57 protein-coding genes (2 of these 57 running past the window's edge) are annotated in these 56,904 nt (G+C 53.4%); 16 read left to right on the top strand and 41 right to left on the bottom strand.

What is annotated here, in order from left to right; translation table 11 throughout:
• Nucleotides 1-638 carry the 3' portion of an MFS transporter gene (locus NFU03_RS03590; protein WP_251636155.1) on the top strand. Its footprint begins 604 nt before the window's first position, so the window shows 638 of its 1,242 coding nt (coding positions 605-1,242); its start codon lies off the left edge, out of view; the stop codon is at nucleotides 636-638.
• Between the two features lie 204 nt (nucleotides 639-842).
• Here NFU03_RS03590 and NFU03_RS03585 read toward each other — a convergent pair whose 3' ends face one another.
• The 5 genes from NFU03_RS03585 to modA all read right to left on the bottom strand — a co-directional run bounded on the left by NFU03_RS03585 (nucleotide 843) and on the right by modA (nucleotide 3,972).
• Nucleotides 843-1,214, bottom strand: a complete 372-nt coding sequence (locus NFU03_RS03585) for an rRNA methyltransferase (protein WP_251636154.1) — start codon at nucleotides 1,212-1,214, stop codon at nucleotides 843-845.
• A gap of 98 nt (nucleotides 1,215-1,312) precedes the next feature.
• Entirely contained in the window at nucleotides 1,313-1,747 is a 435-nt protein-coding gene (locus NFU03_RS03580) for a GNAT family N-acetyltransferase (protein ID WP_251636153.1), read from the bottom strand.
• Nucleotides 1,748-1,773: 26 nt separating this feature from the next.
• The gene (locus NFU03_RS03575) at nucleotides 1,774-2,454 is read right to left on the bottom strand and encodes an ATP-binding cassette domain-containing protein (RefSeq protein WP_251636152.1); all 681 of its coding nucleotides are present in this window, start codon (nucleotides 2,452-2,454) and stop codon (nucleotides 1,774-1,776) included.
• Nucleotides 2,455-2,466: 12 nt separating this feature from the next.
• A complete protein-coding gene (modB, locus tag NFU03_RS03570; RefSeq protein ID WP_251636150.1) occupies nucleotides 2,467-3,147 on the bottom strand; it encodes a molybdate ABC transporter permease subunit in 681 nt (226 codons plus the stop codon).
• Nucleotides 3,148-3,168: 21 nt separating this feature from the next.
• The gene (gene modA / locus NFU03_RS03565; RefSeq protein ID WP_251636148.1) at nucleotides 3,169-3,972 is read right to left on the bottom strand and encodes a molybdate ABC transporter substrate-binding protein; all 804 of its coding nucleotides are present in this window, start codon (nucleotides 3,970-3,972) and stop codon (nucleotides 3,169-3,171) included.
• A 184-nt stretch (nucleotides 3,973-4,156) separates the two neighbouring features.
• Between modA and NFU03_RS03560 the strand changes: the two genes are divergently transcribed.
• The gene (locus NFU03_RS03560; RefSeq protein ID WP_251636146.1) at nucleotides 4,157-5,146 is read left to right on the top strand and encodes a helix-turn-helix transcriptional regulator; all 990 of its coding nucleotides are present in this window, start codon (nucleotides 4,157-4,159) and stop codon (nucleotides 5,144-5,146) included.
• Between the two features lie 366 nt (nucleotides 5,147-5,512).
• Here the strand turns inward: NFU03_RS03560 and NFU03_RS03555 are convergent, their stop codons facing one another.
• Nucleotides 5,513-6,682, bottom strand: coding sequence for an AI-2E family transporter (locus NFU03_RS03555; protein ID WP_251636223.1), 1,170 nt, complete (start codon nucleotides 6,680-6,682; stop codon nucleotides 5,513-5,515).
• 76 nt (nucleotides 6,683-6,758) lie between these two features.
• On the bottom strand, nucleotides 6,759-7,721 hold the full coding sequence (locus NFU03_RS03550; RefSeq protein WP_251636144.1) for an LCP family protein: 963 nt from the start codon (nucleotides 7,719-7,721) through the stop codon (nucleotides 6,759-6,761).
• 159 nt (nucleotides 7,722-7,880) lie between these two features.
• On the opposite strand from NFU03_RS03550, the gene msrA reads away from it, so the two are divergent.
• Nucleotides 7,881-8,414 carry a peptide-methionine (S)-S-oxide reductase MsrA gene (gene msrA / locus NFU03_RS03545; RefSeq protein ID WP_251636143.1) on the top strand — a complete coding sequence of 178 codons (534 nt, stop codon included), beginning with the start codon at nucleotides 7,881-7,883 and terminating at the stop codon, nucleotides 8,412-8,414.
• A gap of 31 nt (nucleotides 8,415-8,445) precedes the next feature.
• On the opposite strand, the gene cax is transcribed toward msrA, so the two are convergent.
• Complete coding sequence (cax, locus tag NFU03_RS03540; protein WP_251636142.1) at nucleotides 8,446-9,498, bottom strand: calcium/proton exchanger; 1,053 nt, start codon at nucleotides 9,496-9,498, stop codon at nucleotides 8,446-8,448.
• Nucleotides 9,499-9,689: 191 nt separating this feature from the next.
• Here cax and glnA (NFU03_RS03535) point away from each other — a divergent pair, with 191 nt between their 5' ends.
• Together glnA (NFU03_RS03535) and glnA (NFU03_RS03530) are read left to right on the top strand one after the other, a co-directional pair.
• Complete coding sequence (gene glnA, locus NFU03_RS03535) at nucleotides 9,690-11,024, top strand: type I glutamate--ammonia ligase (protein WP_251636141.1); 1,335 nt, start codon at nucleotides 9,690-9,692, stop codon at nucleotides 11,022-11,024.
• A 162-nt stretch (nucleotides 11,025-11,186) separates the two neighbouring features.
• The gene (gene glnA / locus NFU03_RS03530) at nucleotides 11,187-12,521 is read left to right on the top strand and encodes a type I glutamate--ammonia ligase (protein WP_251636140.1); all 1,335 of its coding nucleotides are present in this window, start codon (nucleotides 11,187-11,189) and stop codon (nucleotides 12,519-12,521) included.
• Between the two features lie 58 nt (nucleotides 12,522-12,579).
• On the opposite strand, the gene NFU03_RS03525 is transcribed toward glnA (NFU03_RS03530), so the two are convergent.
• The 5 genes from NFU03_RS03525 to NFU03_RS03505 form a co-directional block, all read right to left on the bottom strand.
• Entirely contained in the window at nucleotides 12,580-13,521 is a 942-nt protein-coding gene (locus NFU03_RS03525) for an ABC transporter ATP-binding protein (RefSeq protein ID WP_251636139.1), read from the bottom strand.
• Complete coding sequence (locus NFU03_RS03520; protein ID WP_251636138.1) at nucleotides 13,521-14,582, bottom strand: ABC transporter ATP-binding protein; 1,062 nt, start codon at nucleotides 14,580-14,582, stop codon at nucleotides 13,521-13,523. The genes NFU03_RS03525 and NFU03_RS03520 overlap by 1 nt, the downstream gene beginning before the upstream one ends.
• Before the next feature lie 16 nt (nucleotides 14,583-14,598).
• Complete coding sequence (opp3C, locus tag NFU03_RS03515) at nucleotides 14,599-15,618, bottom strand: oligopeptide ABC transporter permease (protein ID WP_251636137.1); 1,020 nt, start codon at nucleotides 15,616-15,618, stop codon at nucleotides 14,599-14,601.
• Entirely contained in the window at nucleotides 15,618-16,550 is a 933-nt protein-coding gene (gene opp3b, locus NFU03_RS03510) for an oligopeptide ABC transporter permease (protein ID WP_251636135.1), read from the bottom strand. The genes opp3C and opp3b overlap by 1 nt, the downstream gene beginning before the upstream one ends.
• A 162-nt stretch (nucleotides 16,551-16,712) precedes the next feature.
• Nucleotides 16,713-18,437 carry a peptide ABC transporter substrate-binding protein gene (locus NFU03_RS03505; protein ID WP_251636133.1) on the bottom strand — a complete coding sequence of 575 codons (1,725 nt, stop codon included), beginning with the start codon at nucleotides 18,435-18,437 and terminating at the stop codon, nucleotides 16,713-16,715.
• 242 nt (nucleotides 18,438-18,679) lie between these two features.
• Here NFU03_RS03505 and NFU03_RS03500 point away from each other — a divergent pair, with 242 nt between their 5' ends.
• The 3 genes from NFU03_RS03500 (at nucleotide 18,680) to NFU03_RS03490 (ending at nucleotide 20,108) form a co-directional block, all read left to right on the top strand.
• Entirely contained in the window at nucleotides 18,680-19,024 is a 345-nt protein-coding gene (locus NFU03_RS03500; RefSeq protein ID WP_309296241.1) for a DUF3899 domain-containing protein, read from the top strand.
• Between the two features lie 99 nt (nucleotides 19,025-19,123).
• Nucleotides 19,124-19,648, top strand: a complete 525-nt coding sequence (locus NFU03_RS03495) for a DUF948 domain-containing protein (RefSeq protein WP_251636131.1) — start codon at nucleotides 19,124-19,126, stop codon at nucleotides 19,646-19,648.
• Between the two features lie 13 nt (nucleotides 19,649-19,661).
• Nucleotides 19,662-20,108: a DUF948 domain-containing protein gene (locus NFU03_RS03490; protein WP_251636129.1), complete on the top strand. Its 447-nt coding sequence runs from the start codon at nucleotides 19,662-19,664 to the stop codon at nucleotides 20,106-20,108.
• 334 nt (nucleotides 20,109-20,442) lie between these two features.
• Here the strand turns inward: NFU03_RS03490 and NFU03_RS03485 are convergent, their stop codons facing one another.
• Both NFU03_RS03485 and NFU03_RS03480 read right to left on the bottom strand, forming a co-directional pair.
• Nucleotides 20,443-20,976, bottom strand: a complete 534-nt coding sequence (locus NFU03_RS03485) for a DUF948 domain-containing protein (protein WP_251636125.1) — start codon at nucleotides 20,974-20,976, stop codon at nucleotides 20,443-20,445.
• A 24-nt stretch (nucleotides 20,977-21,000) separates the two neighbouring features.
• Nucleotides 21,001-21,423, bottom strand: coding sequence for a DUF948 domain-containing protein (locus tag NFU03_RS03480; protein WP_251636123.1), 423 nt, complete (start codon nucleotides 21,421-21,423; stop codon nucleotides 21,001-21,003).
• Between the two features lie 165 nt (nucleotides 21,424-21,588).
• Here NFU03_RS03480 and NFU03_RS03475 point away from each other — a divergent pair, with 165 nt between their 5' ends.
• Both NFU03_RS03475 and NFU03_RS03470 read left to right on the top strand, forming a co-directional pair.
• A complete protein-coding gene (locus NFU03_RS03475) occupies nucleotides 21,589-22,452 on the top strand; it encodes an MBL fold metallo-hydrolase (protein WP_251636121.1) in 864 nt (287 codons plus the stop codon).
• Between the two features lie 52 nt (nucleotides 22,453-22,504).
• Nucleotides 22,505-22,840, top strand: coding sequence for a CHY zinc finger protein (locus tag NFU03_RS03470; RefSeq protein WP_251636119.1), 336 nt, complete (start codon nucleotides 22,505-22,507; stop codon nucleotides 22,838-22,840).
• Nucleotides 22,841-22,873: 33 nt separating this feature from the next.
• Here the strand turns inward: NFU03_RS03470 and NFU03_RS03465 are convergent, their stop codons facing one another.
• The 9 genes from NFU03_RS03465 to NFU03_RS03425 form a co-directional block, all read right to left on the bottom strand.
• The gene (locus tag NFU03_RS03465; RefSeq protein WP_251636118.1) at nucleotides 22,874-23,644 is read right to left on the bottom strand and encodes a DUF3891 family protein; all 771 of its coding nucleotides are present in this window, start codon (nucleotides 23,642-23,644) and stop codon (nucleotides 22,874-22,876) included.
• A gap of 87 nt (nucleotides 23,645-23,731) precedes the next feature.
• Nucleotides 23,732-24,469: a LytR/AlgR family response regulator transcription factor gene (locus NFU03_RS03460; protein ID WP_251636117.1), complete on the bottom strand. Its 738-nt coding sequence runs from the start codon at nucleotides 24,467-24,469 to the stop codon at nucleotides 23,732-23,734.
• Between the two features lie 16 nt (nucleotides 24,470-24,485).
• Nucleotides 24,486-25,802: a sensor histidine kinase gene (locus NFU03_RS03455; protein ID WP_251636116.1), complete on the bottom strand. Its 1,317-nt coding sequence runs from the start codon at nucleotides 25,800-25,802 to the stop codon at nucleotides 24,486-24,488.
• 113 nt (nucleotides 25,803-25,915) lie between these two features.
• Nucleotides 25,916-27,199: an EF-P 5-aminopentanol modification-associated protein YfmH gene (yfmH, locus tag NFU03_RS03450; RefSeq protein WP_251636115.1), complete on the bottom strand. Its 1,284-nt coding sequence runs from the start codon at nucleotides 27,197-27,199 to the stop codon at nucleotides 25,916-25,918.
• Nucleotides 27,196-28,491 carry an EF-P 5-aminopentanol modification-associated protein YfmF gene (gene yfmF / locus NFU03_RS03445; protein WP_251636114.1) on the bottom strand — a complete coding sequence of 432 codons (1,296 nt, stop codon included), beginning with the start codon at nucleotides 28,489-28,491 and terminating at the stop codon, nucleotides 27,196-27,198. Before yfmF ends, yfmH begins: the two co-directional genes overlap by 4 nt.
• An 84-nt stretch (nucleotides 28,492-28,575) precedes the next feature.
• A complete protein-coding gene (locus NFU03_RS03440) occupies nucleotides 28,576-29,091 on the bottom strand; it encodes a hypothetical protein (RefSeq protein WP_251636113.1) in 516 nt (171 codons plus the stop codon).
• Nucleotides 29,092-29,127: 36 nt separating this feature from the next.
• Nucleotides 29,128-30,882 carry an ABC transporter ATP-binding protein gene (locus tag NFU03_RS03435; protein WP_251636112.1) on the bottom strand — a complete coding sequence of 585 codons (1,755 nt, stop codon included), beginning with the start codon at nucleotides 30,880-30,882 and terminating at the stop codon, nucleotides 29,128-29,130.
• Nucleotides 30,883-30,913: 31 nt separating this feature from the next.
• Entirely contained in the window at nucleotides 30,914-32,680 is a 1,767-nt protein-coding gene (locus tag NFU03_RS03430; protein ID WP_251636111.1) for an ABC transporter ATP-binding protein, read from the bottom strand.
• Nucleotides 32,681-32,714: 34 nt separating this feature from the next.
• On the bottom strand, nucleotides 32,715-33,056 hold the full coding sequence (locus NFU03_RS03425) for a thioredoxin family protein (protein ID WP_251636110.1): 342 nt from the start codon (nucleotides 33,054-33,056) through the stop codon (nucleotides 32,715-32,717).
• A gap of 285 nt (nucleotides 33,057-33,341) precedes the next feature.
• On the opposite strand from NFU03_RS03425, the gene NFU03_RS03420 reads away from it, so the two are divergent.
• Complete coding sequence (locus NFU03_RS03420) at nucleotides 33,342-34,163, top strand: squalene/phytoene synthase family protein (RefSeq protein ID WP_251636108.1); 822 nt, start codon at nucleotides 33,342-33,344, stop codon at nucleotides 34,161-34,163.
• A 360-nt stretch (nucleotides 34,164-34,523) separates the two neighbouring features.
• On the opposite strand, the gene NFU03_RS03415 is transcribed toward NFU03_RS03420, so the two are convergent.
• Nucleotides 34,524-35,039 (bottom strand): P-loop NTPase family protein, encoded by a 516-nt coding sequence (locus tag NFU03_RS03415; RefSeq protein WP_251636107.1) that lies wholly within the window; start codon nucleotides 35,037-35,039, stop codon nucleotides 34,524-34,526.
• A 208-nt stretch (nucleotides 35,040-35,247) separates the two neighbouring features.
• Between NFU03_RS03415 and NFU03_RS03410 the strand changes: the two genes are divergently transcribed.
• On the top strand, nucleotides 35,248-35,457 hold the full coding sequence (locus NFU03_RS03410) for a YjcZ family sporulation protein (protein ID WP_251636105.1): 210 nt from the start codon (nucleotides 35,248-35,250) through the stop codon (nucleotides 35,455-35,457).
• An 89-nt stretch (nucleotides 35,458-35,546) separates the two neighbouring features.
• Here the strand turns inward: NFU03_RS03410 and rsgA are convergent, their stop codons facing one another.
• From rsgA to NFU03_RS03385, 5 genes are all read right to left on the bottom strand, one after another.
• The gene (rsgA, locus tag NFU03_RS03405) at nucleotides 35,547-36,596 is read right to left on the bottom strand and encodes a ribosome small subunit-dependent GTPase A (RefSeq protein ID WP_251636102.1); all 1,050 of its coding nucleotides are present in this window, start codon (nucleotides 36,594-36,596) and stop codon (nucleotides 35,547-35,549) included.
• A 250-nt stretch (nucleotides 36,597-36,846) separates the two neighbouring features.
• Nucleotides 36,847-37,332 (bottom strand): DUF4181 domain-containing protein, encoded by a 486-nt coding sequence (locus NFU03_RS03400; RefSeq protein WP_251636100.1) that lies wholly within the window; start codon nucleotides 37,330-37,332, stop codon nucleotides 36,847-36,849.
• Nucleotides 37,333-37,496: 164 nt separating this feature from the next.
• Nucleotides 37,497-39,290 carry a glutamine--fructose-6-phosphate transaminase (isomerizing) gene (gene glmS, locus NFU03_RS03395; protein ID WP_251636098.1) on the bottom strand — a complete coding sequence of 598 codons (1,794 nt, stop codon included), beginning with the start codon at nucleotides 39,288-39,290 and terminating at the stop codon, nucleotides 37,497-37,499.
• Between the two features lie 427 nt (nucleotides 39,291-39,717).
• Entirely contained in the window at nucleotides 39,718-40,902 is a 1,185-nt protein-coding gene (locus tag NFU03_RS03390; protein ID WP_251636096.1) for an NAD(P)/FAD-dependent oxidoreductase, read from the bottom strand.
• Nucleotides 40,903-40,938: 36 nt separating this feature from the next.
• On the bottom strand, nucleotides 40,939-41,388 hold the full coding sequence (locus NFU03_RS03385; RefSeq protein WP_251636094.1) for a DUF1641 domain-containing protein: 450 nt from the start codon (nucleotides 41,386-41,388) through the stop codon (nucleotides 40,939-40,941).
• Nucleotides 41,389-41,669: 281 nt separating this feature from the next.
• On the opposite strand from NFU03_RS03385, the gene NFU03_RS03380 reads away from it, so the two are divergent.
• Both NFU03_RS03380 and NFU03_RS03375 read left to right on the top strand, forming a co-directional pair.
• On the top strand, nucleotides 41,670-42,107 hold the full coding sequence (locus tag NFU03_RS03380) for a hypothetical protein (RefSeq protein ID WP_251636092.1): 438 nt from the start codon (nucleotides 41,670-41,672) through the stop codon (nucleotides 42,105-42,107).
• Nucleotides 42,107-42,385, top strand: a complete 279-nt coding sequence (locus NFU03_RS03375; RefSeq protein ID WP_309296240.1) for a DUF2653 family protein — start codon at nucleotides 42,107-42,109, stop codon at nucleotides 42,383-42,385. Before NFU03_RS03380 ends, NFU03_RS03375 begins: the two co-directional genes overlap by 1 nt.
• Before the next feature lie 62 nt (nucleotides 42,386-42,447).
• Here the strand turns inward: NFU03_RS03375 and NFU03_RS03370 are convergent, their stop codons facing one another.
• From NFU03_RS03370 to NFU03_RS03350, 5 genes are all read right to left on the bottom strand, one after another.
• A complete protein-coding gene (locus NFU03_RS03370) occupies nucleotides 42,448-43,050 on the bottom strand; it encodes a superoxide dismutase family protein (protein WP_251636088.1) in 603 nt (200 codons plus the stop codon).
• A 137-nt stretch (nucleotides 43,051-43,187) separates the two neighbouring features.
• Nucleotides 43,188-43,697 carry an antibiotic biosynthesis monooxygenase family protein gene (locus NFU03_RS03365; protein WP_251636087.1) on the bottom strand — a complete coding sequence of 170 codons (510 nt, stop codon included), beginning with the start codon at nucleotides 43,695-43,697 and terminating at the stop codon, nucleotides 43,188-43,190.
• Nucleotides 43,698-43,783: 86 nt separating this feature from the next.
• Complete coding sequence (locus tag NFU03_RS03360; protein WP_251636086.1) at nucleotides 43,784-43,963, bottom strand: hypothetical protein; 180 nt, start codon at nucleotides 43,961-43,963, stop codon at nucleotides 43,784-43,786.
• Nucleotides 43,964-44,155: 192 nt separating this feature from the next.
• On the bottom strand, nucleotides 44,156-44,485 hold the full coding sequence (locus tag NFU03_RS03355) for a YunC family protein (RefSeq protein WP_398289668.1): 330 nt from the start codon (nucleotides 44,483-44,485) through the stop codon (nucleotides 44,156-44,158).
• Between the two features lie 92 nt (nucleotides 44,486-44,577).
• Nucleotides 44,578-45,435, bottom strand: coding sequence for a YitT family protein (locus NFU03_RS03350; RefSeq protein ID WP_251636084.1), 858 nt, complete (start codon nucleotides 45,433-45,435; stop codon nucleotides 44,578-44,580).
• 328 nt (nucleotides 45,436-45,763) lie between these two features.
• Here NFU03_RS03350 and NFU03_RS03345 point away from each other — a divergent pair, with 328 nt between their 5' ends.
• On the top strand, nucleotides 45,764-46,774 hold the full coding sequence (locus NFU03_RS03345) for an LCP family protein (protein WP_251636083.1): 1,011 nt from the start codon (nucleotides 45,764-45,766) through the stop codon (nucleotides 46,772-46,774).
• 64 nt (nucleotides 46,775-46,838) lie between these two features.
• Here the strand turns inward: NFU03_RS03345 and NFU03_RS03340 are convergent, their stop codons facing one another.
• The 6 genes from NFU03_RS03340 to NFU03_RS03315 all read right to left on the bottom strand — a co-directional run bounded on the left by NFU03_RS03340 (nucleotide 46,839) and on the right by NFU03_RS03315 (nucleotide 56,125).
• A complete protein-coding gene (locus NFU03_RS03340; protein WP_251636082.1) occupies nucleotides 46,839-47,324 on the bottom strand; it encodes a cupin domain-containing protein in 486 nt (161 codons plus the stop codon).
• 11 nt (nucleotides 47,325-47,335) lie between these two features.
• The gene (locus NFU03_RS03335; RefSeq protein WP_251636081.1) at nucleotides 47,336-48,088 is read right to left on the bottom strand and encodes a hypothetical protein; all 753 of its coding nucleotides are present in this window, start codon (nucleotides 48,086-48,088) and stop codon (nucleotides 47,336-47,338) included.
• Between the two features lie 16 nt (nucleotides 48,089-48,104).
• Nucleotides 48,105-51,920: an AAA domain-containing protein gene (locus tag NFU03_RS03330; protein WP_251636080.1), complete on the bottom strand. Its 3,816-nt coding sequence runs from the start codon at nucleotides 51,918-51,920 to the stop codon at nucleotides 48,105-48,107.
• Nucleotides 51,921-52,050: 130 nt separating this feature from the next.
• The gene (locus NFU03_RS03325) at nucleotides 52,051-52,404 is read right to left on the bottom strand and encodes a hypothetical protein (protein WP_251636078.1); all 354 of its coding nucleotides are present in this window, start codon (nucleotides 52,402-52,404) and stop codon (nucleotides 52,051-52,053) included.
• 143 nt (nucleotides 52,405-52,547) lie between these two features.
• Nucleotides 52,548-54,593, bottom strand: coding sequence for a CocE/NonD family hydrolase (locus tag NFU03_RS03320; protein ID WP_251636077.1), 2,046 nt, complete (start codon nucleotides 54,591-54,593; stop codon nucleotides 52,548-52,550).
• Nucleotides 54,594-54,613: 20 nt separating this feature from the next.
• Entirely contained in the window at nucleotides 54,614-56,125 is a 1,512-nt protein-coding gene (locus NFU03_RS03315; protein ID WP_251636075.1) for a BCCT family transporter, read from the bottom strand.
• Between the two features lie 255 nt (nucleotides 56,126-56,380).
• On the opposite strand from NFU03_RS03315, the gene NFU03_RS03310 reads away from it, so the two are divergent.
• Nucleotides 56,381-56,904 carry the 5' portion of a TetR/AcrR family transcriptional regulator gene (locus tag NFU03_RS03310; RefSeq protein ID WP_251636073.1) on the top strand. It continues 130 nt past the right edge of the window, so the window shows 524 of its 654 coding nt (coding positions 1-524); it begins with the start codon at nucleotides 56,381-56,383; the stop codon falls past the right edge of the window.

Below are 56,904 nucleotides of genomic sequence, written 5' to 3'. Positions count from 1 at the left end.
GCGGCTTCATGGATATGTTCCCGGTATTGAAAGCCTATCCCGCAGTCGGTATGACGCTGATCATGACGCTCATTCCGCTGCTGTTCCTCGGCGCATTCAACCTGATCGTCATCAATATCAGCGAAATCCAGCAGTCCGCGTCCATCAAAGGACTCATCTACACGTGTGAAGGCGTCGCATTCATGATCGGATCGTTCGCCGTGAAACGGATCGCCGTCAAATGGCGTACGGCTGCTATTTTATTCTTCTTTGCCGGTATGGTGGGGATGGCTGAGTTCCTGCTGTATTTCACAGAAAGTCAATTTCTTGTCCTCGCGTCGTTTACGCTGCTCGGTTTCAGCTTAGGCTGTTTTTTCCCGACGGCGATGGTCATTTTCCAGAAACAGATGCCGAAAGCGTATCATGGCCGGTTTTTCTCATTTCGCAACATGCTGGAGCGGGTCATGTTCCAAGTCGTGCTGCTGGCGACGGGGGCGTTCCTTGATATCGTCGGCATGCAAGTGATGGTGATGGTGTTCGGCATGATCAGCGTCGGGCTGACAGGCATGTTCTATGTTCAGATGAGACGGCGCAACATTTCACTCGAGGAGCCGGCAGCGGACGCAGATCCGATCGGTCCTGTGAAGCCGGCCGTGTAAAACGCCAGAAAACGGATTCCATTAGCGAAGTTTGAATCATATAAGCCATAAAAAAACCCGCGGAGCAGAAATTTTGCCGCGGGTTCATTTTTTCCGTTTCAGATGAAAATTGCTGTTTTATCTCACTATCCTAAGTATACTATTGAATGAAACGCAGCTTCCGATAATATATATTATGACGGGGGCGTCAAAATATCTTACCATTTATTCGATCCGATATCGGTATTGCCCTCTCTTCGCCCGCTCCGCATCGATGAATTGCGCACTGTACTCGATTACATCATTAATATACAGCTTATGCTCTTTTGCAATGGCCCGCACCCGCTCCAGCAATTCTGCATCATACGTCGTCTTATACTGGATCCGGTCTTTCGGCCGCATGTCTTTCGTGAAACCGATCGTTTCCTGCAGCAATAATTGCTTCAGGCCGTCTTCGAGCAAATAATTGACGAACTTTCCGTGTTCATCCGCAAGCTGTTTCAGTTCCTCCAATAATGCTGCGCTGAGTGACGTCCGGAATTTGACCCGCGTTTCGTCCGCGATCTGCCGCAGCTGTCCGTTTTGGTTGATCCACATGGAAATCCCTCCTGAATGACCGAACAACCGGCCGGAGATCGATCTCCGCCGGCTGTTCGCATCTCTGTTCGCATACGGTAAAAACAGCACTTTTCCAATCAAAACTGCTTTTTGAATACATAACTCACTTTGCGGTAGTCCATTTTCTCTTCATAGAAACGGTGCGCATCGGTCCGCTGGATGCCTGAAGACAGTGCGATCGACTCGTAATGGTGCTCTTTGCTCCATTTTTCAACGTAGCTCAGCAGCTGTTCGCCATACCCGTGCGAGCGGGCGCTGTTATCAGTCACCAGGTCGCATACCCAGAGCGAGCGGCCGTAATAGAGCGTGATCATCGGCTTGAAACCGATCAGCGCCTTCAGGACGCCGTTATCGCGGAGGCCGAGCAGCTGGTAGCGCTCTTTCGCTTCCGATTCGTACACCAGTTCCAAGTACTCTTTTTCGTCAAGATGCGTGCGCAGCTGGCTCATGATTGGAAAGGCTTCCAGCAATTCCTCTTCCGTCTTGAGCGCTGCTATCGTCACGTGGCCCATCGGCTGTCCCCTCCATTTCCCGCGTGTCACTCTGCAGGGGTTTCTTCCATTGTTCCACGACTCTCTTCGACAATCAAGCCCTTTTTCAGCCGGAGCACCCGGTCGCCGAGCTTTTCAGCTTCTGACTTGCTGTGGGTCACAATCAGAAACGGGATCTGCCACAGATCATGCAGCCGGAGCAGTTCGTCCTGGCATTCCTCCCGCGTCTCCTCGTCGAGCGCAGACAGCGGTTCGTCGAGCAGCAGCAGTTCAGGCTCCGCAGCAAGAGCCCGTGCCAGTGCGACCCGCTGCTTTTCGCCGCCTGAAATCTGGTGCGGGTACTTGCCCAGCAAGTGGCCGATGCCGAGAACGCCGAGCAGCTGGCCGACAACGGGTCTCGCAGCCGCCAAGTGCGTTTTCGACACGCCATAGTAGATGTTGCGCTCGACTGTCATGTGCGGAAACAGCGCATAGTCCTGAAATAGGTAGCCGATATTGCGCGAACGTGCGGGCAGCGGTCTGCCTGAGCTGCCGCCGCTGTCGAAGAACGTCCTGCCGTTCAGCGCGATCGTCCCGCTGTCAGGGTGTGACAGACCGGCGACCGCCTGCAGAATCGACGTCTTCCCTGCCCCTGAAGCACCCGCCAGCACGATAATGTCATTTCCCGTTTCGAAAGCGACATCCAGTTCAAAATGCGCGAGCCGCTTTCGGATATCAACCTTCAGCATGATGCTTCACTCCTATCGTCTGTCGGCGGCAAAGCGCCTGAGATTCCGCCTGCTCCACCAATTGAGCCATAAAATGATGCTGAACCCGAGCGCGGTGATGATGACGACCCAGAACGACGCCTTCTCCATCTGCCCCGATTCCACGGCGAAGTAGATCGCCATCGGCATCGTATCGGTCTTACCCGGTATGTATCCTGCCAGCATGAGGGTGGCGCCGAACTCCCCGAGTCCTCTCGCGAAAGACAGAACGAGCCCTGCGAGCAGCCCCGGCCAGGCGAGCGGGAACGTCACCGTCCGGAAAACCCGCCACTCCGACGCTCCCATCGTGCGTGCCGCATCTTCCAGCTTCCCGTCCAAGTTCTCGAATGCCGCCGCCGCGCTCTGGTACATGAGCGGGAAACTGACGACGACGGAAGCAATGACGGCAGCTGTCCACGTGAAAACGATCTGGATATCGAACGTCTCAAGAAGCCAGCTGCCGATCCATCCCTTTTTCCCGAACACGATCAGCAATCCGAAACCGACGACTGTCGGCGGCAGTACGAGCGGCAGCAGAAAGAGCGATTCGAGCACCGATTTGCCGAAAAACTGCCGCTTCGCGAATAAATGCGCTAGAAATACACCAAGAACAAAGACGATCACAGTTGAAATAGCCGCCACTTTCGCCGACAGCAACAAAGGTTGAAGATCCATCCCGCTCACCTCCTGAACTGCTTACTTGAATCCATACTCCGCAAGCACGGCCTGTCCATCCTCACCGAGCAGCGCGTCGAAAAACTGCTGCGCTTCTTCCGGATGCTCCGCATTCGCCAGCACCGCACCCGGATAGACGATCGGCGCATGCCAGTCGGGATCGGCTTCCGCCACTGTCTTCACTTTATCAGAAATGAACGCATCACTCGAGTAGACGACACCGTATTCCGCGTTACCCATCTCCACCTGGGTCAGCACCTGCCGGACGTCCGATGCGAGCACTAGCTTGTCCTGCAAAGTTTGCCAAAGGTTCAAATGCTCGAACACTTCCTTCGTGTAGCGGCCGGCCGGAACACTCTCCGGCTCCCCGATGACGAGATGATCAATCGCCGAAGGGTCGATCTGTTCGAAGCTCGAGACCGTGTCCTGTTCATCTGCACCGGCGATCAGCACTAGCGCATTCTTCGTGAAATCCGTACGCGTACTGTCGTCGATAAGTCCTTTGTCCTCAAGCGTATCCATATCCTTTGCACTTGCGGACAGGAATAAATCGGCTGGTGCTCCGTTATCGATCATCGCCGCCAGTTTTCCGGAACCGCCGTACATGAAGGTAAGCTTCACATCCTCATGCTCCTTTTCATAGGCTTTCTTGTACTCATCGAGCGCATCCGTCAGGCTCGCCGCCGCAGAAATGTGCAGTTCGATCTTCCCCTTGCTGCTGTCTGCCGCCTCATTGTCCTTTTCCGTCGTCGTCCCTCCGCTGCAGCCGGCAAGCAGCAGGAAAGCTGCCGCCATCGTGCTTACCAATTTACCAGCTTGTCTCATCTTTATCTCCCCTTTTCTTATTTTAACTAGTTATCATTACTTATAACTAGTTATAACATAACCATACTTAAGATAGCTATATATAGTTAAACAATTCTAAATTTAACTGTTTAGCGCTTATTATACCTATTGCAATAGTCCGACATATGGGAGAAGATAGAGGGAAGAAACGGAGGGACGCTGAATGAAATCCAACGCGGGTATTTCGTATACGACTGAAGACATCGCCGAGCTGCTCCAAGTTTCCAAACTGACCGTCTACGATCTGATCAAAAAAGGCGAAATCGTCGCGTACCGGGTCGGCAGACAGATGCGGGTCGACGCCGATGATTTCGAAGCATATAAAAACCGGATGAAGGGCGGTTCCCCGTTACCGGCTGAGAACCGGGAAACACCCATACCTGAACCGGCGCCGCTTGAGACCGTCAAGCCGGCCGCTTCCGCCCCTCCCCCAGAAACCCGGCCCACGCAGATAGTCATCATCAGCGGACAGGATGTCACACTCGATTTGCTCGCGAATGCCATTTCATCCGCATCGCCGAACTTCCGGACACTCCGCTCGCATACCGGCAGTCTTGCAAGCCTGTTCGCCCTCGTCCAGGGGGAGGCCGACTTGGTGAGCACCCACCTGTTCGACGGGGATACGGGATCTTACAACCTGCCATACATCCGCCGCATCCTGACCGGACGGGAATATACGGTCGTCCATCTGCTTAGCCGGACAGCCGGTTTCTACGTCCAGCCCGGCAATCCAAAACAGCTTACGGGCTGGCGGGACCTGAACCGTAATGACATCCGGTTCGTCAATCGGGAGATCGGCTCGGGAATCCGCGTGCTGACCGATGAACGGCTCCGGCTTGAAGGCATCCTGCCGAAAACCGTCCATGGTTATGATAATTTCGAACAGACCCATCTGGCGGTCGCCAGCAAAGTCGCTTCCGGCGAAGCGGACGTCGGAGTCGGCATCGAAAAGACGGCCCAGCTCGTCGGCGCCGACTTCGTACCGCTCGCTGCCGAGCAGGTCGACCTCGTCATGCTGAAACGCCCGGACAATGCAGCATTCCGGGATACGGTCCTCAGCACCCTGCAGTCCGCCGCCTTCAAAAAAGAATTGGCCGCCATCCAGGGCTATGACTTCAGCCGGCTCGGACAGATCCTCTATGACACCCCGTAGCTTTTGGCTGCGGGGTGTTGTCCGTTTCCGGAGTTTCTGTGCATCCGGCTTGGCGGCTGGCCATTTTGCTCATGAATCCCTGAAAGTGATCATAAATCCTGGTTTTCGCTCATAAATACCTGAAAACGCTCATAAATATCAGATACCGCTCATAAATTCTGTAAAACGCTCATAAATCACGATTTCCGCTCATAAAATCAAAAAAACGCTCATAAACCCGGATTTCCGCTCATAACCCCCTCCCCGCCCCCGCCATTCACCAGCCAATCGCCTATCAGCTTTACATAATATTATTATCGTCTTCAACTCCCTGTTTCCGCCCGCAAAAAAAGGCATCCGCCAAAGCGGATACCGGTCTTCTCTTAATCATTCATCTTTCGCAGGCGGACGTTCGAAATGCATGCGGACGTCGACTTCATATTTGTTGTAGCGCAGTTTCAGCAGTTTGAACAAATGGGTAGTCAGCACTTTCAGCAATGCATAGCCCGGTATCCCGACGATGACACCCGGGATGCCGAACAGCGAACCGCCCGTCAGCAGGACGAAGATGATCGTGATCGGGTGGATGTGCAGCGTCTTGCCCATGATCTGCGGGGAGATGAACTTCCCTTCGATCACTTGGACGATCGTCCAGACGATGGCCAGCTTGACGAGCATGAACGGTGACGTCACGATCGCGATGATGATCGCCGGAGTGATGGCGATCACCGGACCGAGATAAGGTACGACACTCGTGAACATGGCGAGCACGCCGAGCAGGAGTGCGTATTTCATGTCGATGATCAGGAAACCGATCGTGACCATCGTGCCGATACAGACCGCCACGAGGATCTGTCCTTGTATGTATGCACTGATCTGTTTGTCCGCATCGCCCATGATCGACTCTGCATCGTCCCTCATACGGGGCGGCAGCAGTTTCATGACGTACCCCGGCAGTTTATCGCCGTCCTTCAGCATGTAGAAGAGGATGATCGGCACCGTGACGATCGACAGGATGATGCCCGTCAATTTAGAGATGAAGACCGTCAGTCCCGACGCGATCCCTCCGAGCGTATCGGCGATCGTCTGTCCGATGTTCTCCAGACCGGAGTCTAGAAGTTCCGCAGCATTGATGTCGAGCTGATTGTAATACGGCGCGAAGATCGAATGGCTCAGGAACGAATCGAGCGTGAGCACGAGTTCGTTGAAGTACGTCGGGAACTCGTCGACCAGCTTCCAGAACTGCAGTTTCAAAAACGGCAGGACCAGGAAGACAAGCAAAGTGATCAGTCCGATCGCCGTCAGGAAGATGATAGCGATGCCCCACGTTTTCGGGATCCGCGCTTTCTCCAGCAGCTGCAGCAGCGGCCGGAGCAAGTAGAACAGGATCGCAGACAGCACGATCGGCAGCACGACCACCGAGAAGAGCACACGGAATGGATAGAAGATGAACGAGATCTTATCAAAAATCATAATATTGACGCCTGCCAGCAGCAGGACGATCAGGATGAAAAGCGTCGTTTTCCCCCCGAGGAACCGGATGATCCGATCCTTCACCGGGCCGCCGGACGCTCCGTTGCCATTTCGGTTTTGCGGTTCGTACTCTTCTGCCACAGCTTTCACCCTTTCAAGGTCAGCGGGCGGGCCCTCCATCGAGGAACGCACGCACCGCCTGCCGATTTTCTTCCAGGTTCACTTCGATTACAGAGCCTGCATGTGAATAGTCCGCGAACGAATAGGAACCTTTCACCGGCACAGTCATCGTTTCAATATCCGCACCGCCCGAAACGAGCAGACTGACGATGCGCGACAGTTCTTCTTTCGACGTCAAATCGGTTTGGATCGTCTGTGACAGCACACCGGCGATCTTCGGCGCCCGCACGAGCATGCCCGGTGTCCTCGCCTGGCGTTTGACCGCTGTGAGCACTTGCTGCTGACGTCGCACCCGGCCGAAATCCCCTTCTGCATCTGCCCGGAAGCGTGCGTAGCCGAGGAGTTCCTTCCCATTCAGCTGGTGGGTGCCCGCCATCAGCGACACGCCGATCTTCTCGGACATCTCCTTTTCCACGTCGATCTCCACGCCGTCCGGGAATGCCGCGTCGGCGATCGTTTCGAAATTATCGAAATCGACAATCGCATAATGATGGATCGGCAAGTCGAACATGCCGGTGATCGTGTCCTTCGCCGTCTGGACGCCGCCCAAGTAATAGGCTGTATTCAGTTTGTACGATTTGAAGCCCGGGATGTCTGCGTAAATATCACGCATGAACGACACGAGTTTCATCGTCTTCGCCTGCTTGTCCCACGAAAGCACCATTATCGTATCGGTCCGTGAACGGCCGCTGCCGTCGTCATCCGCACCGAGGAGCAAGTAATTCTCGACGGAGGAAGCGGCCGGATCCTGGAGATCGCCTTCGAAACTACCGGGTTCGATCGCATTTTTCGCAGCCGCCCGCTTGCCCGCCATATATTGATAAGACGCAAAAAGTCCTGCCCCGATGAACGCGACGAGCAGACAGGTCAGCAGCACTCTGCCTTTCCTCAATCTCCGCCGCCTGCGCCGTTTCGGGTGCGGGCCTTCATAATGTTCTGCCATGTATCTATTCCCCCAATGATGAAGTCACAAAACAGGACGCCCCGCTCGGTCCCTGGTTGCATGCCGGGTCTCCATTATATCATGCTCAATCGCTTTACACCTGTTCGGCGAGCGGCTACTATTAAAGCATTCAGGTTATTGAAGAAAGGTGTAATGCAGATGGCGAATTTCGAAAAAGCGGTCTTCGCAGGCGGCTGTTTCTGGTGCATGGTCAAACCGTTCACGGAATGGGACGGTATCGAGGAAGTCGTGTCCGGCTATATGGGCGGCACAATCGAGAACCCGACGTACGAGCAGGTGAAAGCCGGGGATTCCGGTCACTTGGAAGTCGTGGAGATCACATACGATCCGGACAAGTTCCCTTACGCGCAGCTGCTGCCGATCTACTGGGAGCAGATCGACCCGACCGACGCAGGCGGCCAGTTCCAGGACCGCGGGCATTCCTATACGACCGCCATCTTCTATACGACGGACGGCCAGCGGGAAGCTGCTGAACAGTCGAGGCGGGATTTGGAGAAGAGCGGCAGGTTCAGTAAACCGATCGTCACGGACATCCGTCCTGCAGAGCGATTTTATCCGGCAGAAGACTACCACCAGGATTTCTATAAACGTGAAAAGGCAGCCTATGAAGCCGACCGCGCCCAGTCCGGACGCGATGAATTCATCAATGCCCATTGGAAAGACCGCAGCTGACTGCGGTCTTTTTCATATACTCCCAAACGTATTACAGTAAATAGAAGCCGATCGCCATGATCAGGTACGCCGCAAACAGGATCAGCCCCTCGAACCAGTTCGACTCCCCGTCGTTCGATAAGTTGATGACGAGCAGAGCTGCGGTCACCATTGCGACCAATTCCTGTATCGTGAACACGAGAGGCATCTCGACAGGCATGAATAATGAGATAAGCACGAGGGCCGGTGCGACGAACATCGCGACCTGAAGTGTTGACCCGACCGCGATCTCGACGGAGACGTCCATCCGGTTCTTCATCGCCATCGTCACGGCAGACACGTGCTCCGCTGCATTACCGACGATTGCGACGATAATGATCCCGATGAACAGCTCCGACCAGCCGAACTGACGGCCGAGCGTCTCGAATGTGCCGACGAGCCGTTCGGAGACGAATGCGACGGCGACCGTGCTCAGCAGCAGGACGAGGATCGATTTCCCCTTGGTCCATTCCGGCACTTCCTCTTCAACCGTCTCCTCATCCCCCGAAGCGAAGACCCCCCGGTGTGTGACGAGTTTGAAAAACAGCCCCGCCAGGTAGATGGCGATCAGTATGACCGAAATCCCGACACTCAGATTGAACGTCTTCGCCGGGTTCATCGAAATCGAAAACACTTCCGGTATGATGAATGCGATGATGATTGCAAAAATGAGCAGGCCTGAATTATACCGTGCGTCCTGCAGGCTGAAGCGCTGGCGTTTGAACTTCACCCCTCCTGCGAAGAATGACAGGCCGAGCACGAGCAGCAGGTTGCCGAGCACCGAACCTGTCAATGAGGCGAGCACGATACCGATCAGCCCGGCTTTCAATGTAAAGATGGAGATGATCAGTTCGACGGCGTTGCCGAAGGTGGCATTGAGCAGCCCTCCGATCCGCGGTCCGCTCACGATGGCGAGACTCTCCGTCGCCCGTCCGATGAATCCGGACAGGCCGATGATCGTGATACAGCTGAGGACGAACATGAGAATGTCCGACCAGTGCAGGAACGCACCGATCGCGACAACAGGCACGCCTGTGAAAACTACGATTGAAAAGATACGATTCATCTTCCCTCTTCCTCCTTTCTGACATTCTTCTATACCCACTTTCCGCTGCGTGCGGCAGGACCGACGAAAAAAATGGCCGCTTCCCTGCTAACTGGATTTTCCAGGACTGAAACTATGAAAATAGGTTATACATAAGGTGGAGTGATATCCATCACATAACGTTACAGAAAAAAGACAAAGGACGTGCCTTCATGAGTAAAACGACGAAAGAAGACATTCAGCAGTATGCAAAGGAGGAGAATGTGAATTTCATCCGCCTGCAGATCACCGACATTCTCGGGATGATCAAAAGCGTGGAGATCCCGGTGAGTCAGCTCGGCAAAGCGCTCGATAACAAGATGATGTTCGACGGGTCATCCATCGAAGGCTTCACGAAAATCGAAGCATCGGACATGTACCTCGTCCCGGACCTCGATACATGGATGGTGTTCCCGTGGGCGTCAGGCACCGGCAAAGTCGCGCGGCTGATCTGTGATGTCTGCCAGGCGGACGGTTCCCCGTTCCCCGGTGATCCGAGAGGCAATTTGAAACGAGTGCTGAAAGAGATGGAAGCAATGGGCTTTACACAGTTCAATCTCGGACCCGAGCCGGAGTTCTTCCTTTTTAAACTGGACCGTCACGGGGAACCGACGATGCATGTGAACGATGACGGCGACTATTTCGACTTCTCGCCGCTCGACCTCGGTGAAGACTGCCGCCGGGATATCGTCCTGCAGCTCGAGGAGCTCGGCTTCGAAGTGGAAGCGTCCCACCATGAATCCGCTCCCGGTCAGCATGAGATCGATTTCAAATATGCGGACGCCTTGAAAGCATGCGACAATATCCAGACGTTTAAACTCGTCGTCAAGACAATCGCCCGCGAACACGGCCTGCATGCGACGTTCATGCCGAAGCCGATTTTCGGTGTGAACGGATCTGGCATGCACTGCAACGTGTCCCTGTTCAAAGACGGACAGAACACGTTCTATGACGAACAGACGGACGATCAGCTGAGCACGACAGCGTATCAGTTCATGGCCGGCGTCCTGAAGCACGTGAAGGGGATGACCGCAATCACGAATCCGATCGTCAACTCCTACAAGCGGCTTGTTCCCGACTACGAAGCGCCTTGTTACATCGCCTGGTCTGCACAGAACCGCAGCCCGGTCGTCCGGATTCCCGCTTCACGGGGCTTGAGCACGCGCATCGAACTCCGGTCCGTCGATTCTGTGGCGAATCCGTACCTCGCGCTCGCTGCCATCCTGAAAGCCGGCCTGAGCGGCATCGAGCAGCAGCTAGACCCGGGACAGCCGTGTGACCGCAACCTCTATGACATGTCCGAACAGGACCTGAAGGAAGAAGGCATTTCCATGCTGCCGACCGACCTCGACCATGCCCTGTTCGCGCTCGACGGCGACCCGGTCGTACAGGAAGCCCTAGGGCCGCACATCTACCGAAACTTCCGCGAGGTGAAACAGAAGGAATGGGACAGCTACCGGATCACCGTCCATCCGTGGGAGATCGATGAATACCGCAAAATCTACTGACCTGCACTTAAGCCGGACACCCCTGCGTGTCCGGTTTTTACATGGACTGAAAACCGACACAAAAAACTTCTTGTCAAGCGGTCGCTGTTTCCGTAATATAAAAAAATATTAAGCAGCCGTGACAGTGCGCTAATATGAAACCGACATGAAGGAAGTGGCCTGATGAGGAAGACAACCAAAGACGATATCCGCAAGTACGTGAAAGAAGACAACGTCAATTTCGTCCGACTGCAATTCACCGACATCCTCGGGATGATCAAAAACGTCGAAATTCCGATCAGCCAGCTCGACAAAGCACTGGACAACAAAATGATGTTCGACGGCTCTTCCATCGAAGGGTTTGTCAGGATTGAAGAATCGGATATGTATCTCATCCCCGATCTGGATACATGGATGGTATTCCCATGGCCGTCCGGTACGGGAAAAGTGGCGCGCCTGATCTGTGATGTGTCCCTCGCGGACGGACAGCCGTTCCCCGGCGACCCGCGCGGCAATCTGAAACGGGTGCTCCGCGAGATGGAAGACATGGGCTTCACCGACTTCAACCTCGGACCGGAACCTGAATTCTTCCTCTTCAAACTCGACAGCAGCGGCCAACCGACGATGGAACTGAACGACCATGGTGATTACTTCGATTTCGCCCCGCTCGACCTCGGGGAGAACTGCCGCCGGGATATCGTCCTCGAACTGGAAGCGCTCGGCTTCGAAGTAGAAGCGTCCCACCACGAAGCAGCACCCGGCCAGCACGAAATCGATTTCAAATATGCCGATGCACTCACGGCGTGCGATCATATCCAGACGTTCAAACTGGTCGTCAAGACGATCGCCCGCAAACACGGACTGCACGCAACGTTCATGCCGAAACCGCTGTTCGGTGTGAACGGTTCCGGCATGCACTGCAACATTTCGCTGTTCAAGGACGGCGATAACATGTTTTTCGATGAACACGGCGAGCGCAAACTGAGCAGCACCGCCTACCAGTTCATGGCCGGCATTCTCGAACATGTCAAAGGGTTCACTGCGATCACGAACCCGACGGTCAACTCCTACAAGCGTTTAGTACCGGGCTACGAAGCGCCGTGCTATATTGCCTGGTCCGCCCAGAACCGGAGCCCGCTAATCCGCATTCCGGCTTCCCGGGGCTTGAGCACCCGTATCGAAGTGCGCTCCGTCGACTCGGTGGCGAATCCGTACCTGGCCCTTGCCGCTATCCTGAAAGCGGGGCTCGACGGAATCCGCCGCGGACTCGATCCCGGCGAGCCATGCGACCGCAACATCTATGAGATGAATGCTGATGAACTGACAGAGGCCGGCATCGTCACCCTGCCGACAGACCTCGACCACGCCCTGCTTGCGCTGGCGGAAGACACGGTCGTCCAGGAAGCGCTCGGCAGTCATATTTACGCGAACTACAAAGCGGCGAAACAAGCGGAATGGGACAGCTACCGCATCACCGTCCATCCATGGGAGCTCGACCGTTACATGAAGATCTATTGACCGAAGCAAAGGAAGAGCCCGGAATCTCCGTATGGGAGGTTCCGGGCTCTTCTTCTGATCAGGCGTTCTGTGTATGGGCCGCTTTCATCTCTTCGAATTCCTTGTCGGAGCATAATACGAAATGCTCCGGCGCAATCTCTCGGAATTGGACTGTGTCGCCGGCTCCGTACTGGTGATCCTTCGGGTTGTATGGGGTCCGCACACGCGTACGTTCATACCGCGGATCCGGAAGCGGAATCGCCGACAGTAGCGATTTCGTATACGCATGCATCGGGTTGCGGTACAGTTCCTCCGCAGGTGCCATTTCGACAAGCTTGCCGAAATACATGACACCGATCCGGTCCGAAATGTATTTGACCATCGACAGATCGTGGGCGATGAACAAATACGTCAATCCCCGTTCTTCCTGAAGTTCTTTCAGCAAGTTGACGACCTGTGCCTGGATGGACACGTCAAGTGCCGAAATTGGTTCGTCCGCGATGATGAACTCGGGATCGACCGCAAGTGCACGGGCGATCCCGATCCGCTGACGCTGACCGCCAGAGAATTCGTGCGGATAGCGTTCGGCGTGCTCCCGGTTCAGTCCGACGGTTTCAAGAAGCTGAATGACACGGTCTCTCCGCTCTTTCCGTGATTTCGCCAAGCCGTGGACGTCGATCCCTTCAGCGATGATGTCCATGACTTTCATCCGCGGGTTCAGTGATGCGTACGGATCCTGGAAGATCATCTGCATCTTGCGGTTGAATTCCTTGTTGGCTGATTTCGATTTCTTGTCCTGGACATTGACGCCGTCGAAGAGGACTTCCCCGTCTGTCGCGTCATACAGGCGGATGATCGTTCGTCCGGTCGTCGATTTCCCGCAGCCGGACTCACCGACCAGCCCGAAAGTCTCTCCCCGGTTGATGGAGAAACTGATGTCGTCGATGGCGCGCACTTCCGACGGTTTGCCTTCATTGAAATACTGTTTCAGGTTTTTCACTTCGAGTAATACATCAGCCATTATGCACGCCCTCCTGTCGCTTCGTAGTAACGGCTTCCCGGGAATGTCCGCATCCGTTCGATGATTGCAGCGGGTGGTTCCACTTGTGGTGCCTGCGGATGCAGGAGCCATGTAGCCGCATAGTGCGTTTCGCTCACTTGGAAGAACGGCGGCGGTTCCTCCATGTCGATCTGCAGCGCATACTCACTCCGCAATGCGAAAGCATCGCCTTTTGGCGGGAACAGCAAGTCTGGCGGCGTTCCTGGGATTGCGTACAGTTTCTCCTCGTTGACGTCCATCGACGGCATCGAGCTCAACAGACCCCACGTGTAAGGATGTTGCGGGTTGTAGAATATTTCATCGACCGTGCCGATTTCGACGATCTTGCCGCCGTACATGACAGCCACGCGGTCCGCGACGTTCGCCACGACACCGAGATCATGGGTGATGAAGATGATGGATGTGTCAATCTTCTTCTGGATGTCCTTCATGAGCTCGAGGATCTGTGCCTGGATCGTTACGTCAAGCGCAGTTGTCGGTTCATCCGCAATGAGGATCTGCGGGTTGCACGCAAGCGCCGTCGCAATGACGATCCGCTGACGCTGACCGCCTGAGAACTGGTGCGGATACATTTTGTACCGGTTTTCCGCATTCGGGATGCCGACCATCGCAAGCAGTTCGATGGCGACTTTTCGGGCTTTCGCCTTGCTCACTTTCTGGTGCTTCAAGATCGGCTCCATGACCTGTTTGCCGATCGTCATCGTCGGATTCAGGGAAGTCATCGGGTCCTGGAAGATCATCGAGATATCTTTGCCGCGGATCTTCTGCATTTCCTGTTCCGGGAGCTTCGTCAGATCTTTTCCGTTGAAGAGGATTTCCCCGTTCTTGAACTCGGAGCTCGACTCCGGCAGCAGCCGCATGATCGACTTGGTCGTTACCGACTTACCGGATCCCGACTCCCCGACAATCGCCAGTGTCTCTCCTTTGTTCAAATCGAAATTCACGCCGCGGATCGCTTTCACTTCTCCTGCAAATGTATGGAAGGAAAGCTCCAGATCTTTCACTTGTAATATTTTAGTCATACCGCTTTCCTCCTTATCAGTCTTTCATCTTCGGATCGAGTGCATCACGCAAGCCGTCACCGATCAGGTTGAAGGCAATCATGAGAACACTGATTACAATTGCGGGGAACAGCAGGACGTACGGCTGGTGTTCCATCACTTTGTAACCATCATTGATTAGCGTACCAAGAGAGGCATTTGGCGGTTGAAGCCCAATTCCGATGAAACTCAAGAAAGCTTCAAAGAAAATCGCATTCGGAATCGTAAACATCGTATTGATGATGATAATACCGAGCACGTTTGGCATGAGGTGCTTCGACATAATCTTTTTATCATTCGTTCCGAGTGTCCGGGCAGCCAGTACAAACTCCTGGTTTTTAAATTTCAAGATTTGTGCTCGTACGATCCGTGACATCCCGATCCAGCCGGTAATGGAAATTGCAATAATGATCGCTTTGATTCCCGGCTCCATGATCATCAGCATGAGGATGACGACGATGAGCGTAGGGATTCCGATCAGAATTTCTACGATCCGCTGCATGATATCATCCGTCCGGCCGCCGAAGTATCCGGAGACCCCGCCATAGATGACACCGATCACCAGATCGATCATCGCTGCGACAAACGCAATCAGAAGCGAGATCTGAGTACCCTGCCAAAGGCGGGTGAATAGATCCCGGCCGAGGCCGTCTGTTCCGAACCAGTAGTATTCATCGACTTTCTTCATTTCGTACAGATCGATTTTCTTGCCGCCGAGGTTCCCGACACCGTCCATGACACCGAGGTTTTCGATCCCCTGCATTTTAGGAGGCAGGTTCGCATGACGCAGATTTTGTGTCGTGCCATCATGGCCATTCAGATGAGGACCGACGAGTGCCAGGATGATCATCAGCACGAGGACGACCAAGCTGACGACAGCCCCTTTGTTTTTGCGGAGACGCAGCCAGGCATCCTGCCAGAAACTCAGACTCGGTTTTGCAATTCGCTCGGCGTGGTCACTGTTCAGCGTGATGCGCTTGAATTTGTCTTGAGGCAGCTGTTCGTAATCTTTTTGCATTATGATTTCCCTCCAGCCAAGCGGATACGCGGATCAATAACACCGTATAATATATCCACAATGAAAATGACGACAATAAGAAATGCCGAGAAGAACAACGTCGTTCCCATGATTGTTGCAAAGTCGTTTACCATGATGGAAGAAACGAACTGTTCCCCGATACCAGGAATCGCGAAAATCTTTTCAACAACGAGCGATCCGGTGACGAGACCTGCGGCAACCGGACCGAGAACGGTGACGAGTGGGATGAGTGCATTCCGGAACGCGTGCTTGAAGGCGATTTCGAACTTATTAGCGCCTTTTGCTTTCGCAAGCGTAATATAATCCGAACTCATCACTTCGATCATCTCCGTACGGATGAATCGGGCAGAAAGTGCAAGCGGTCCCATCGCGAGTGCGAGTGAAGGAAGGATACTGGACTTCCAACCGTCATTCCAGAGTCCGACCGGGAGCAAATGCCACTGGGACGCGACATAGTACTGTAAAAGTGCCGCAAATACGAAAGAAGGTATGGAGGTTCCTAGTATGGCTAGGAACGTACTGCCATAATCCCAGAAGGTGTTCTGCCTGAGAGCAGCAAGCATCCCGAGCAGAATTCCGATAATTGTCCCAAACACCATCGCCTGCGCACCGAGGATGAAGGACGGCTTGATTCGTGAGGCGAGCAAATCATTGACGCTTTTGCCTTTAAAGGCAAATGACGTACCCAAATCCCCTTTCGCCAGGTTTTTCATGTAAATGGCGTATTGCACCGGTGTCGGTTTGTCAATTCCGTATTTCTTTTCGACAATCGCTTTCTGCGTGTCATTCAGTTTGCTATATGACGCAATCGGCGAACCCGGCAATGTTTGCATTAGAAAAAAAGTTGCAGTCGCAATGAGGAACATTGTGATGAACATGTAAATGATACGTTTACCAATATATTTAACCATAGTGCACCTCCAGATCTATGTACCGCTTTATGTTAACCCGTTCATCACGAGTTGTTTTCGAATTGAAAGCACTTACATAACATTCGCAATACTCGTTGTTATTAAAAAGAGAGTATATGGCGGACTGCCGCCATATACTCTCGGTTATTCAGTTGCGATCGATTACTCTTTCCCTGAAATGTAAGCCCACTTGAAGCTGTAGTCAGCACCGAACGGGTGGCTGGCAAGGCCTTTGAAGTAAGGCTTTTCAAGGAAGATTTCACCTTTTTGATAAATCGGTGCGATTGCAGCTTCATCATCGAGAAGGATCTTTTCAGCTTTTGCGAATGCTTCATAGCGCTCTTCCGGCTTCAATGCAAGGTCGCCTTTCGAGTCAGCGATCAGCTGGTCATACTCTTTGTTCGAATAAGACATCAAGTTGTTCGTACCATCAGTTACGAACAGGTCCAGGAAGGAAATCGGATCCTGGAAGTCAGGGCCCCATCCGGAAACTTGGATGTCGTAGTCTTGTGCACTGTCAAGCTCGAGACGTACTGCGAAAGGTACTTCTTTCAGCTTGATTGTCAACCCTTCGAGGTTCGTTTCAAGCTGGGACTTGAAGTACTCATCCATCTTTTTCGATGTTTCTGTGTCTCCGCCGAGGATTTCAAGCTCCAGGCTGTCCACACCGAGTTCATCCAGACCTTTTTTCCAAAGGTCTTTCGCTTCGTCGACGTTGTACTCAAGGTGGTTTCCGCTAAGTTCACGGAAGTCTTTTTTGTTTTCGTCATAAGCGAAATCTTTTGGCACAAGGTAGTAAGCCGGCAAAGAACCGTTAGCCAATACTACATCTGCAAGGTCTTCTTTTTGGAACGACTTTGCAATCGCTTTCCGGATGTTCACGTTTGCGAGTGGTGTTTCTTTTCCACCCTTAAGCTGGTTGAATTTGAAATAGTAAACTGCCGTGTCGGGCTGCTTCACCACTTCTGGGTCGTCTTGGTATTGCATCGCCAGGTCGCCGGTAAGAGCTGCCCGGTCCAATTTACCATCTTCGTACAATTTCACACCTGTTGCTGGGTCTTTAACAACGTTGACGTTGATCTGAGTAAGCTTGACATTTTCTGCATCCCAGTAGTTGTCGTTTTTCTTATAAACCCAGCTGTCTCCTGTGCCATCCCATTCAGTTAAGACGAATGGTCCGTTATAGAGGAGGTTTTCAGAGTTTGTTGCATAAGCGTCGCCTTTTTCAGTGACGAACTCTTCTTTTTGCGGGTAGAACGTTCCGAAGGACATAAGTGACAGGAAGTAAGGAACCGGACGCTCGAGTGTTACTTCGATTGTCTTCTCGTCTTTTGCTACGATACCGAGTTCTTTCTTGTCCATTTTGCCTTCACTGATCGCTGTTGCATTCTTGACAGATCCGGACATCATGAACGGACCGTAAGGAGATCCAGTGTCAGGATCGATTGCGCGCTGCCATGCGAACACAAAGTCGTCTGCTGTGACTGCAGAGCCATCAGACCATTTAGCATCACGGAGCTTGAACGTGTAAGTCAAGCCGTCTTCGCTAACTACCGCTTCTTCAGCAGCCATTGCCGGTTCAGCAATGTTCTCTGCGTTGAGGCGGTACAGCCCTTCATTCACGTTGTTCAAAACGTTGAATCCGACTGCATCTTCGACAATTGCCGAGTCAACAGATGGGATAGCTGCCAATTCATCCAGATTCAGAATCTGCTCAGCATCCGGCTCGCCGTCTTCTTTCTTCGGTGTTTCAGTTGCCGAACCTTCATCTTTGTTGCCGTCATCTTTTGAACCTTCTTCTTTTTTATCCGAGCCGCCACATGCAGCAAGGAAGATGCTTAGTACTAATGTCATTGCCATTAGTAACAGCCACTTTGTGTTCTTCAAGGTCATTCCCCCTTTTTATAATTGTCTGAAGAATTAACACTATTTCATTATACAATCAAATTCTCTTAAGTCAAAGTGTTTTTTACAAAAAATTTTACTTGGCATAACCAAACAACGAATTCGAATAGTTGTAGAATTGTGTCGGTAAGCGGTTTCTCGGTACTTTTTGCTTTGTCTAAACGAATAATCTACTGTATGATATATAATGAATTATTACGATATACGAAATTGAGGTTAGAACTTTGAAAAAAATCACATTGTTTTTTTTAATCGGACAGCTTATTATTTTCATTCTGTCTTTTCTGTCAAAAGGCGGTCTTTCACTCCTCTCCTATATTAATATCTCATTCTATATAGGCGGTCTGCTGCTGCTTGCAGGAGGTTTTATCTACATCTTCCGGACAGGATCATTTGATTTTTTCACGAGCAGTATGCGAAAAGTCTTGTCCCGCCGTCATATGAAGGAAGAGATGGAGACAATGAGGAAACCATCCGAGGTGTTCTCGGCAAGTCCGCGCCTCCTCTTCCTGACGGGCATCCCGATCCTGCTCTGCATGCTTGTCGCTATGGGGTTCTTCTACCGTTGAACTTGCATGCGCTGAAGTGTTTATGCACAATGGAATAGTGGTACAACTAGGTAAGCAGGGTAATTAGAAGACGACAGTCAGAATGGAGTGGGTTGTGGAATGGAAATACTGCTATATGCCAGCGCAGCAATCGCGGCATTATCACTGCTCCTCATCGCAATTTTTGTCATCAAAGCTGTGAAAAGCGTCAACAAGACGAAAGATGAGGTTGCGGAGTCCATCAAGGATCTGCAAAGCAGACTGAATGGCGTGACCAGCCAGGCAAATGAGCTGCTCGCCAGCACGAACCGCATCACCGAAGATGCTGAACGCAAACTGCAATCATTGAACAGCGTAGCCAAGACCGCTGAGAAACTGGAAGAATCGACGAATCACTTGAACCGTTCCTTCCAGGCACTCGCAGATCAGATCGGCAATCCGGATCCGAAATACAAGGATCTGATGCAGAAAGCGAACACCGTAACCGGAATTGCAGCGAGCATCTTCTACCGTGCGAAGCGGGAAAGAGCGAAACAGACGGACTTTGATTTCAGTACTCCGAAGTCACGCAGAAATCAGCAGCAGGTCGAACTGCTGCCGGCGCCGCAGAAACGGCTCCCTGAACCGAAACGCAAAACAAACTAATGAGGTGATGCAGATGGATTGGATGGGAATTGGCGTGTTGATCATCGGGATCGCCTTTGCAGTATTGGTCGTGATCCTCATCAAACCGCTGAAAAATCTAGGAGATGTGACAGAGAACTTGAAACAGACGACAGCCAAGCTGCCGCATACAGTCGAAAGTGTCACCGGTCAAGCCCAGCTGGTACTGAACACGAGCAACGAAACGATCGGCAATGTGAACCAGCAGGTGAATGAAATCACACCGCTTTTCCAGATTGTCGGAGATACAGGGGAAGCGGCCCGCTCGCTCACCCACTCTGCACTTGAGAAATCAGCTAACTTGAAGACACGCACAACAGAAGCGTCGGGACTTTCCCGCCGTGAACGGTACCAAGGTCTGTACGGCCTGCTTTCGTTCCTGTTCTATCTCCAGCAGAACAAAAAGGAAATCAAAGTGAAGGCAGATGTCCTGAACAAATAACAGATGTGCCCGCCAGCGCCGCATGCGCTGGCTTTTTTGTATGGTTTTGGCGGGTGGAGGGTCGCTGTGTAGACGGGTGGGGTCATACATACTGACGTGTGCTCATAAATTACGGAAAACGCTCATAAATCGTGGAAAACGCTCATAAATCACGTATATCGCTCATAAAATCCAGAAACCGCTCATAAACCCGGAAAAGCGCTCATAAAACGAGAATACCGCTCATAAATCCTGAATACCGCTCATAAACCATACCACCTCCCCTCTAAAACCCTCTCCCCCCAGCCGACCGCAAACAAAAAGCACTGGCAGCCGCCAGTGCTCTTCCTGTCCATTATTTTTTTTCATTCACAGCTGCGGCCGCCTGGGCTTTCATCCGGTCGATATCAGCGGAACGTTTTTGACCTGCCTCCGCCATCGTCCCGGGGCGCGGATAGCTCTCCGGCTGTTTCAATGCTTTACCTTTACGGACTGCGTAATACCCGAGGGCCGCTGTCCCATAAATGCCACCGATCGATTTGCTGCGCTTCGCTTCGTCAGCACCTTCGACTTTCCGTTTCGCCGACTCGGTCACATTTTGCAGCGACGCGGTCAGATTGCGTGTCGTATTGCCGAGATCCCCTGCCACCTGGAACAGCGGTGTCAGATTGCCGAGCTTCGTATTGACGTCGGCCAGCGTGTCATTGGAATGACGGATCAGCTGTCCCGTCTCCCCCAACACACCATCCAGTTGTTCCGGCAGCTGGTCGAGTGTCTTGTTAACTCCGCCGAGCGTTCCTGCAATTCCATTCAGCACGCGCCCTATGTAGATAGCGAGCACTAGAAATCCGGCGCCGATGAGAAGGACGCCTAAACCCGTTAAACTCATCTTCATCCCTCCAGAGACATTCGATTATTTTGTAACATTCTCCGCTTTCTTCCACGTCGAGAATAGACTGGCGGCAAGTTCGCCGATGTGGATCGCACCGACGAACGGTTTTGTTCCGGGAAGTCCCGGTTCGTCCGCATAGCGGCCGGTCAAATCACTGATCCCTTCAGCTGCTGTTTCAGCAGTATCGCCTGCGTTTTCGACCGTTTCCACTAAACTTGTCAGCGCATCCAGCTTGACCTGCACATCCACTGCGGAAGATCGTGCTTCCACGAGGGTCAGCTCCAATTCATGGATGGAGTTTTCCATTTTGCTTTCCATCTGTTTCGCCGTATGTCCGACAGTCGTTATCAGACCGGAAATCCGAGTGAGCAGTATACATAAATAGACGGCGAACACAGCAAACGATACAGCAATCAGAAAAACACCAATATGGGTTAGCATCATCCAAATATCCCTCCTTCTTATTTGTGTATACCACAAATGCCAGCTGAATATGCACCCCGACGACTTACAGAGCGCTCTTTTAGCGGCTGTCTGCAGAAAAGATGAGTTTTCTTTCGGAAAAAGGGGAAACTGTTATAGATATTACTTACTGAGGAGGAGATCGAATTGGAAAGAAGTTCATCGACAGAACGGTATCAGCCGGTCACATCCAAGAATAGCGGCGATGTAGTGGAAGTGCTGCCGGATCTCGCTTATTTGACCGACCAGATCGTCAACGTCATTTTCGTCGGCAACCCGGAACCCGGGAATCCGTGGGTGCTGGTCGATGCCGGCATGCCGAAGTCGGGCGGCAAGATCATTGAGAAGGCGGAAGAGCGTTTCGGCAAGGACCGTCCTCCGGAAGCGATCGTACTGACGCACGGTCACTTCGACCATATCGGCGGTATCATCGATATTCTGGAGAAATGGCATGTGCCGGTCTATGCCCACCCATTGGAGCATCCGTATTTGACGGGCAGCGAAAATTATCCCGATCCGGACGTCACTGTGGAAGGCGGTATGCTCGCGAAGCTATCGTTCCTTTTCCCGACTGATCCGATCGTCATCACGGAGTTTCTGGAAGGTCTCCCTGAAGACGGAACCGTCCCTCCGCTCCCTGGATGGCGGTGGATCCATACCCCTGGCCACTCCGCCGGCCATGTCTCCTTCTTCCGGGACGCTGACCGGGCGCTGATCGCCGGTGATGCCTTCGTCACCGTGCGTCAGGACCAGCTCTACAAAGTGATGACACAGGAGAAGGAACTGACAGGACCTCCCCGTTATTTGACACCGGACTGGACAGCCGCCGAATCGTCTGTCCATACGCTGAACGGGCTCAAGCCTGCTTATGCGGTGACCGGCCACGGCGAGGCGGCCGAAGGCGCATGGCTGACCGAGCATCTAGACACGCTGGACCGTCACTTCAAGGAGCTTGCTGTACCGGATCATGGAAAGTACGTGAAGGACGAGGAAAAAGGGAACGGCCGCTGACTTCTCCCCATTCACGAAAACCTTTATACTGTGTGTATAAGGGGGTCTGAAGATGAATATCCACGGACAGGAAGTGATCGGTGTTCAGGTGGACAGCGAAACACGCTGCCTTCATTACCATTCTGAAATCGACCGGATCGCCATCAAATTCCATTGTTGCGATACGTACTTTCCCTGCTATGAATGCCATGATGAACTTGGCTGCGGAAAGGCGGAAGTGTGGCCGCATTCCCGTTTTGCTGAGAAAGCGGTCCTTTGCGGAGCGTGCGGGCATGAGCTGTCGGTGAGTGATTACCTCGCCTGCGCTTCCGCCTGCCCTTCCTGCAGCGCCCCTTTCAACCCGGGCTGCAGCCTGCACGCCGATCGTTATTTCGGGACAATGACGTAAAAGAGCAGACCTGTCTACACGGTCTGCTCTTTTTCACTTCATCGGAACGAACTGAAGGTCTGTCCGCTTTGTTCCCGTTTCTTCGTAAGCTTTCAGGAATCCGATATCCGAAATCCTCTGTTTCGGTATCTCCTTATACGGATAGCTGACGCTAAAAGGTGATTCAAATGGAAAATCTTCGACAGCGATCACTTCCGTATCTGTAAAACGGATTGCGAGCCGGTGGTGAGGCAGCCCGTCAAGTGTTTCGGGTGAAGGGATGCCGTTCACGAAAAATGGATGTTCGTTTTCCTTGGACACGCCCGGCTCGTTCACGCAGGCGTATAGCGAAAAATTATCGCCGAACTGCAGAAGTGCATAATGTTCATGAAAAAGTTTCAGGTTGAAATCAGCCATGGATTCCGACAGCCGCCTTCTCCGGCTCTCCTCCCTCTCAAGAAACTCTGCTGACTCCTCCCCGTCCTTCCGGTTGACGAAATGCGAGTAATGTTCACTGCACAACATGGCTGCATATGGGTCGACCGCTTCCACCGTATCGATGCCGTGTCTGTAAAGCACCAATTTTGACAGCAGCGGGAAATCGGTGAACCGGTATGGTGCCTGTTTGCCGTCATTCCAGAACGGCTGCCGGTCAAACGGAGCCCAGCCGACGTCGTGCAGCCGGATGGCCGTCAAGACGGACTGCCTGAGATCAGTCTCCGGAAACAACTCTTCCTTCCAATTATCCATGATCTGCTCAGCAAGCAGTCCATGGCAGTTCTGTTCAATCAGTATGAATGACTCTTCCCTCTCCCGTACGATCACTTGCCTCCACTTCCTTTCTTGTATTTCCCTTCCCTTTTCCGGTAAGTTCAATCAAAAAAACACCTTTCCTGAAGAAAAGTGCTGATGTCAGAGGATATGGATGCCGTCCGCTTCGAGCATCTGTTGAAGTTCACTGTACTTCGACCGGCTCAAAGGGATTTTGTGGCCATTTGTCAATTCGATGGCGTACGATCTTGAAGCTGAATCGGCTTCGACCGAGACGATCTGGTGAAGCGGGACGATGAAAGACTGATGGGCGCGATAGAAACCGAACGGCTCGAACATCGCCTCGATCTCTTTCATGGAGTCACTGGACAGGAACGCCGTCTGCCCGGTCACAATCGAAATTTTGCGGCCGCTCTTCTCGATATATAAAATATCCGCCACATTCACGATACGGATGCCGCCTGCCACTTTCATACCGATTTTCCGATCGGGCGGCGCCGTCCTTGCACGTTCCCCGAATGCCTGCTCGACGGCGGCCATCGTCTTCTCGAGACGGAAGAAGTTGATGGGCTTGATGAGGAAGTCGAGGGGCCGGTAATCGTAGCCGTCAAGCGCAAAGCCGGCATGGCCTGTCACGAAGATGACTTTCATGGATGGGTAGGCCGACCTGATATGACCCGCCAGCTCAAGGCCCGTGATGTCGCCGATCTCGATGTCGAGGAACACGAGATCCGCTTCATGGCTCCTCAAGTAATCGAGCGCAGCCTTGCCGCTGTTCACCGTCTGGATGATGCGGATGAACGGAAATGACGTCAAGTCCGCACTCAGCAGATCGATCGCCTGCTGGTCATCATCGACGAGCAATGTCCTGATTTCCATACGACTCCCCCTCCCGTCAATAGTCTTCCGTATTCTCCGGTATCCTGACGTGGATCGTCAGCCAGCCGTCAGTCAGCTCCGGGTAGATCATACCGTAATGGGCTTTGACGATCTTTTCGACGCCTGCCAGTCCGATTCCTTCATGCGTCCCTTTTGTCGAGAAGCCCGGCTCGAACATGTGCAGGATCTGCTCATCACCCGCCCCTGTCCGGTTTTTCACGCGGATTACATAGTATCGTTTCTCCTTGCTGATTTCAACGGACAGCTGCCGGTCAGCAGGAGGCAGTAACGTCAGTTCCTCAGATGCATTCTGGATCAGGTTGCCGAGAATCTTGTTCACATCATAGACGGATACCGGTATCCCGCGCAGATCATCGAATATCGAAAAGTGGATCGCGATGTCCTGCCGTTTCGCCGCTTCCGCCTGGGTATTCAGCATCGCACTGAGCGCTGGGTGAGCGAGCGGCAGCAGCTCATTCACGTCCTGCACCTGCCGCACGACTTCGCCGATATAGGCGTCAGCTTCTGCATACTTCTTGTTCTTCAGCAGGCCATACACACTTGTCAGATGGAAGTTGAAGTCATGCCGCTGTGAACGGATGACGGTGAAGAATGATAACAGATCCTGCTGGTACTGCTGGTCCAAATAGAATTTCTCCTGGGTAAGTTTCTGTTCGAGGAACGTCTTCAGGAAAACGAGCAGGATGGCGAGCATGAGGATTGCCCATCCAGTGATGAACAGACGGTATGCCGTCGAAAAGAAGTCGCGCTCGATCACTGTATATTGAAGGAAGAGGTTCATCAGCACAATCAGCAGGGCACTGACGCCAAGCGCATTCCTGTAGGACGAAGCGCCTTCACCGCCGTCCGACGCCCTTCTGAACACCTCGGCCGGAATGAGTACAGGTTTCAGCCGGACGGCAGCCATCACTGCCAGCAGATGGTTCAGCAGGATGAACAATTCCATCACGAGCTCGATGAACCGGTCCGCCTGCAGGCCGGCCTGTCCGATCGCCAGCTGGAACAGATTGCGTTCCACGAGATCGACGACAGCAAGCTGGTATGTCCAGGCAGCCAGCAGTACGAAACCTGCCTGCAGAAGCGGCATCTTAACGAAAAAGATCAAAAACGGGATGAGCAGCACATAGACAATCCCGCTGTTCAGCGAAACACCTGTGACGTTGCCAAAGACCGCGAAAATCACTGCCGCCGCGATTGCGGAAGCCAGCAGTTTCCCCCGGCTCCTGTTTGCCTGACTGCCGGCCGCGATCTGGCCGAGAATGAGTCCTGAACAGACGGAAGCTGCTGAAAATACGATTGTTTGAATTCCCATACCGTTATCACCTGACCGATTTCTACTGATGAAAGTATACCATAGACCATGAAACCGGCGAAATCATCGGAATTGAAAAACTCCTCTGCCCGGTTAAGGGAGAGGAGTTCCAATCATTCGGGATGGATGGTGACAACACTGATCGAGTGTTCAGGCGCCCATTCTGCGAGGAACTGTTTCCAGTCATCGAGCGTCAGCTGCTGAATCGCCGGGATCTGTTCGAAATATGAAAGTCCGCGGTTGCGGTACCAGATCATGCCCTGCGCGTTGTTCTCGATCGAATTCATGCGGCGCAGCATCTTGCCGATCGTCCGGCGCTTCAATCGCTCGAACACACTTTCCGTCACTTCAGCTGAGCGGAGTGAGCGGAGTTGTTTCTTCAGCAGGTCCGCGAGCTCATTCGGTGATGCCGTGTTGCTTCCAATCATGCTGAATCCGAACGACTTATCCACGACAGACGTGAACAGGAACGAGGAGTCGATCAGTTCGGCATCTGCCAGTTCTTTGTAACACGGGCCGCTGCGGCTGTAGAAATGGTCGAGTGTCATGCTCGTCAGCAATTTGCGGCGGCCGAGTTCATCAGACCCGATGTCCCGGGCATATTCTTTCACGCCGAGCATCAGTTTCGGCATGCTGACGCTCATGCGCAGCGTCCGTTCCGCTTCATGGACAGCAGGTGATTCTTCCGGATGCACCGCTTCGAACGGGCCGATTTCCGGGAACGTCTTCTTCTCCTGGTTGGCGCGGATAAGTTCCATCATCTCCGTCGTATCGAAGTTCCCCGCCAGGCAGAACGTCATGTTGGACGGGTGGTAGAAAGTCCGATAGGCGGACAGGAGCTGCTCCTTCGTCATGGAGTTGATGGTCTCCAGTGTGCCGAGCACTTCGTTCCTCACTGGGTGTTTTGAGAACAAGGCTTCCTGGACAGCAAGGTAGATCCGCTGGTCAGGCATGTCTGCGTACATCTGGAACTCCTGGCTGATGATCCCCTTCTCTTTGTCGACAGTTTCGTCTGTCAGATACGGGTCCTGCACGAAATCGAGCAGCAGCTCTGCATTTTCCTTCACGTGGCCGACAGTCGTGAAATAATAGGACGTCTCCGAATCATTCGTATAGGCATTGGCATCTGAACCAAGCTTTCCGAACTCCGAGTAGACATCGTAGTCGCCTTTGTCGAACAACTTGTGTTCCAGGTAGTGGGCGGTTCCTTCAGGGATCCGGACGGGTTCCCCGCTGCCCTGCGGGATGAATTCAAGATCGGCTGCACCGAAGTCCGCTGTGAAGATGCCGAATGTCTTGTTCATACCCGGCTTCGGGATAAGGATCACCTGCAGTCCGTTCGGCAGCTGTTCGGTATAGACGGTTTCGTCAACTGTTTGATATTCCATCTTGTTCATCGGCCTGCCTCCTCACTCGTCAGCAGGAAGACGGTGTCGAGGTCCAAATCACGGACCGCCCGCACGACGTCTTCCCGTGTGATCGTTTTGAATGTCTCCGCCATGTCGACGGGCGACTTGCTGCTGCCAGTCAGCACTTTCTGGTACTCGGTGGCAACCATTCCGGCCACGGAGTCAAGGGATGTCTGATAACTGCCGACGAGCATGGTCTTCGAATCTTCAAGGTTTTCGTCGGAGAACGACCCGTCCTTCAAGATGGCGATTTGTTCTGCAATCAGTTTGCGTGCCGCTTCATAATCATTCGGAGCGATGCCGCAGTAGACGAATAGTTTGTCGCTGTACATGTCGAGGTCCGCCCCTACATAATAGGCCAGGCTGTGCTCTTCGCGGATTGTCGAGAAGAGGAGCGAGCCGGGATGTCCGCCGAGGAGGACACTGCCGACCATCAGCGCTTCGAAATCCGTATCCCGGAACGTCCTCCCGGTCCGGTAGCCGATATGCAGCTTCGCCTGCTGGATCTGTTCCGTTTCGGTGAACGTTTTGACATCAGACGGTTTTGCGGCTTGAGCAGGCAGTGCAAGACCTGTTTCCAGCTGTTCCGCTGAGCGCGGTCCGTCTGTCACAGTTTCGGTGATGATCCGGCGGTTTCTTTTAAAATCAAGATCACCTGCGACGAACAAGTCAAAGCGCGCAGTCGCCAAAAGCTCACGATAGGCGGCAAGCAGACTGTTCGGCGTAATCGCTGCCAAATCTTCCAAATAGCCATTCGGATGCACTGAATAGCGTTCGTCCGGTGCCATCTCGTCCAGCAGCCGCTCATCGGCATAGGCGGCGCGGTCGTCCTTCGCGGATTCAAGCGCTTTTTTTAGTTTCTCTTTTTCCTGCTCGACGACTCGGGGATCGAATCCATCCCCTTCTGTTCGCGGGTGGTACAGGATTTCATTCAGAAAACGGTAGACGTTTTCGGCCAGATCATCCTCCCCTCCGATGAACCGTTCGTTCGCAAACTCGAGCTGGACAGTCAGTACATGACTGTTCCCTGCTGTACTCGGATAGATGACGAGTGAAGCGCCGTACAGGTCGTCGAGGTGCTCCTGCATCTCTTTCGCTGTCGGGTATTCACTGCAGCCCGCGCGGAGTATGCCCGGCAGCAGCGTGCGCTCCGTTATCGTCTTCCGGTCGAGCAGTGTCTGAAGCTTGCATTCCACAGTTACAGTTTTGACATTCTTGTTTTCGATCAGATGGAGCGTCATTCCGTTCACCTTCTGATCCTCAGCTGAAATTTTTGTCATGATAGTGCTCCTTTCCCTGCTTCAGCGGTCCATAAAATAACCGGCAAACCGGTAAAGACTCTGGTTTGCCGGTATAGCGTCCGCTTATTCCTGTTCGAAATCGTTTTCGATCACTTCATACACTTTGTCACGGTCAGGATGGCCGTCCGCGATGAAGTAAAGGAAGTCGCCTTTCGCGTTCATCGGGATCTCTCCGGACTCCCCTTCGAATGTCATCGTCACTTTGCCCTCTTCTTTTGCGGACTTCAAATTTTCACTGTCCGGATCCATTTTGTAGATTTGAAGCGGCAGCATGTCTTCTCCATCGATTTCGACTTCCATCACTTGCTGTGTGCCTTCGATATCCGCAAAACCGGTTTTCTTCTCGCCGACTTCGAGGCCCGCTTTCTTCAGCAGGTCGATGATCTTATCAAAATTCGGATCGACCGGGTCGACGTCTTCAGCCACCGGTTCGTCAGCTGTCCCGCTGTCCGTTCCGGCTTCCTCTCCTGCCGGTGCAGCCGGCTTGTCATCCGCCTTCTTATCCCCGCCGCAAGCTGCAAGCGCCGCAGCGACAATCCCTACCATGAGCAAAAAAAGCACTTTTTTCATCTTTTCCATTTTATCCACCTCGTTTTAGTTTGGCTGCCGTCCGGTTCACACCGTCGACAGCAGCTGTTCTTTCTCATCCTGGATGGTGATCAGGTCTTTGTACAAGTCACTGCTGCGCATCAGTTCGGCATGAGTGCCGGATGCTTCGACCTGGCCGCCGTTGACGAGGATGATATGATCCATCTGTTTCATCGTTCGCAAGTTATGACTGATGAGTGCCGTCGTCCGCCCTTTCATAAGGAGGCGGAGTGCCCGGTTGATGTCATGTTCACTCTGTGCGTCGAGACTCGCCATCGCTTCGTCCAGCAGCAGGTAATCAGGGTCCATGATGAATGCCCGTGCGATGGCAACCCGCTGGCGCTGGCCGCCTGACAATTTGGATCCGAATTCGCCGACGTCCTTATCGAGCCCTTCCGGAAACTCGCGGATGAATTCATCGGCCGCTGCATGCTTCGCGGCGAGCCAGACGATATCATCGCCGACGTCTTCCCGGACACCGTACAGGATGTTCTCCCGTATCGTGCCCGACAGCAGCGGGGCATTTTGCGAAACGTACGCGATGCCGGCGCGCCATTCATCCAGATGGACGTTCTCCGCCGGTGTCGAACCGATCAGCACACGTCCGACGTTCGGTTCGTACAACCTTTCAAGCAGTCCGAAGATCGTCGACTTTCCTCCGCCGCTCGGACCGACGATTGCGGTCGTCTTGCCTTTCGGGATTGTCAGATTGACGTTTTCTAGCGCAAGCCGGTCGCCGTAGCTGAACGACACGTTCTCAAGCGTCAGATCGGCATCGGGCTGCTGGGCTTTTTCACTGAACGCGAATGTGCGCATGAGCTGCTCTTCCCCGGCTTCCTGGATCTTCGCGATTTCTGCGGAGGCCCCTTTCGCCTGTTTGAGCGTCTGCCAGAACAAGCCATACTGCAGGACATTGTTATGGATGAACTGCACATACAGGTAGAACGAAAGGACCTGGCTCACTTTCATTTCGCCCTTCGAGACGAGGTAGCCCCCATAAACGAGCACAGTCCCGACGACGATCGCCTGGACACTCTGCATGAGCGGCTCGGCGAACAGATCGACTGTAGCCCGCCGTTTGTCGGCCTTGTATTGGTTCTGAATGACCGTGCCGGACTTTTCGGATTCGTAGTTCTCCTTGCCGAAAGTCTTGATGAGCCTAATTTTTGGCAGCCGCTCTGCAAAGAACGCAGTCATGTCGGACAGCCGGTTCTGTACACCGTGCTGCGTCTTCTGCGTGAAATGTCCGACAGCGATTGAGACGATGATGATGTAAGGGATGACCGGCAGTAGCGCAAGTGTCAGCTTGACGTTCATGCCGTACATGATGACGAACGAACCGACCAGACTGTACGTCGTGTTCGTCAGACTCGTGAAATCCCCGATAGCCCGGTCGATATAGGACGGATCCAGTGTGACACGGCTGATCATGTTGAGCGATTTGTTGTCCCGGTAGTTTTTCATCGGCAGACGGATCAGCTTCGGCCAGATCACTCGCTGGATGTTGCGCTTCGTGATCGGACTCGTGATATAGATGAAGAACGTCGACACTGTCAGCAGACCGGCGCTGCCAAGGCTCAAGTAGACATAGCGCCAGATGATTTCCTTGTCGAAGATGTTCCCTTCCACGATCTGCTGGAGTACAAGGGGCAGGCTCAGCACGAGTGTCGTCGTGCTGAGTGCTGTGATTATCTGCAGAAAGTACAGCAGCCACGGCAGTCTGGCGGTCCGGATGAGATGAAAGAACTCCCCCCAGGAACTTTTTCGTTTTCGGTCGTTCACTTGTTTCCCCCCCGTTTCGCTGTCCGCTTCTTCAGCCGTTCGTCGTATTGTTCAGGAACGAAACGAACTGGCGATACAGCTCGCTTGCTTCCAGCAGTTCGCCGTGCGTGCCGCTCGCTTCCACGGAACCTTCGTTCAGCAAGATGATCTGATCGGCGTTGCGGATCATCGACAGGTCATGCGCAACAACGACAGCTGTCCGGCCTTCGAGCAGGACTTCCATCGCCTGCTGCACCGCCTTTTCGGACTTCACATCGAGACTCGCCATCGCTTCGTCAAGAAGCAAGAAATCGGAATTCCGTAAGAATGCCCGCGCAATGGCGATCCGCTGGCGCTGACCGCCCGAAAGACTAGCCCCGCCTTCACTGACCGGTGTATCGAAGCGCTCGGGCAGCGTATTGATGTGCGACAGGATATTGGCGTTCTCAGCCGCTTGTTCGAGTTCGGACTCTGTCACTTCCCTTTCGAGCCCATACATGATGTTTTCCCGGATCGTTCCGGCAAACAGCGGGCTGTCCTGCGCAACGTAACTGAACAGTCTGCGCCAGCTGTCCAAGTGAAACTTATCGATCGGTGTCCCGCCGAATGTGATGACGCCGCCATTCGGCTCATACAGCTGCTGCAGTAGTGCGAGCACGGTCGATTTCCCGCCGCCGCTCGGGCCGACAATCGCCGTCACTTTGCCATACGGGATTTCGAATGACACATCATCGAGGACCAGCTTGTCACCGTATGCAAATGTGACATGATCGAATGCGATATCAAGCTTGTTGTCATGGACTTCCCGCTCCCGGTAATATTGCTCCAAGTCATTTTCGACAAGGTGGGCGATCCGTGACGTCGCTCCCTGGCTTTGTTTGATCTGCGTGTACATGAGGCCGAACGTCTCGAGCATGCCGAAGTACATCCCGACATACATGAAGAACGCAATCCAGTTCTGGATCGTGATCGTCCCCTGGGTGACGAGGAAAATACCGAACACGATGACGAACAGTTCCATTACAAGGTTGAGCACCGTCGTAAGCGGCGTATTGACCCATGCCGTCAGCGACCGTTTCATGTTGGCCCGGTAATAGAGCTGGATGTTATCACTGCCCCGCTCGGTCTCTTTCCGTTCGTTGGCGAAGGACTTGATGAGCGGGATATTCGCCAGCAGCTCGGAGAGGAACTGGGTCAGTGACGCAAGCCGGTTCTGCGTCTGCTTGTGTGTCCGGTAATTCCACTTGCCATAGATGACCATCGAAGCGATGTAGATGGGCGTGTACAGCAGCAGACCCGCACTGAGCCGCCAGTCGTAGCCATACAGCACTTTTGAAATATAGATCGTCCCGTAGACGAGGCCGATGAGCGCCGGAACGAGACCTGCCAGCACATTGCTGATCAGGGACGTATCATTCACTGTCCGGCTGACGAGCTCGCTCGGTTTGACGTCGTCATACAGCTTGATCGGTGAACGCATGAGCCGTTCCCAAATAAGCTTCCGGTACCGGATGTCGATCTTGTAGGCGGTCAGTTTGCCGATATAGCGGATGATCCCGCTTGCCAGCACACGGATCAGGATGACCGCGATGACCCCGGTGATGACCGGTTTCGTAATGACGCCAGTCGCAACTTGCGCCGTATATTGCGGCAGCAGCAGGCCCATCGTCGTGTCGCCGATGTTCAGCAGCATGATCAGGATGAGCCAGAACCATGGCAGCTTCGTCTTGAATAATAACCGGATATACGAACGCCACATACCGCTCTCCTGCTGGCGGCGGATATCCCTCTTTGCGCTCCTCTGCGTTGCCGTCACCACGATGGCTCACACCCTTTCATCAGAAACACCGTTGTTACAATACTTGTTTCACGCGGCGCTCGATTTCCTCAGGATCATAAATGCCGAGGATGCTGTCGACCTGTTTGCCGTCCTTAACAAGGACCAGCGTCGGAAACGCCATGACGTCATAGGTCTTGATGTGCTCGTTCGCCTCGTTCACGAGGTCATCGAAGTCTACATTGTGCTGGATGATTTTGAGGTCATCGCCATACTTTTCACCGATCGTCTTCAGGATGGGCACCACCAGCTCGCACGGTCCGCAGCCGTCGGTCGTGAAGTCGATAAGTACGGGAACGCTGCTGTTCAGCACTTCTTCGTTAAACTGTTCTTTGGAAACTTGCTGTAATTCTCCCATTATGATTCCTCCTGTTTGTAAGGACGGTACGCCCAATGTTGAAAACTTTCTGAATACTAGATACAGTGTACGGCGGCATTCCTTTGAATTCAAGGTCCCGTGCGTATAATGGCGGAAATCGCGCGGAAACTGTCCGGATTTCCGTCTGTTCTGTCCGGGCACCAAAGCGGGCCGGGACCGGGTCATCAGGCGGACGCACCTTTTTAATGGATTAGCGGCAGCGGAACCGGTATGATAGAGGCAAGTGCAGAGGAAACTGAGTATGAAGGAAAGAAGGATTTGGATATGAGTGAAGCGACATTGCAAAAAGACGCGATGCGTGTTCTGAAAGAGACGAGCCGCACGTTCTACATACCGATCAAACTATTGAAACCGACATTGCGCAAAACAGTAGGCTCTGCGTACTTATGCTTGCGCGCCATCGATGAGATCGAAGACCATGAGCAGATGGACTCATCCAAAAAGACAGCATTACTGCGCGCGACCGCCGAGCTGCTGCGCGAAGGTTTCGACGCTTCCGCTTATGCCGCTCTGTTGGACGGCGCAGAAGACAGTCTGCCGGAAGTGACTCGCCGTCTCGCTGACTGGCTCGCCGTCTGCCCGCCCGATCTGTATGACAACGTACGGGACGTCACAGCTATCATGGCGGACGGGATGGCCAAATGGGTCGAGCGTGACTTCCAGATCGAAACGAAGGAAGACTTGGACGATTACACGTATTATGTCGCCGGTCTGGTCGGCGTCATGCTGTCCGACATATGGGAAGCATACGACGGCACGGTGACCGACCGCGAACTCGCGATCGGCTACGGCCGCGGGCTGCAGGCCGTCAACATGCTGCGCAACCAGGACGAAGACGCCGAACGCGGTGTCCGATTCCTACCTGAAGGCTGGACACGTGAAGACTTATTCGACTACGCCAAAGCGAACCTCGCAATGGCGGATGAATACATGAAGTCGATCCAGACGAAGAACATCATCCTCTTCTGCAAGATCCCGCTGGCCCTCGCCAAGAAGACCCTCTCCGCCATGGAGCGTGGCGAGGAAAAGATGAAGCGCGATGAAGTGAATGAAACAGTGGAAGCGATCTTGAACGAGACAGATTGAAAAAGAGCAGCCGCGGCTGCTCTTTTTTTATTGGGAGAGAGTGCTTGTGGAGCTGGGGTGGTGCTCAAAAAATTTGAGGAACGCACATGAATTGCGGGTTTCGCTCATAAATCTAGGGAAACGCTCATGAATTGCGGGTTTCGCTCATAAATCTAGGGGAACGCTCATGAATTGCGGGTTTCGCTCATAAATCTAGGGAAAGCGCTCATAAAACTCGGAAAGCGCTCATAAAACTGAGAAATCGCTCATAAATCTGGAAAATCGCTCATAAATCGCGAAAATCGCTCATAAATCCCAGAAACCGCTCATAAATCCAAAAAACCGCTCATAACCACGCCAGCAGCCGCACAGTTCCCCCATTCAGCAGTCCAATCTCCTCAAAAACTCCCGGATTTCACGCCGGGACTGCAAAGTTACCACAGTGCGCCCTTCCTGCTGATAGTGGGCCAGCCGTTTCCGCATCGATTTCTTCCGCCTCGCATACGTTGTAATGATATACCTGACAAATTGCCGGTCCAGTTTCTCCGGACAGCCCCCGCCCAGTTCATGTCTTGTTTTGCCGTGGTATCTAATACGGCGTTTCATAACCCTATACAGACAGAGCGCAAGCGGCAATTCCAGATAGATGATCGTATCCGCCCGGTCCTCCCTGCAGGCCAAGGTGCTCGAATAATTCCCTTCGATGATCCATTTATCACCTGAGGCTGCTTCCCGCTGTGCCTCCTCAAACGATTCGCGCGTCACCTCTTCCCATCCCTCCTTGAAATTGAGGCCATCCAAGTAGCAGACCTGAATATCCAGCTTCTCCCCCAGTTGACGGGCAAATGTCGACTTGCCGGCACCTGCTGACACACCCAATATGAGAATACGTTTCATCTTACAGTCCCCTTTCTTCATGAAACTGTGCCGCGGACAGCCGCCGGATTTCCCGCGGATGATGAATAACTCAGCCTCCCTGGTCATTTGTCCCTGTCAATTCCCGGACCGCTACATACTCTAACCATATAGGCAGCTCGGAAGGGGCGGGATCGCAGTGCAGATGCCGCCATCATTCCACTGCCCTGGAAGAAAGGAGGCGGAACTAATGGGCTACGGATGGGATTTGTGCGGGTGCGGCGGTCAAGGTGGCTATGGCGGCCAGCCATATTATGGTCCGTGCGGAGGACCGCAAAATTGTGGCAGCGGATTTGGCAGAGGACGCGGATTTGCACTCCTAGTTGTGCTGTTCATCTTGTTGATCATCATCGGTGCATCGTATGTGCCGAATAATCATCATCACAACAAAGACTGCTAATGTAAAAGAGACTGTGCCGCGATGCTCCCGAGCATGCGGACACAGTCTTTTTTTTCGTTCCAGTAAATCACGCCCCGCGCACGAAACGGTCAGCGCTTCGCTTTCGTCAGCGCTTTCCAGCGTTTCCGTTCAGCCAGCCGGGCTTGGGAATCCGATTTGCGGTCCAAGTAGGCGATTTCCCGCTGGAGTTTCAAATAACTGGCGAATCGGCTTTCTTCCAATGTACCGTCACCGATCGCCCGGCGGACCGCACAGCCGGGCTCCTGAATATGCCCGCAGTCGCTGAACTTGCACGTCTCCGCCAAGGAAGCGATGTCCGTGAAGCTTGAGTCGACACTTTCCCTTTCATTCCACAGCTGGAATTCCCGCATTCCCGGCGTGTCGATAAGGACACCGCCGCCGGGCAGCGCGATCAGCTCCCGGTGGGTCGTCGTGTGGCGTCCTTTCGAATCGTCATCACGGATGTTCTGGACAGCCATCGTCCCGTCTCCGCAAATCGCATTGACGAGCGAAGACTTTCCGACACCGGATGAACCGAGCAGCGCAGCGGTCTTGCCGCCTTGCAGCAAACTGTGCAGACGGTCGATTCCGGCACCTGTGCGGCTGCTTACGATAAGAATATCAGCTCCTGCCGCTACGCCCGCTGCCTCAGCTGCGTACTGCGCGGGATCTTCGCAAAGATCCGATTTCGTCAGTACAACAACCGGAACAGCCCCCGACTCGTAGGCTGCAACGAGATACCGTTCGAGCCTGCGGATGTTGAAATCGTCATTCATCGAGGTCACAAGAAAGACGAGGTCCACGTTAACGGCAATCAGCTGCTCACCGCCGGATTCCCCGGCTGCTTTACGGGAGAAGATAGAAGTTCGGGGCAGAATGCAATGGATTATGCCGCGCTCTTCACCCGGCATCTTTTCGACCGCCACCCAGTCGCCGACCGCCGGGTAATGCCGCCTGTCATCAGCTCCGTGCAGCATGGCACCAGAACAGACCGAGAGCCATTCCCCGTCTTCCGTAATTACGGTGTACATGTTACGGTGTTCCGAAGTGACCCGGCCAGGCCGCCATTGCCTGCCGTCCAACTCCTCCCAATCTGTTTCGTGCCTATTGTTCCAACCATACATTTGTAAACTATTCAATTCGATTCCTCCTGTTTTTGGGCAAGTAAAAAAGCATGCAATCCGAGGGCTCGGACGCCATGCTTTCACGCACATAACAGAAGAAACGTGCCAGATTTCAACGCACTGCAGGTGAAAGTATGGGACCGAACCATTTAACAATTTGCAAGTTGAATGTCGCCATAGTGATCACCTGCTTTCCAATAAGTTAGGTCTATCGTAAACGGTGCCGCGCTGAAAGTCAATAAATTGTTTCATTTTTTCCGATTCATCAGTCACTTTCAGTTTCAAATTGCCAGCTTACCACGTAACCGGCAGCCTGATCTCGGGAACCATCCAACGGGATCAGTCCGAAAAACTCTGTGGAGAGAATCACAATTGCGAACAGCAAGAGCATGCAGAGCTGGATCAGCGTCACCTTGTATTCATTCTTCTCGTCGCCGTATTTCTTCTGGAAAAAGGCCCGTATCAGTTCGAGTATGAAGTTCGTGGTGACTATATAGCCGAGGAAAATATAAAACCAGGCCGTGGAATCATATCGGACTGCAGAAAAAACAATCCCTCCGAACAAGAGGCCGAAGATGAACAGCGCCCGCAGTGTCCAGTCGATCTTACGGTGGGTGTCATTGACGGAACGGCTGACGAACGATACACCTTTCTTGACACCAAGCCACCTGCGGGACAGTTTCTCGACTGTGTAAAACAGCAATCCCATGCCCGCGATACTGAGCAGCGCCAGGGTCGTGAATCTATCCAATCCAACCACTTCCTTTCCAATGGAGAAACTTTGCAAAATGCTGACCCCCCGCTTAAATCGTACTGGAAGTCTACCAAAGTATACCATAAAATGAATCCCCAACCGACTTGCACATCAGGAAAAAACCCCATGCACACTTGCATGGGGTTGTTACTGGATGATCCTTATTCAACTGTGACGCTCTTCGCCAAGTTCCTCGGCTTGTCGACGTCACAGCCGCGCTGCAGGGAAGCATAGTAGCTGAGCAGCTGAAGCGGGATGACAGCCGCGAGCGGCGTCAGCAAGTCGTGGATGTGCGGCAGGATGAGCCGGTCACCCGGTTCGCTGTCGCCTTCCATCGAGATGATGCAGGCGTTCGCACCGCGGGCGGTCACTTCCTTGACATTGCCGCGCAAGTTGGCGCTGACGTTTCGCTGTGTGGCAAGCGCGATGACCGGTGTGCCTTCTTCGATCAGTGCAATCGTTCCGTGTTTCAGTTCGCCGCCGGCAAAGCCTTCTGCCTGGATATACGAAATTTCCTTCAGTTTCAAAGCCCCTTCCAGACTGACGTAATAATCGAGTCCGCGACCGAGGAAGAATGCATTTCGTTTGTTGTCCAGCAGTTCTGCAGCCAGTGACTCCATCTCCTGCTTGGCGTCCGTCAAGGTTTCGATGGCATTCGCTGCAATCCCAAGTTCCTGTTTCAGATCGAAGTCGCAAGCCCCGTCACCCAGGCAATAAGCGGAAATGGCAAGTACAGCGAGCTGGGCTGTATAGGCTTTTGTCGAGGCGACTGCTATTTCCGGGCCTGCATGGAGCAGCAGCGTATGGTCCGCTTCGCGCGAAAGAGTCGAACCGGGTACGTTCGTCATCGTAATCGCCGGATAGCCGAGCGCCTTTACTTTCACAAGCACTTGTCGGCTGTCGGCCGTCTCCCCGGATTGAGTGATGAACAGGAACAACGGCTTCTCCGAAAGCAACGGCATATTGTAGCCAAATTCGCTGGAAATATGCACTTCAGCAGGAAGGCCTGCAAGTTTTTCAATATACTCCTTACCGACCAATCCGGCATGATAGCTCGTTCCAGCCGCGATAATATACAAACGGTCAGCACGTCGGAACGCCTGGCGGATTGCCGGCTCAATGGTAAGCGTACCGTCTTCAGTACTGTAGGCTTCCATGATTTTGCGGATCACACCCGGCTGTTCGTCGATCTCTTTCAGCATGTAATGCGGGTAGGTCCCTTTCTCGATATCGCTCATGTCGAGTTCGGCTGTATAGGGTGCCCGCTCGATTTTCTCACCTTCGAGTGTTTCAATAGTAACCCCGCCACGACCGAGAAGGACGACTTCACCGTCATGCAGCTCGATGAACTGATCGGTCACCTGCAGCATCGCCATTGCGTCCGAAGCAACAACATTGCAGTCTTCACTAACTCCGACGAGCAGAGGACTCCGGTTTTTCGCAACAAAGATCATTTCTGGTGCCTGTTCGTCAAGCAGGGCGATCGCATAGGAGCCGTGCAGAAGGGACAGTGCTTTCCGGAACGCTTCGCCTGTCATCAGCCCTTCTTCAGCAAAATGCTCGACGAGCTGCACGATCACTTCCGTGTCTGTGTCAGATGCAAAGGGAACATCCTTCAAGTAACTGTTTTTCAGTTTCTCATAGTTTTCGATGACACCGTTATGAACGAGCGTAAAACGGCCGGTTGCGCTCTGATGAGGATGCGAGTTTTTCCGGTCAGGCACGCCATGGGTCGCCCAGCGGGTATGACCGATCCCTACAGAAGACTCGAGACTTCCATCCACTGCCTTCCGTAAATCTGCAACCCGGCCTTTTTCTTTGTATTGCACTAAACCGTCCTCTGTCTGGAAAGCCATGCCGGCCGAGTCATATCCTCGGTATTCAAGTTTTTCCAAGCCGGCCAGCAAAATTTCCGCCGCCTGGTTCTTTCCGTTATAGCCTACAATTCCGCACATGCTGTTTCCTCCGCTTCAGCGGCCGGTCAGCATAACTGTTCCGGTTTCCTGGCAGTCATGCTGCCGGACCGTATCAAGTATTCAGCTGCCTGCTCATTCCGTTTGTGACTCCGGGTTGCCCCGCAGGTTTAGGAATGGCGTAACAATCGGGCAGCGGCGACCGGGAGGCATCCGCCGAATGTTCGATGAACCTCCACCTCGTCTGCCGGAAATTCGTGATAATTTCCCCGGCTCTGGCGCTTCAATTGGTTTCCTGTACGTTTGCGTGCATCCATTCCCCCTTCTGCACGGACTGCTTTATCAGCCAACTACTATCATAGCGAATTCCATTTTGACCTGTCAATTGACGGATCGTTCAGATAAAAACAAACGACTGCCCCGGAAGCCGATGGATTCAGGCTTCCGGGGCAGTCAGTTATGTGACAGCTCAGTATGCGAGGCTGAAGAGACCTTTGATATGGGATAGGTAACGCACGTTGCTCGCTTCTTTCATAAGCGATGCAGGCATTCCTTTAAGGGACGTATTGTTTGCACCGATGGAAGCGACTGCATCTTTACGGCCGAGGCTCGCAAGTGTACCCGAGTTGACCGGATTGAAGACTTCCATCTTCTTGTTTCCGAGCATAGCGTACAGATTGTAGCCGACAAGCTCACCCATCTGCCAAGCATTCTGTGCAGTCGGTGCATATGGACGGGCACCTTCAACAGCAGGGAAGGCAACTGCAGCATCACCGACGACGAATACGTCACTGTGTGATTTCGACTGCAGGAATTCGTTCACTGTCGCGCGGCCGCGGTCCACTTCAAGACCCGACTCACCGACGAGCGGATTCCCAGTGACGCCGCCAGTCCAGACGAATGTGTTGGCTTTGATGGTCCGGCCGTCTTTGAGGGAGATTTCGTTCCCTTCGACGTTCGTGACAGGAAGACCGATCAGGAATTCCACGCCGCGCTTCGCAAGGCTTTCTGTTGCACGTTCGATCAGGTGATCAGGCAGCACCGGAAGGATCTTCGGACCTGCTTCTACGAGCATGATCTTCAAGTCTGCCGGGTTTACGCCGTTATCACGCGCAACTTGCGGCATATGGTCGACGATTTCCCCGACCAGTTCGACACCGGTCAGTCCGCCGCCGCCGATGAGGATCGTAGCATCCGCTTCATCGCCTGACACTGCATAGGCTTTGATTCGGTCGACGATGTGCGCATAGATGGCATTCGCCTCGCCTGCGGATTTCAGCACCATGCTGTTCTCCTCGAGGCCCGGGATGCCAAAGTAGGCTGTTTTGCTGCCGAGTGCGACGACGAGTGCATCGTATGACAATGACTCACCGTTTGCAAGGTGGACTTTCTTCGTATTCACATCGAAGTTTTCAATTGTTTCGATGACTAATTGGATGCCTTTTCCTGCAAGGAGTTTCTCCAATGGAAGCGCAACTGCGCCTTCGCTGATCGTACCCCCTGCCAGACGGTGAAGTTCAGTAATGATCTGGTGAGTCGGAGTCTGGTTGATGAGCGTGATGGCTGCGTCGCTTTCTGTCAAGAAGTTGCGTGCATTCAATGCTGCTAAAAGACCACCATAACCTGCTCCTAAAATAACGATTTGTTTGGTCATTGTCTAATCTCCTTCTACAAGTTATTTACTATCTTATTAGTTATTGCGGCTGCGCTGTCCTGCGATTTCCAAATATGCATTCAGGAAACGGAAGATCCGTTGCGCTTCCGGGTCTTTGATCATCTTCATGAGACCGAACAAGCCGATCGTTTCGCTGCTTTTTGCAGCAAGATCTTTTGCTTCGATGATGGTCGCTGCCATGTTCTTTGCAGAGTCCTTGACAGGTGCAGCGATTTCTTTCATGAATTCAGCTGTATCGTTTTTCAATACATCATCCGTTGCGACAGCTTTAGCGATGTCGTAAGATTTCGTCATCAAGTCGACAAGCTCTGTCAGTTGCGGAAGTTTTTCCACAAGAGTGGTCAGTGATTCCTGTACTTCCGGTTTCAGCAGCTGATCCAGAATATCTTGTTTTTGTTCTGAAGGAAGCTGTGTACCTTCAGCAGCTGTGTTTGCTGCTTCTTCAGGATTGAGCGGCGTAGTCATATGCAAATCCCCTTTTCAGTATATTAGTGTTGTTTTCCTGAGGTAGGCAGAATATGCACCGCAACAGACAAATTCCTGCTCAGGAGGCACATTCTCCTATTCAGATTACCATCCGTCACTATACGCTTTTTCCAAGCTTTCTTCAAGTGTTTTAGTTCGGTATTTAAGTATTTAACTAATCTGTATGAATTCGCTTTCATGTTACTTCGGATTTGTTTGCTGTATACTTGTAGGGAGGACTGCAGAGCAGTCCATTATTTCACCGGAGGATTGACACATCTATGAAGAAACTGGCAGCAGCCTTTTTGGCGCTCACCCTCATTCTATCACCTGTCGGATCGTTTCTGACGCCCGACCAGCCACACTCGGCTGATGCAAGAGGCTACAAATCAGGCAAACGGGGATTCACGCCGAATCAGAATAATTTCAACAAGCCGGCAGTCGATAAGAAGAAAGACCAATCGTCATTTACAAAAGACAAAAATGCGCAAGGCGCAAAACCGAAATCCGGCGGTCTCATGAGAGGCATGATGATCGGCGGCCTGGCAGGTCTCCTATTCGGAAGCCTGTTTGCAAATATGGGTATCCTCGGCTCGATGCTCGGACTGCTGATCAATGTGTTTGCGATCGTCGCAGTGATCGGCATCGTACGGATGCTCTTCAGCCGTTTTACACGGAAGCGGGATGACCGGGACGATCGGCACCGGTGGCAGAACTGATGATCGAAGAACAGGACATCATCAACGCCATCTGTCTGTATCAGGCCAGACAACATGATACAGAACCCGAGACAGTTGAGGTGGAACTGTGCTACGAAGACGACGAAGGGTTTTTCGCTGAAGCTTACGTGGACGGCAGTAAACTCACCATGAATACATTCGACATGACGCAGGCACTGCGAATGTGGATTGAAGAACAGCTCCATCAGGATCCGTACGCAGCGGGCATCAAGCTGCTGCTCGACGATGAGCGCGGTATCGTAGCAGCTCTCCTCTGATAAAAGCGGCAGACAAAAAGACAGCGCAACCGAGTTACTTCGGGCGCTGTCTTTTTAGTCGTTCATTTGATGATGCCGCATGCGATCCGGTCACCTGAATCCCCTGACGGCTGTGATTCTCCGTCATCCTCGCCTGCATGGATCACGAGAGCTGTTCCGCCGTCCCGCAGCAGGGAATTTGTTTTTCCCGTTTCAAGTGTCACACTGTGGGATGTGAACCGGTCTTCCGCTGTCCCGTCGCTTTCCACTTCCAGATTCGGAAGGTCTCCTGCATGCGGGCCGCCGGGCATTTCAAGGCCATGTTCCTTGCCCGCAGGGTTGAAGTGGCCGCCTGCGGATTCAAATCCCGGGCCTTCACAGACGCCTTTCTCGTGAAAATGGATGCCGTGTTTTCCGGGTGTAAGAGAATCCACTTTCACAAAGACGCTGACGCCCTGATCCGTTTCGGACAGTTCAGCGGTGCCGGTCGTCTTTCCCTCTCTGTCTTTCAAGTCGACGAGGACGGAGAACGGCTTCGTTTCGACTGATTCACCATTACCGGCAGATTCGGCCTGATCTGCACCCCCGCCTGTCTTATCCGAATTTCCGTCCGTCGTATCCGATCCGCATGCGCCCAGCAGAAGTATGAGCGCAATTACCGGACAGAGTATCATTGTCTTCTTCACTCAATTTCCTCCTCGCCTGCAGTCCTACTCTATCTCTTACACGACGGCTGTGCTTCTAAACCTTTCCGGAACCCATATAGGAAAGGCCGCTTCCCGTCAGCCGGTCATCCGGCTGATGGGAAGCGGCCTGTCAGCCGTTATGCATGTTCAGGTTTCTTATAGGTCGTCACGAAAGAAGGGCGTGAGAAGATGTTCGGCTTTTTGTCGATTCCTTCGTCAGTCCCCCGTTTCTGATGAGCCTGCTCATAGGCCTGTGAGGTTTGCCAATTATGGAATGCCTGTTCCCCTGTCCAAATCGTCAGGATGACATACGTATCGTTTTCAAGCGGGCGGAGGACCCGGATCGCGCCGAACCCTTCAGTGTCTTCAATCTTACGGGCCCGTCCCATGAACCGCTGTTCAAACAGCTCTCGACCTTCTTCCGTTACCGGAATGTTGTTGAATACGGCGAATGATCCGTCACTGATATCGCCGGACGCATCGAGCACTGTATAGGAATCGGCTTCCGCGAAACTCGCGGACCCGTCATTCTCCTGGATGAGCACCGCTTCGTTGCCCTGCTCCATCAGGACGATCCCTTCGTCTCCGAGTCCGTGCTGGATCGCTTTCAGGGCAGCTGGGTCGCCGTACGTTACATGTATATTCATATGTCGTCTCCTATCTTGAACTGGTAGTCTTTTTCGTGCATTAGGCGCAAAACCGGCAGTTCAGGCCTGCCGATCTGTCAAGCTGTTCAATTCCATGCGTGCCGTTTCCGCTCTTTCAGCGCTGCGGCCGCAGAACCGGCTGCCAAAAGCACGACGGTGATGATGCCGATCGTCAATCCTGAAGCGAAATTGCCGGACACGCTCCCTGCTGCAATCGCTGCGAGAAGCATACCGCTGACAATCGCGGCTGCGATAACTTTTTTCATCGTACTCACCTTCCTTCTGCCCGCTGAACGTCGGCGGACGCATGGTCTGTATGTAATCGTTGAGATTGTTTCTCATTCTCATTGTAAAGCACTGCCCGGTAAATCGCAATACAGAACTCACCGTACTTGTCCTTTCTTCTGCCGGAAACAAGATGAAGCAGTTCGCTTCATCTTCAGCTGGTAATCTCCAGTTCAGCACATTTTGAGCAGTGCTTGTTCGCCGGTCATCCCTGCTGTTATCCCGAGACTCTCCGCTTCCAGTGTGACGGATTCGAGCGGGGCGGCGAGCAACTCTTCAATCGTCTTAACCCCTGTCGCCCGCCCAGCGATGATTTTCCGGTCACCCAGCAGCCGATTCAGCAGACCGACATCGAGCGCACCGCACATAATATAGCCATGATCGTTCGAAACAGTGAGCAAAGTCGTCTTCGGAAGCGAAACGGACACCGCTGTGAAACTGTGTCCTTCGATCGAAACGGTATTGACGGTAACCACAGCATCCTCCCCTTTCCTTCTATACATATGGGGCGGCTGTCTGATTGGTGAATCGGGGTTCCAATGAAAACAGCTGTGCCGCCACTCTCGTGACGGCACAGCTGATAAAATTTTGCTGATCAGGCGATCGTCTCACCTTCCCTGCGGAAGAAACCGAAAATGCCGACGGTCTGGACGATATTCGCAAATGCTTTCGGATCGACCTCATTGATGATTTTCTCCAGGTCATACAGTTCATACCGCGTGATGACCAAATACATCATGTTCTTCTCTTCTTTTGTATATCCGCCTTTCGCCGGGATGATCGTAATTCCCCTCACCATTTTATCATGGATGGCCGCCTGCAATTCGTCCGCTTTGCGCGTGACGATCATGGCAGTGACCTTCTCATGGCGTGTATGGATCATGTCGATGACCGCAGTGGACACGTACAGTGCCACCATCGTATACAGCGCGTTCTCCGGTTCAAACAGGATTCCGGCTGCGACGATGATCACACCGTTCAGCAAGAGGAAATACGTGCCGATCGGTTTGTCCTGCAGCCGGGACAGCACCATCGCGACGATGTCCATCCCGCCTGTCGAAGCACCGAGCTTGAGGGAGATCCCGACGCCGACCCCTCCGATGACTCCTCCGAATACGGCATTCAGGATAATATCATCCGACAGCGACATGACCGGAAGGATTCCCATGAAGATCGTCGTGAAAATGACCGATACGATGCTGTAGATCGTGAAGCCTTTCCCGACTTTGAACCACCCGAGGATGAAGACCGGAATATTCAGCAGCAGGATCAGCGTTCCCGTAGAAACCGTGACGCCTGCATAATCATCCAATACACTGGACAGCAGCTGTGCCATCCCAGAAAATCCGCTCGCATAGACATTCGCATTGATCAGAAATAAGTTGAGCGATACGGCCATTAACAATGCACCGATGACGACAGTTACAAGTCTTTTGGCTTCGATGAAAAACATGCAATTACTCCTTTCAAAAACCTCCAATAGTCGTTGTGCAACAAAAAAAGTCCCGTCTGCAGCGGAGACGCGGACTCTCCATCCCGCGATACCAAGCTGCAGGGCGGATCCCTATTCTTTTGTTATTATAACGAGCAGCTGCATGAGTTGCAATTGCGACTCGTGCAGCCGCGTAGAGAATTATGTATTGCAAAATCAGGAAATCCGTCGTATGCTTCATGAGTTAGGGAAGAAAACAGAGGAAAGCTGAAAACATTTTTAGTTGGACAGCGTCCTATTGACAGCAACAACCCGCATAGAAGCGGTACTTATAACAGGTGGTGGCACTATGAAGCGTTCTGAACATAGAACAAAGAGGAAAAAAAAGAAAGTCTGGCTTACGCTGCTGATCCTATTCCTGCTGATTGGAGGAGGGGCCGCTTATTTCTGGTTCACCCAGTTCAATGCCGGACAGTCGCTCGCAGGGGAAAAACCGGAAGATGAAGAGGAGGATATCTTCAACGCACCGGAACCCAAGTTCGGCGAGATCAATATCCTGCTTCTCGGCTCGGATGCCCGGCCGGAAGATGACGACGGCCGCTCCGACTCGCTCATGATCGCCCATTACAACCAGGAGACCGAAGAAGTGAAAACGGTATCGATCATGCGCGATATTTACGTAGACATCCCCGGTTTCGGAAAACATAAGATGAACGCCGCCTATTCGTTCGGCGGCCCGGAACTCGTCCGGCAGACGATCAAGGAAAACTTCGGATTGGACGTCCACTACTATGCTGAAGTGAACTTCGAAGGCTTCCCGAAAATGGTCGATGTCGTTGCTCCTGACGGTATCGAAGTCGACATCCCCTATCAAATGTCCCACGGGATCAATATGACACTCGAGCCTGGCGTCCAGCGGCTCCACGGCAAGGAACTGCTCGGCTATGTGCGCTTCCGCCATGACAGCCAAAGTGACTTCGGACGGGTGGCACGCCAGCAGGAAGCGCTCGCCAAACTGAAAAAAGAAGCGGTCAGTCTCCATAGTATACTCAGCCTGCCGAAACTGCTCGGCATGGCGGACAGCTACGTGAAGACCAACCTTGACAAGCGGACGATGCTGTCGATTGCAAAAGGCCTCCTCGACAACAAGGATGCAGGCATCGAATCTCTCCGTCTCCCGCTGGATAACACGTACGAAGACAAACGGATTGAAGGCGCAGGCTTAGTGCTCGATATCGATTTCGAGAAAAACACCCAAGCGCTTGATGATTTCCTCGCCGGCAAATCTCCGGATGACGGAACGGCGGAAACCGACGGAAACAATGATCCGGACGGTGCGCCTGCTGCAGAAAACGAATGAATCCTCCCATGAAAAAAGCCAATCCCGGCAGTCGTTGAACAGACTGCCGGGATCGGCTTTTTCTTCACGTCATTTTGTGGATAATCGGTTCATGTTGCGGGAATCTCTCAATAAGTTCCCCGGCCGTGAATAATTTGAAATCCTCGAAATCGAATCCCGGAGAGACCATGCAGCCGACGAGGGAGCATGCGCCGTCCGTTCCGGTCATCGAAGAACCGAAGATCGTACCGGCCGGAACGAGCAGCTGCGGCTGTTCCCCCTGTTCGATAGCGAGTCCTAGTTTAGCTGCGGTATAGGTTCCGTCTGCTGCAATCATATGGACGGTCAGCGGTGCACCGTCGTGGTAATACCATAGTTCGTCTGATTTCAGCTGGTGGAATTTGGACACTTCACCTTCTGCGAGCAGGAAATAGATGCTCGTATAAAGCGGCCGTTCACCACTGTCCGTCCCGATCGTCTCATCATTCCTGAACGTGCTCGCATAACTTCCGCCTTCCGGGTGGCTCTCCAGCTTCAAGTGTTCTTTCCAGTATGCTGCATCGCGTGTCATGATCATTCCTCCTAAAGTTTATACTGCTTCCGCCAGGCAGTTCGCTCCTCCGCCAGAATGATTTCCTCAAGGCGGCCGTCCCACTGCTTTGCCGCTGTATTCCAGACACGGGCGAACAGCATGTCTTTGCTTTCATTATACAGCCTGTACTCGAAGCATGGAATGGCTGAGGTCCCGACCACCGTGATCTCTGTAATGCCGCTGATCACTTTCGCCCGGTTCTCTGTATTGTCCGTTTCCAGTGCTGCCGCGAGGATAGAGGCAAGTCCGTCCCGCGGAACTGAATCGGTCTCGGGCGGGCCGGTGTCCGGTGCGCAGCGGAAAAGACCGGAAGCTCCGCTCTCCGCCGGCAATGCAGCGTCTTCGTAGAATTCCTGGAGCAGCGGACAGTAGGTGAGCACCGATTTCACCTGTTCCTCCGCGTGGATATATAAGCCTGCTTCCAGCTGGTCGATCCCCTTTTCCGTGATCGACCAGCCGTTTTTGTTCAGAGCGAGCCCGTCCCGCTCCATCATGAGGAGGAGATCGTCGACGAATAGCGGCTCGACACCGAGCAGTCCTGCGATTTCACTGCCATTGTCGACTGGCAGCTGCTTCAGTGTCAGCAGGATCATCTTCATCAGAATATCCATCGTGGTTTTTTCGACAGTCGTGTAGGTGACGGCGAGCCGGACGGCGGGCAGCGCCCAGTCCGCTTCCTCAAGAAGCCGGACGTCTTTCGGCTGCAGCAGTTCCTCGCGCAACGTTTCCTGTTTCTTCTGCATAGGTCAGACCTCCTTGTCAGTTCCGGACCGGTTCCGCGGGTGAACGGAGGCCGTTCTGGCGCTCAACCGTTTCATACAGCCGCCGGTACATCGACCGGACGGACTCCTGCTTCGGCTTTTCGGTGAACATGGCGGAACTGCCGACGATGACGAGCAGTTCCTTGGCACGCGACAGCGCGACGTTCAGGCGGCGATAGTCTTTCGCGAATCCGATATCACCGGAAGGCTCCCCGTGATTCCGGACGAAACTGACGATGATGATGTCCATCTCCATCCCCTGGAATTTATCGACAGAGCCTGTCCTGAACTCGAGATGCTCGGGCTGGATGTCCTCTTGGAGGAGACGGTCTATCCGTTTCACCTGTTCGCCGTAGAAGCTGATGACGCCGACCTTCTTTTTCGTTCCATGCGGGAGGATGCCTTTTGCAATGGCGGCAGCCGTCCCTTCCTCCATCTCTTCCAGCAGCTGCCGGATCGCGGTCAGTTCACTGTCGTTGTATCGGCTCGTGCCGCCATTCGGTTTCGCTTCGAAATACGGCGGAGTATTCGGCATATCGAGCCACAGCAGATGGTTTTCCGTCTTGACGAGACGGGTTTCCAGTCCATGTGTCCGTGCCGCATCCGAGTCCGTCAGTCCGCACGTCAGCGCATAGCCGTTTTCGTTATAGAACGGCGTGATCGTCTGCATGATGTTTTCGTGCATACGGTACTGTTTGCCGAGCATCGTCTTATTCTGCTTCGGCAGCGTGCGGAACAGCCGTTCGAACAGTGATTCCTTCAGGAGTTTTTCCATTTCCCGTTTTTCCGTATCTTCCGGCAGCTCCTCCAGGAATTCTTCCATCGTCTCCTGCCCGACGAGCGGCGGCAGCTGATGGTGATCGCCGACAAGGATGATCTTCTTCCCTTTAAGCATCGGCAGCAGCAATTCAGGAGGAGTCGCTTTCGACACTTCGTCGATGATGACGAGGTCGAATTGCGGATACTCTTCGGCGAACTCCTTGCGCGCGGACGCGACGCAGGTCGTCCCGATGACGTTCGCATGCTTGACATACAGTTTACGGATTTCATCGAGATCATAAGGGCTCGCGTCGCGCAGCATGGAATGCCACTGAGTCTGCAGGGACTGGATGAGCGGCAGATGCTCGAGCTGCTTCCCGATTTCAACAGCTTGCTGATCAGCCGCTGCAAGCTCACGTTCCAACTCGGCAAGACGGACCGATGGGTCTTCCGCCAGAGCCTTATCAAGCTCACCGGACCTTCTGTTCATCTCTTCGGCCGCCTGACGGGCAGTCACTTGGGCTTCCTCAAGCCGGGAAATCAGCAAACGTTTCTCTTCAAGCTGTGCATCGAGCTTGCCGTGGCTGTCCTGGAGCTCACGTAATTCTGAAAGTGCCTGATTCCGCTCAGCTTCGACGCGGCTGGCTGAAGACAGCTGCCCGGTAATGTCCATGTACGACTGCTCCGCGGCTGCCAGGACATCGGTGAGCGACGTGCCCGATACTTCTCCGCCGGCCCGCCGTATTTCTGCGAGCTGTCCGTTCAGACGCTCGGAAGCTACCGACTTCTCGGCAAGTTCCTCCGACAGTTTTTGCGCTTTCATAGCTTGATCGGCACAGACGCGTTCTTTGATGGATCGGAACAGGTCGGCTGTCGAGGCGGCTTCCGTCAGAAATGCGCGGATGAAATTGCGCCGGTCATGCAGCAGGCTGACCGCTTTCGTCAAGTTTTCAAGACAGTCGTAGGCTTCCACGGAAAAGGACGTCGACCGCAATATCTCCTTGACGTTCGGCTGTACGAGATAGCGGCCGACACGGTTCACGGTTTGCTGGATGGAAGCGAGCGAGTGGCGGCTCCGGTATCCTGTCGGCGTGACGATCCGGTTCTGGAAATGATGCTGGTGGAGAATGTCCGTCACCATGGTGATTGCTTTATCCGTCCGGGTCAGCAGTTCCGTCCATTCGGAAGCGCCCGATTCCCCTCCTGCCTCCTGGATTGCGTCGATTCGGCGGATCAGTGTGATCATCATCTGCTCGACTTCTCGTGCAGGCGTGTAGGAAACGCCGTCCAGCAAATCATTCAGGTCATTCAGCTTGGCGGCTTCCTGCACTTGGTCCATTAGCCGGATCGCATCGTCATATTCACGCTGGAGATACTCGAGATCCGTGCGCATGGCTGCTGCCTGTTCCTCCAATGCAGCTGCTGACCGGGCATTCTTCAGAAGTTCGATCCGCAAGCGGAGACGCTCCTGCTCTTCCTTCAATTCCGTTTCCGGGACCGCAGACTCCGGCAGGGCGCCGAGCTTGTCTTCCAATTCCGCCATTGCCTGCTCCATTTTCGTCCGTTTCCGTTCCAGTTCGTTCGTGCTGCCTGCAGCTTTCTCGGATTCGAGCGACAGGCTGTGCAGCTCTCTTTGACCCTCTTTCATTGCCGTCGCGAGAGCCTTCTTCTCTTCTTGCTTTTCCTTCCAGACGGCCAGGAGGATCAGCAGCTGCTCTTTTTCAGCTTCCATTGAGCCGATACGGCCTTCGATACTCTGGAGTTCTGCTGACAGTGTTTCTTGCATCGTACTGTGCTCCGAAAGAGCTGCTTCCGTCGTTTCAATTGTCTGCTGACGCCAATGCTCGGCGACATTCTCTTCGATGTACTTGCGCCCTTCCTCTTCGATACTCTCTGTCCTGCCGTACCGCAAAATACGGATATCGGAATTGTGGAGAAGGCGGCCTAAAGCATTGTCGACAGCCAGGTTTGCCTGGGACGCCACCAATGTGCGAAGGCCGGCTTTCACGGCTTGGTTGCAGATTTCCGAGATGACCGTCGTCTTCCCGGTGCCTGGAGGACCTTGGATCACAAAAACGTCACTTGCATTCATCGCCCCGGTGACCGCTTCTTCCTGGAATTCGTTCAGGACGGTATCGAACTCGAGCGGCGTGCGCCGGTTCGTGATCTTGACGACAGGACGTTCTTCGAACAGGATCATTTCCAAGTTGGCATTTGCAGCGAGCCCGTCCTGCAAGTCTTTGAATCCGTTCCGAAGTCTCCTCACCTGGCTGAGTTCGGCAAAGTTGCTGAATGACAGCATTTTGAACCCATTTCCGCGGAAACCGGTCTTGCGGGCTTGCTGGATCGCAGCCGGCTTCAGGCTGATCTCCACTTCATTCGTTTTGCGGTTCACAGCTGTGACGTTTCCGAGATCGGTGCCTGCTTCGCTGAACTTGGCAGCGAATCCAGGCAATCCTTTCCATGACTTCTGTGGCACCCCGTTCACGTTCACGGTGAGTTTCTGGAAATCCTGGCTGAGGGATACGGATTGCACCGCGGCTTGGATATCTTCCACATCCGCGTTTTTCTCCATAATGCGCAAATAGCCTTCCCAGCCGCCGATCCGTTTTTTTACATAGTCGGAACGTTTCTCGGCCACCGGCAGTTCACGGAGCAGCGCCGCGAATTCGATCGGAAGTGCACGACCAGTACTTTTGCCCGGACGGAACCTGACCGTCGCCCGCAGCCTGCGGTTCGTTGCGGCCGGCTCCCGCCTTCCCCTCACATGGAAACCGACAGCGAGGAATCCGTCATTTTTTACGATGCAGTCGAGAACGGCGACCCGGTTGTCGAGGGTGCTCATCAGCTTTCCGTTCTCCTCGTTATCGAAGAAGAAGGAGAACGACGCATTGCCATGCTGGTTTTCTGGCCGCTTTTCGATATGGACGATGAACGTTTTCTGGATCGCAAAAAACGCGTGTTCATCACGCGCTACTTTTTCGATTCCTTTCCTGGCGCTTGACGTCATCGTCAGTTCACATGTCACGATATCCTCATATGTAGTACGGTTCATGCTGTTCACTTCTTTCCGTCCGTAAAAAAAGGTCAGCCATGTGGAATGGCTGAACCTGTCTGTGAAATTCCCTTATCTTCATTATAAACGATTCGGGCTCCGACTGCGAGTGAGAAAAGACTCGTTCTTGTCAGTCGGTTTCCTGTTGGATGCTGTTTTCCTCGATCCCTTTTTCTTTCATCTTGTCAGACAGCTCCTCTTCCGTGACGACTGATCGCGGGAACTTCTCAAGCGCTTGCAGTTTGATATTCATCTGTTCCAGTTCCCCGCTGTCATAGATCGGTTCCGCCCAGTAGACCGCCGCTTCGTCCGTACAGGCGAGCAGCCGGACGATCTGCATGTTGACGCCGCCTGAAGTATCCTCATCGGATACGATCGGCTCTTCCGGCGTGTAATCTGACTGGCTGACGAGCAGTCCCTGCGGCTTTCCTCCGAGCCGGGCAGCGGACTCACAAAATTGTTCAAGCGATGTTGGCTGTTCCAAAACGCCACCTCCTCGGGTTTCTTTTGGCTTCTCTTACCGAGTATTCCCTGAAAGCCCTGTTCGCTAAACAATCGGATGACCCTGCTTGAAGTACGGTTAAAAGCCGACCCGCTGAAATCATGCATGCGGATCGGCCTGTTGAGTTACGTAAAGTCGCGCTTGATCTTTTCGTTCCATGTTTTGGAGAACACTTCGCGGCCGTTCTCCCATGCTTTCAGTTCGTTCACCAAGTGATAATGCGTTTCGTCGGCGGACATGACACTTTTCGTCTCGAGATATGTCTGCCAGTCCCCTTTTCCGACGCTCAGCGTCCAATCACATTGCACACGGGCACTCAGCGGATCGTTTTCCCGGATCGTATAGACATTGCGGTTTGTACTTCCGTATTCCAGACCGTTGACGTGCAGCTTCCGCTTGCCTTCATCGGAGAAATCGTCCAGTACCCAGACACCTGTTGCGGCATCCTGTTTGACTTCACGCGTCCGTCCCGCTTCCCGCAGTATATCCTTGTCGAGCACAAGTGCGGTTTCCGGCTGGGCGAACGGTTTCAGTTCCCGGTCCAGCTGTTTCGGCTCCCGCAGCGGCAGAACGAGGGCTGTCTGCTCGGATGTCTCGACAGAGAACGTCACCGCTTCCGGGAATGGCCAAATATGCGGCCAGTAATTCGGCGAAATGGCGAGCTGCCAGTGGTGGCCTCGCTGCAGTGTATGGCCGATGACATTCATCTTGACAGTGACATCTACCGGCTTGCCGGGTTCCAGGTAACTTGGATCCTCGTCGCTGTTACGGTGTGTCAGATTCAGCACACCCCATGTGACCCGTGTGGAAGACCCGTCAGGCGCCACGTCGTTCAGACGGACGACCAAATGTGCCGCCTTTTTGTCAGGCGTAATCCGGCAGCGGAATTCCGGTTCCCCGAGGATCGCTTCATCTTGTTCCGCCGGTTCCCCGTCGAACACAGTCGCCATGCCGTTCTCGATCCGCTGATCAGCAGGAAGGTCTCCCGGCTGGCCGAACGGGCAGAATACGCCGGCGTACAGGCCGTGCTGCTGGACGGACGAGACGATGACGTCCGAATTGCCCGCCGTCCCGCTCAGCATCCTGCCATTCAGGAACAGCTTCTTCTCCTTGAGATCTGCAGGCGGCCATTGCGCTTCGGCTGCCCAGTGACCCGGTCTGTGCATATACTCGGTCTGCGGCGGCACGCTGTCCTGCATGTAGACTCGCAGCATCGGTTCGTCCATAATGCCTGTTTTTTCGCCTTTCAGCCATTCGTCCCACCAGCGGACCGCTTCCTGCAAGAAACCGATCTGCGGGCCGGGCACAGCCATTTCAGGATACTCATGCGCCCAAGGTCCGATCAGCCCTTTCCTCGGCCCCTTCAGTCCGCTCAGCAGACGCGGGATTGCATTTGTATAGCCGTCTGCCCAGCCGCCGACTGCATAGACAGGTATTGTAATATCTTCATAGTTCTCGATGACGGAACCATGTTTCCAGTAGGCGTCACGACGCTGATGGCGGACCCATTCCTCGGCATAGGGCGGCGTCAGTTCCATCCGCTCGAGCCAGTTCTCCCGCCAAGATTCCCCGCGCGCTTCCGGGAACTGCGGCCGCGCATTGTACGCGAACATCGTCGAGGCCCACCAGAGCATATCGGAAGCGAGCATTGCGCCCCCTTTGTAATGCACATCGTCCGCATAGCGGTCATCCGTCGAACAGAGTGTGATGATCGTTTTCAGGGCCGGGTGCTTCCTTGCGGCGATCTGCAGGCCGTTGAATCCTCCCCAAGATTTGCCGATCATGCCGACGCCGCCTTCAGCCCATGGCTGCTGCCCGATCCAGTCCAGCACCTCAAGTGCGTCGTCCTGTTCCTGCTTCAAGTATTCGTCATACAGGATTCCGTCCGAATCACCGGTCCCCCGGATGTCGACCCGGATGCTCGCATAGCCGTGACCAGCGAAATACGGGTGACGCAGCGAATCGCGCAGTGCAGTGAATTCGTTTTTCCGGTACGGCAGGTACTCGAGGATTGCGGGTACGGGATTTTTCTCCGCGTCTTCCGGCAGCCAGATCTGCGCCGCGAGCTGCGTTCCATCCGACAGCGGGATCATGACATCTTTCATCACCTTGACGTCATGCGGGAACTTGTTGCGGATCACTCTGTTCGTTTCTCGTACGTTGAATACCAATTGAAAAACCTCCTGAAGATTTATTGACGTTTACTTGTCGGATAATCTTGCCGCAGCCACCTTACAAGCGACACGAGGAGCAGCAGATAGATGATGAAAATCGGGACGGCTACGACGACGGCCGATGTCTGGATCACCCGCAAGCCGCCGATGAGCAGCAGCGACAGCGATAGGATCGCCATCACTGCCCCCCAGATCATCCGGTGCCAGCGTGCCGGGTCTTCACCCGGCTGCAATTCCTTAGTTGCGACAGCCGCTAAAATATAAGTCGCCGAGTCCATCGATGTCGAAAGGAAGATGACACCGACAATCACGAAGAATGGCAGCAGCAGGGTATCGAGCGGCAGCGAGCGTAAAATATCCACCACCGCAGCCGGACCGCCCTGGTCGGCCAGTGTCTTCGCAACGTCGACAATTCCCTGCAGCTGCAGGTTCATCGAGTAGCCGCCGAATACGAGGAAATAGACCCAGCCGCCGATCGAGCCCCACAGAAGCATATGAGTGATCAATTCACGCAGCGTGCGGCCTTTCGAAATCCGGGCGACGAACAGCCCCATGAACATCGCGGTGGCCGAGAACCATGCCCAGTAGAATACCGTCCATCCTTGCGGGAACCCTCCTTTGCCGATTGGATCGGTATGGAAGCTCATGAACGTGAAGTTTTGCAGCATCATGCCAAAACTGTTCGAGAAATACGTCATGATGAATGACGTCGGTCCGGCGATGAATACGAACAACGCGAGTGCGACCGCCAAATAGATATTGATATCACTGAGGCGGCGGATCCCTTTATGGAGTCCTAAGTACGCACTCGACGAGTAGATGATTGTGATCAGTGTGACGATGATTGCGTCCATCCCAAGAGAAGGTTCGATGTTCAATATCGAGCCGACTACAGCGGACACCATCGGAACCCCGAGTCCGAGTGAAGTGCCGAGACCGCCGACAAGGCTCCAGATGACGAGCACATCGATCAGTTTTGCCACCCAGCCTTCCGAATACTTCCCGAGCGCCCCGCTTAGAGCCGTACTGATTTTGAGTGAAGGGCGCTTCCGGACGAAGTACGAATAGGCGATGACGACTGTCGGAAATGCATACAGCGACCAAGCAGAAATGCCCCAGTGGAACAGACCGTAAGTCAGCGCCCACTCCGCCGCTTCCTGGCTCCCCGGCTCGATGCCGAATGGCGGGCCGTCGAAATAGGAGATCGGTTCGATCATCGACCAGTACATGATGCTCGTCCCCATACCGGCGGTGAACAGCATCGCCCCCCAGCTGAAGCTTGAGAACTCAGGCTTCCCTTCTCCCAGTTTGATCTTGCCGTATTTACTGAATGCCAGCCAGATCAGGAAGATGAATAAGCCGAACGTCAGGAATTGGAATGCCCAGTCCATCTTGAAAGTGATGAAACTCATCACATCATCGAGCACCGGTTCCGCACTATTGCGGAAAACGACGAGCAGGACTGTCGCCAGCAGGATGAAAATCATAGAAGTATAGAAAACAAATGGATCCAGTTTTGCTTTTTGCATTGAATGACCTCCTGTTTAGTTGTCTGTAACCACAACGTGAGAACGCTTTCAACTTTTCCTCCCTTCTCACCGTCCGCAGCAACCTATCCATATTTAATGATTGCTATCCGTATTTGCTTGGAATATAATCATGATTACATTGTGAACTTGTTCATAGTATCAGAATATATCGGCTATGACAAGCGGTAGATTTGCATGTATACTGACTTACAGGGAAGTTCCAACACAACTGGCAAACAAAGAGAGGGTACACCGATGGACAAAAAGATGCTGCAAAAAAGCAGGATGTGGAAATACTTCGTGGAAGCTGCGACTGAGATCATCATGGAAGAAGGTACACATAATGTGACCATCCGGAAAGTGGCGGACCGGGCAGGCTATAACAGTGCGACAATCTATAATTATTTCGATGAATTCTCCCATCTCCTCTTCTTCGCTTCGATGAGACTCATGAAAGACTACACCGAGGAAGTCGCACGGCGGATGGAGGAGACGGAGAACGCACTTGAGCAATACCGGACAGCGTGGTTGTGCTTTTCGGAGTATTCGTTCCGGAACCCGAACATCTTCCATACGGTGTTCATCCGCGACCTAGGGGATAATCCGGATAACCTGCTGGAAAAATATTATGCGTTCTATCCATCAGATCTGGTGGATGTCCCTGATGAGATCCGCCGCAGCCTGATTGAGCAGAATGTCAATGAACGGGGCAATCCGATTTTGAAGAGGGCTGTCGAAGAAGGAAGTCTCCAGCCTGAAAAAGTCCTTTCGCTGAATGA

This window comes from Sporosarcina sp. NCCP-2716 (assembly GCF_023707985.1).
Lineage (GTDB): Bacteria > Bacillota > Bacilli > Bacillales_A > Planococcaceae > Sporosarcina.
This window is presented reverse-complemented; position numbering and strand designations above follow the sequence as displayed.

Bases quoted from the DNA above. Each gene is read 5' to 3' on its own strand.
- NFU03_RS03520 (WP_251636138.1), bottom strand. From the start codon at position 14,582: ATGACTAAAATATTACAAGTGAAAGATCTGGAGCTTTCCTTCCATACA.
- NFU03_RS03340 (WP_251636082.1), bottom strand. From the start codon at position 47,324: ATGACACGCGATGCAGCATACTGGAAAGAACACTTGAAGCTGGAGAGC.
- cax (WP_251636142.1), bottom strand. From the start codon at position 9,498: ATGAATCGTATCTTTTCAATCGTAGTTTTCACAGGCGTGCCTGTTGTC.
- yfmF (WP_251636114.1), bottom strand. From the start codon at position 28,491: ATGACAAAAATTTCAGCTGAGGATCAGAAGGTGAACGGAATGACGCTC.
- NFU03_RS03360 (WP_251636086.1), bottom strand. From the start codon at position 43,963: ATGAAAAAAGTTATCGCAGCCGCGATTGTCAGCGGTATGCTTCTCGCA.
- NFU03_RS03380 (WP_251636092.1), top strand. From the start codon at position 41,670: ATGAAGAAACTGGCAGCAGCCTTTTTGGCGCTCACCCTCATTCTATCA.
- opp3C (WP_251636137.1), bottom strand. From the start codon at position 15,618: ATGCAAAAAGATTACGAACAGCTGCCTCAAGACAAATTCAAGCGCATC.
- NFU03_RS03575 (WP_251636152.1), bottom strand. From the start codon at position 2,454: ATGCTGAAGGTTGATATCCGAAAGCGGCTCGCGCATTTTGAACTGGAT.
- NFU03_RS03350 (WP_251636084.1), bottom strand. From the start codon at position 45,435: ATGTTTTTCATCGAAGCCAAAAGACTTGTAACTGTCGTCATCGGTGCA.
- NFU03_RS03385 (WP_251636094.1), bottom strand. From the start codon at position 41,388: ATGACTACGCCGCTCAATCCTGAAGAAGCAGCAAACACAGCTGCTGAA.
- NFU03_RS03390 (WP_251636096.1), bottom strand. From the start codon at position 40,902: ATGACCAAACAAATCGTTATTTTAGGAGCAGGTTATGGTGGTCTTTTA.
- NFU03_RS03335 (WP_251636081.1), bottom strand. From the start codon at position 48,088: ATGCAGAAGAAACAGGAAACGTTGCGCGAGGAACTGCTGCAGCCGAAA.
- NFU03_RS03355 (WP_398289668.1), bottom strand. From the start codon at position 44,485: ATGTATAGAAGGAAAGGGGAGGATGCTGTGGTTACCGTCAATACCGTT.
- NFU03_RS03345 (WP_251636083.1), top strand. From the start codon at position 45,764: ATGAAGCGTTCTGAACATAGAACAAAGAGGAAAAAAAAGAAAGTCTGG.
- NFU03_RS03560 (WP_251636146.1), top strand. From the start codon at position 4,157: ATGAAATCCAACGCGGGTATTTCGTATACGACTGAAGACATCGCCGAG.
- NFU03_RS03525 (WP_251636139.1), bottom strand. From the start codon at position 13,521: ATGGCTGATGTATTACTCGAAGTGAAAAACCTGAAACAGTATTTCAAT.
- NFU03_RS03330 (WP_251636080.1), bottom strand. From the start codon at position 51,920: ATGAACCGTACTACATATGAGGATATCGTGACATGTGAACTGACGATG.
- NFU03_RS03585 (WP_251636154.1), bottom strand. From the start codon at position 1,214: ATGTGGATCAACCAAAACGGACAGCTGCGGCAGATCGCGGACGAAACG.
- glmS (WP_251636098.1), bottom strand. From the start codon at position 39,290: ATGTGCGGAATTGTAGGCTATAACGGAAAGAACCAGGCGGCGGAAATT.
- NFU03_RS03415 (WP_251636107.1), bottom strand. From the start codon at position 35,039: ATGAAACGTATTCTCATATTGGGTGTGTCAGCAGGTGCCGGCAAGTCG.
- NFU03_RS03420 (WP_251636108.1), top strand. From the start codon at position 33,342: ATGAGTGAAGCGACATTGCAAAAAGACGCGATGCGTGTTCTGAAAGAG.
- glnA (WP_251636141.1), top strand. From the start codon at position 9,690: ATGAGTAAAACGACGAAAGAAGACATTCAGCAGTATGCAAAGGAGGAG.
- NFU03_RS03460 (WP_251636117.1), bottom strand. From the start codon at position 24,469: ATGGAAATCAGGACATTGCTCGTCGATGATGACCAGCAGGCGATCGAT.
- modB (WP_251636150.1), bottom strand. From the start codon at position 3,147: ATGGATCTTCAACCTTTGTTGCTGTCGGCGAAAGTGGCGGCTATTTCA.
- NFU03_RS03480 (WP_251636123.1), bottom strand. From the start codon at position 21,423: ATGATGCTAACCCATATTGGTGTTTTTCTGATTGCTGTATCGTTTGCT.
- NFU03_RS03495 (WP_251636131.1), top strand. From the start codon at position 19,124: ATGGAAATACTGCTATATGCCAGCGCAGCAATCGCGGCATTATCACTG.
- NFU03_RS03470 (WP_251636119.1), top strand. From the start codon at position 22,505: ATGAATATCCACGGACAGGAAGTGATCGGTGTTCAGGTGGACAGCGAA.
- NFU03_RS03410 (WP_251636105.1), top strand. From the start codon at position 35,248: ATGGGCTACGGATGGGATTTGTGCGGGTGCGGCGGTCAAGGTGGCTAT.
- NFU03_RS03375 (WP_309296240.1), top strand. From the start codon at position 42,107: ATGATCGAAGAACAGGACATCATCAACGCCATCTGTCTGTATCAGGCC.
- NFU03_RS03580 (WP_251636153.1), bottom strand. From the start codon at position 1,747: ATGGGCCACGTGACGATAGCAGCGCTCAAGACGGAAGAGGAATTGCTG.
- modA (WP_251636148.1), bottom strand. From the start codon at position 3,972: ATGAGACAAGCTGGTAAATTGGTAAGCACGATGGCGGCAGCTTTCCTG.
- NFU03_RS03550 (WP_251636144.1), bottom strand. From the start codon at position 7,721: ATGGCAGAACATTATGAAGGCCCGCACCCGAAACGGCGCAGGCGGCGG.
- NFU03_RS03425 (WP_251636110.1), bottom strand. From the start codon at position 33,056: ATGGGAGAATTACAGCAAGTTTCCAAAGAACAGTTTAACGAAGAAGTG.
- NFU03_RS03455 (WP_251636116.1), bottom strand. From the start codon at position 25,802: ATGGGAATTCAAACAATCGTATTTTCAGCAGCTTCCGTCTGTTCAGGA.
- opp3b (WP_251636135.1), bottom strand. From the start codon at position 16,550: ATGGTTAAATATATTGGTAAACGTATCATTTACATGTTCATCACAATG.
- NFU03_RS03490 (WP_251636129.1), top strand. From the start codon at position 19,662: ATGGATTGGATGGGAATTGGCGTGTTGATCATCGGGATCGCCTTTGCA.
- yfmH (WP_251636115.1), bottom strand. From the start codon at position 27,199: ATGAACAAGATGGAATATCAAACAGTTGACGAAACCGTCTATACCGAA.
- msrA (WP_251636143.1), top strand. From the start codon at position 7,881: ATGGCGAATTTCGAAAAAGCGGTCTTCGCAGGCGGCTGTTTCTGGTGC.
- NFU03_RS03315 (WP_251636075.1), bottom strand. From the start codon at position 56,125: ATGCAAAAAGCAAAACTGGATCCATTTGTTTTCTATACTTCTATGATT.
- NFU03_RS03485 (WP_251636125.1), bottom strand. From the start codon at position 20,976: ATGAGTTTAACGGGTTTAGGCGTCCTTCTCATCGGCGCCGGATTTCTA.
- NFU03_RS03440 (WP_251636113.1), bottom strand. From the start codon at position 29,091: ATGGAAAAGATGAAAAAAGTGCTTTTTTTGCTCATGGTAGGGATTGTC.
- glnA (WP_251636140.1), top strand. From the start codon at position 11,187: ATGAGGAAGACAACCAAAGACGATATCCGCAAGTACGTGAAAGAAGAC.
- NFU03_RS03365 (WP_251636087.1), bottom strand. From the start codon at position 43,697: ATGAATATACATGTAACGTACGGCGACCCAGCTGCCCTGAAAGCGATC.